The following is a 57,671-nucleotide window of genomic DNA, read 5'->3' as shown; positions in this document are numbered from 1 at the left end:
GATACAACTCCTAAGGTTAATTGCTCTAGTTTTATTACTCGCGCTCTTTGAATGGCATTTGCTATTAACTCATGTGCCAATCCGTTCCGCCTGTTTTGTGCATCTACATACATCGCAACGATATGACCTTTATGCTTATATGCCTCTTTCTCTTCCATTAGTAAAGTGACAACTCCAATTAATTGATTTTCTTCATTAAAAGCACCAAATGTACAACTACTATTAGATGATAAATTACTAGCAACTCGCTCAAGAGGATTCTCCTGGCTCACCGCTTCTTCATAAGTTGTTATAAATGCCTCTGGATTTACTTGCAATGCTTGTAAACGTAACTCCCAATATTTTTCCGCATCCTCTTTTGTAAGTAATCGAATCATCTTTCTCTATCCCCTTTAGGTTTACATAATATTTTTACAAACTACTAATTATAGATTGATATTCTTCTCTTAACATACTATAACGATAGCGATGAATGAACTTACCTTGACGTAATCGATCATTTCTCATTAGTCCTTCGCAAACAAATCCAGCGTTTTCATAACTCTTTCTAGCTTGTAAATTATCTTCGTCTACTCGTAGCCAAATTTTTTCTAATTGGAATTCAGAAAAGCCGATTTGTAACATACTGTATAGAGCTGCCATTCCATATCCTTTACCCCAATATTCTTTATTTCCAATTGCAATTCCTAGTTCAGCATTTTTATTTGTATTATCAAAGTTTTTTAGGTCTACCCATCCAATGTGTACACCCTTATCAGTTAGAACAGCTCTTTGTTCATATCCATTCTCTCGACTTATACACGTTTCAATCCACCTTCTCGTATCTTCACGAGTGAACGGTGGATATTGATCTGGTACAACTAAGTGCTTTGTTACTTCTGTATCTAATGACCACCTGTACCGATCTTCTACATCATCTAGTAATAGTTCTCTTAATTGAACAATTGGTAAATTCATTTTGCTACCCCTTCTCATTTCCCTATAGAAAATCCTTCGAACATTCTTCCCCCATACTCTTCTAACGTTTTTTCTATAAAAGCGATTAACTCCTTTTTCTCACCTGTTTTATAAAAGTGATCAAAAACCCTAACAAATTTCTCCGCATATACTTCGTCATACCTTTTCAACACTCTAATGAACCATTTTGAATTTCCAAGCCATTGTCCATTTACCCTCAAAACATATTCATGTACTAAATCAGCTAATAAGTTTGCGATAAACAACTCTTCTTCTCTCTTTGTTGCACCAATGAAGTCATCCAAAGTATCCGTAATAAAATAGCGTTTCTGCTTCATCGTTTCCTCTGTCCATTTTTCTGGTCCTTTATTTAATAAATCATTCGCTTCTCTTTTGAGTATCTTTACAATTTCATCTTTTCCTTTTAACACAATACCTTCTGAAACTAATTGAGGTAATGAAGGTCTCCCGCGCTCACAATCACTTTTGAAAAAGGTTTTATACGTTTCAAAATTATGTACGAATACTTCAACAGGCCAACCATTACTATAGAAAGATTCTCTATAACAAGATGACAAACTTTGGTCAAATATTACAATATCAAGGTCAGATGTTTTCGTAGCCTCTCCCCTAGCAACACTTCCCCCTAGTAAAGCAACATCACAATTCGAAAATTGTGATGTGATTATGTTTTGTGCCGCTTCAATTGGTTTCATAGCCTTTCCTCTTTTCTTATTTCACTTTCTTTTTTTCAGCTCTTTCTCTTGTCTTTTTCATATAGGATTCTGCATCTGGTGTTTTACATGACGTCGCACCATGATCAACTTCTACTTTTCCAATTTCGCGTGCAATTTCAATTGCTTGTTGTTCTAAAGCTTCATTTCGAACCCCTATCGCAATTAAAGCCCTATTCATCGCTTCTCTTTTTCGATTTTTTTCATTATGTATATGAACTTTAATCTCTTCTAAATACGATAAGAAAAAGTCATCGTCTAACGTTTTATTTTTTATTGCGATATTCGCTAATAATGACCAACCAGCTCTTCCAATCCATTCATCATCAGACTTCGTCCATTCTTCCATTCTTTCTATCGCGATTGGCGACGTACATATAGCTGTCATAAGAACGTCCATTAAACAATAATAATCAACATCCTGAACCCATCTATTTAACTGTTCTGACGTTAGTTTCTTCGGATCTAAAACCATCGTTGCTAAAGTCATTGCGTCCATATTTTTTGTTTCCCATAATGAGATTGCTAAATCATGATCCTTTTTTATCTTCTTTTTCAACAATTTTAAATTTGCAAAACTAACTCCAAATAACGGCTCTTTTGCCCCATGATTTTTAAAGGTTTTACGGTTTTGTTCTGTTCCATATTCTTCTAGTTGCTGCATTACTTCTTCAAGTAACATAGATCCACCTCTTTTATATATTTTGTTGCCTTCACATATGTATGTACGATATATTCTACATTATTTTTTGGTTTTCCTATATTTTTTTTTAAAATACGGTATGTGAAATTTTATGGATGTTCTTTAAAATAAAAAACATCCTCTTCCTTATTTTTCACACGGCTGTTCATTCACACTCTGTATACAATACTCCTCTAGCGCATGTAGCGGGTTTATTATGTTCCTTCCTATTATATTTTCTACCCTTGTAGCAGCGTCTACCATAGATAATTGTGCAACTGAAAGCATTTCGTTTCTATCTTTCATAATTTCATATAAATACTTTTCTAATTTAGCATCATGCTCTTCTTTACGACCTTGCATAATTAACTCAAATATCCCTTCTATCACTTCTACTTTTACATGTATGGATTTATTATTCTGCCGAGCGTATTGTTTTAAACGTTCCATCGTTCCTGAAACCGTACGATTATTTGTAAAAAGTATTGTTTGTGGCTCTTTAACCTGACAAATCATTTCAAAGAATGGCTCATCAATTTTCAATATAGGTATGTCAATTTTGAAATTCTCATCTACTAGCGGAATGTCATATTTACAACGCATTAATGCATCTTGCAACTTCGCTTGAAATTGCAGTGCTTGTGTTTCTTTATCCAGGAACAATGTACCGTGGATCAGTGGTCTGTATCGATGAAAGCCGACTGAATCCTGATACGGTTTACCAACTGGTGTTTACAAATAGAAAAAAGGAGACTTTGTTTCCTGCCTTCTTGTTGTATGTCCATTTACATCAGTAGTATCTTGAATGAATTTTAGTACACTAGTTAAATCAGATGAAACCAAGTTCATTCATAACCTCTCCCACTCTGTCTTCAAGCCAGCGTAATTAATAGGAGTGTTATTCATGCCAAATACATTAAGACTCGTTATCTTTATTGTTGTTGCAATTGGTGCAATCATTAACTTATACCTAGAGTTTAAAAAGCCTAAAAAAGTATATTCTCAATAATTTTTCTATCGATACTCCTTATTGGGGCCTCAGGATTAATTAAAGATATTTTATCTCGACTTTTATAGATGAATAAAACTCAATATTCCGTCAATATTATAGATAGGCGATAGCCAGAACTCATTTAATGAAGTCCCTAACCTTTCTCCTTTCCCCCTTTTTGGAGAACCGAGCAATTAGCTTTTGCTAGCTGCTCTTTTATTTCGCATCATCTATATAAAACTCAGCAACATGTGTAATTAAGTTGGCTAAAGTTTTAATTACTTCTTTAGAATTCTTCTTATCTTCAACTGCATTTTCGATATATGGCTTCAATTCTTCAAATAATTCGTAATCCATAAATTATCAATTCCCCTTTTCTACAAAATGAAATTTTTATTAAGTTCTCTATTAATAACGTATATTGATTTCTTTTCTGAATTAGTTTAAAAGTAAATAGTTCAACGTTGAACTGTTCAGTGTTACACTAAGTAAAAAAGAAAGGAAATGAGTATTATGAGTTTAAAAAATCTAAGTTTCAAACAAGCAGGAGAAGTTGTCCAGTCATTCGCAACAATAAACAAAGAAATTATAAAGTTCACACATCAAAACGCTTCCAGTTTAGGATTAACAGTACAACAAATGGGTATCTTAAATACAATTTATGCAATCCCTAATATTACTCTTAAAGAGATTTCAGAACGTCTTTCAGTTCCTAAAAGTACAGTGAGTGTGAATGTAGATGAATTAGTTAATCTAGAGTTTATCGAGCGAAAACAATCAGATGAAGATCGTAGGGAAATAAAATTAAAAGTAACAAACCAAGGACAAGAAGCATCGAAAAAATCCATTGAAAACTCTACTTCCTACAAAGCAATGGAACTAGCACTACAACAGCTTCAAGAAGATGATGTTCAAACATTATTGCGTATTCATAAAGATTTATTAATCTCTCTACAGCAATTTCGTTAATTGATGTAAACCATTTTAAACACAAATTCTAATTCTTATTTTCCAAAGAACCGAACATTTAGCTTTTGCTAACTGTTCTTTTATTTAAAATAGCGTTTTTGTTCGAACTGATGCCACATATATTTGGACACATTTACCAGTATTTTTACCAAAAAATTCATGATATGGTTAATTAGTCGAGTACGTCATTACTTGACGATTACCCTTAGAATCCCCGCAGACAAACGGGGTTTCTTTTATTTTAGTAGCTTTTTGGTTAAAAGCCTTTCACACTTAAACTAGACAAGCATACGTTATTGTATGGAGACCCTCCAAGCATAGCGAACCTTTCACCTTTTAACTGGACAAGCATATGTTATTGTATGGAGACTCTCCACTCATAGAAATCTACCTTTTTTGTCAAAGAGCATACTTATATGTGTGCTCTTTTTCGCTTGTTATGAAAAAAAAGATTTTGTTCTGTGACAGGCTCAATACATCTAGTTAAGGCATACAATATTAAAAATTCACTCATGAAAATCTGATTACGACTTTTCGAATTTTTTATATCTCATGAGACATTCACCTGCCTTACTAAGAGTGCATATAAAATGTGCTCTTTTACTTTGTTGTTAAATAACGCTTTTGTTTGGTTTTATATCCTTTTATTCCTCGTAATTGAGTTTCTCTCTAAACATTCTTTTTAATCGTTGAAGTCTAAGTTCATCGCCTTCAAAATCGTCTTCGTGTAACTCTTTCATTACTTCAAAGTGTTTATCGAAATAATATTCGTTTTCACAACCTACAAAATGCATCATCTTCACTTCATCAACTGTAAAACACTCGCCTTTTTTCTCATCAAAGCACATTTCGTACTCTTTCCCTTTGATAAAACAATGATCTGGTGTTCCGTCACTATTTCTTCCTGTACAAGTTAATAAAAGTGTATCTACATCACTTTTGGCTATATACTTTATAATATCTTTTAAATTATTTCGTCCTTGTTCTTTTTCAAAATCGCAATCTTTTTTTAATATGCGTGATAAGATGGGATCTACAAAATGGAGTATTTCGATTCCAAAAGATTGCAACGCTCGGTCAATGTATTCAATATTCGAATGATGAGCATGTAAACAAGCTAGTTTTTTCATACTTATCCTCCCTTTCTAAAACAAAAAACATGAATGAACCATTTTACATACAGTTCCATTCATTTAATTCTTGTTTCATTTTTTCAAACCTGTAAAACAGTGAAATCTTGCATACTTTATTACAAACTTTTTTGCGCTTGTAATAAAGTTTTTTTGCATTTCCCCCTCTAAAATTGCTAATATAGTAGAGTAGAACTTTTATAGAGAGTAGGAAAATTATGCACAATGGAATTCGGATGACAACTTTAGTGAAAAGGGCTCTGTTGATTTGCGTCGGGGTATTGTTTACATACGAAGCTGCTTATGGATCAACACATACTGCTCTAGCAAGTACAGAGGATGAAACTAAATCTGTTCAACTTGTAAGTGAAATCCAAACATCCCTAGCACCAAAAGAAGCTCCAAAACACTATAACGGGCAGGTTAGAAAAGTCGCTTACTTAACATTTGATGATGGTCCTGGAAAATACACAGCTGAGCTTTTAGATATGTTAAAAAGTGAAAATGCAAAAGCAACATTCTTCCTAATTGGTTCAAACGTGAAGGCTTTCCCTGATCTTGTAAAACGTGAAAATACTGAAGGCCACTACGTTGGGATGCACAGTATGACTCATAACTACAAGAAGCTTTACACAGAAGGTCATTACGTTGATGAAATGAAAGAAGACCAAGGCTTAATCGCTGGCGTTCTAGGAAAATCACCAGTATTAACTCGTCCAGCTTACGGCTCAATGCCGGGATTAAATGAAGCCCTTCGCAACAAAGTTGTCGAAAATGGTTTAAAAGTTTGGGACTGGACAATTGATTCATTAGACTGGAAATACAACAAAATGCCAGTAGACGCTGCATCTGCTAAAATCGTAGAAAACGTTCTACATGGTGCTACAAACCCAACAGAAGTTATTCTAATGCATGATATTCATCCACAATCAGTTAAAGCAGTACCTGGAATTATTAAAGGGCTGAAAGAAAGAGGATATGAATTAGAAGCCTATAATGAGAACGAACACTTCCCATTAAACTTCTGGCATGATAATCGTATGTAATAAAAAGACTTGATTCCCTCTTGTAGGTTATCAAGTCTTTTTTTATCGTTTTGGGAATTTCCTTTGTTGCTCTTCAATAGAACGAATCATATTCTCTCTATCCTCTTGAGTTATACTGATAGAAAATTCGTACTCCTCTTCCTTACACCATGCGGGTTTAAGTTCCAGCGATAAGCGAATAACAAGATGAAACTCCTCTTCTTTTTCTCCCATAAATTCAAACTCTAAATTTGGTTCCATGAAAGCTAGTTCGTTATATGTAGGGTTTGGTAATGCTTGAAACCATTTTATCATGTACTGTAAGTCGGAAGTTTGTAAAAAAGGATCCATCGTTTCAAAAACTTTATTTTCTTCTGATAGTTTCGCTTTTACTCTTAACTAATTTCTATCACACTCGTCTTTTGCATCTTTATATTGGTAATTTACAACCTCTAAATGTAATGATATTTTTTCATTTTTAAAATTCATGCATAGACCCCTTTCATTTTACCCTATTTTGAAAATATACTTTTCTGTTTTAATATTAGCCCTCAAGAAAAATCAAAAAGTGTACAAACAATCAATACAATAATAACACATGTTATTTCAAACTAACTCCTATATTCAAATCCCCTCACTTTCTTACACTATAATATTTACATTTAATAAAAAGACTTGAATTCATAATTAGAATTCAAGTCTTTTTATGCTCTATTCTTTAGAAAATATTACCCAGCAATTTCGCAATTTCACTAATTAAAATACCAACAACAGCAAAGTCAGAATCACCGAATGTTGTATTTTCAAATCCTAATCCACCTAATATAGGTAGTAATATAGCTGGTAGGAATGAGATTAATAATCCATTTACAAAAGCTCCAAGTATTGCTCCTCGTCTTCCTCCAGTTGCATTTCCAAATACAGCAGCTGTTGCCCCTGTGAAGAAATGAGGGATTAATCCTGGCACTATTACACTTAATCCGATAAACGGAAGAATAAACATAGATAGTAATCCAGCAATAAAACTTGTTAAAAAGCCAATAATAACTGCATTTGGCGCGAATGGGAAGATTGTTGGACAATCTAATGCTGGTTTGGCATTTGGTACAAGTTTATCTGCTATCCCTTTAAATGCAGGGACAATTTCTGCAATCAACATACGGACACCAGCTAGAATAATATATACACCCGCAGCGAATGTAATCGCTTGCATGAATGAATACACGAGATAATTTTGTCCGTTACTTAATTCTGTTTCGATAAAGTTTTTCCCAGCAAATGGTGCAACAATAAAGAATAACACAGCCATTGTTAATGACATAGAAACTGATGTATCACGTAAAAACCCTAATGACTTCGGTACTTTAATTTGTTCTGTAGATTTTTCCTTATTTCCAAATTTACTACCAACAAATCCTGCTGCTAAATACCCAACTGAACCGAAATGGCCAATTGCGATATCATCCATTCCCGTAATTTTTCTAACATACGGTTGAAGTAGAGCTGGAAAAATGACCATAAGTAATCCTAAAATAATAGACCCACTAATAACTAGTGAAGCGCCTTTCATCCCTGTAGTTGAAAATACAGCTGAAATTAAACATGCCATGAATAAGGTATGATGACCAGTTAAAAATACATATTTAAATCTTGTAAATCGTGCAATTAGTAAATTAGCAATCATCCCAAATACCATAATTAATGCCGTTTCTGTTCCTAAAGTTTGCTGCGCTATCGCAACAACAGCTTCGTTATTTGGAATAATCCCTTTAATATGAAATGCTTTATCAAATATTTTACCAAAAACATCTAAAGCCCCTATTAATATAGTAGCTCCGCCTCCTAAAACGACGAAGCCCATAATTGTTTTTAATGTTCCTGAAACTGTATCTGCAAAATTCTTTTTTTGCAATAGTAAACCACACATAGCAAACAATCCAACTAATATTGCAGGCTGTCCCAAAATATCCTTCATTATTAAATCAAACATAGCACTACTCCCCTTTCACAGTTTCTACATCAGGTGTTTTTGTAATGCTTCTTTAATTTCATTTAAATCTAGAATGTTTGTTAATCCAGCAACTGTGCGAGTACCATCTTCAAGGTTGCAAATGATATCTTTCGCACCTAAATATAGATCTGCTTGTTCTGATTTACTTGATGCTAAATCCGTATGAGAAACTTCAGCTTGCATACCAAGTTCAGTTAATATTTTCTTTACATTCATTTCTATAATAAAACTACTTCCTAATCCATTTCCACATACAACTAATACTTTTTTCATTTCAATCTCCCCTTTAATTAGAATATTTAGCTATCATTTCTAGCATTTTATCTTTTGAATTTGAATGCATTAACATTTCTATGTTCGTTGGTTCAGATAACATCTCACTTAATTGTGCCAATGCCTTCAAATGTGTCTCGTTATCTATAGCTGCTAATACAATAATTAAATTTACAGTATGCTCTTGTTTTTCTGAAAATAACACACCCTCTTTTAGTTGTAATAAACTCATCCCTAATTTTTTGACACCTGCTTCTGGACGAGCATGAGGTATAGCGATTTTAGGTGCAATTACAATATACGGGCCTAACTTCTTTACATTCGCAATCATTTCAGAAATATATTCTTCAGAAATATGTCCACTTTGTAATAAAGGTTCCGACGCAACACGAATTGCTTCCTCCCACGTCTCAACGTGATTCTCAAGCTCTATAAATTCTCTAGTTAATAGCTCGTTTAACATAGGCTTATATTTCTCCTCCTTATCAATATGTACCGGACCACTCATAAACTCTCTCAATTCATTTTTTAAAGATTTTTCATCTAAAATGTCTGTGTATTTTTGGATAATACCCATCATCATATCAACTGAATCATTTTGATTTTCGCCATATAAAGTTACATTAACTTTTCGTAGTAACGATGCTTTTTCGGAATCGGTCAAAATTGGATTTACCATAAAGATAGGAATTTTCCCCTTCTCCAGTTCAGTTGTAGTAATAATACAATCTACATCAAATGTATTTGATTCATATTCCCGCTTTGAAATGGCTTTTAAAATATCTACACTTGAAAACACTTGCTCTAATTGGTACTGCAACATACGTGATGTACCAATACCATTTGGACAAACAAGTAGCGCGGTTTTTCTTGGGCTGGGAACGATTCCCTCTTTCCTCATCCAAGCACCAAAGTGCATAGTAATATATGCCATTTCATCATCTGAAACTGTTTTTCCAACATATTCTTCAAAATAATGAATTACTTTTTTTGTAAGAGTATATACTTCTTCATAATTTTGCTGGATTGTATAAAGTAATGGATTTTCTATTTCAATCCCGTACTTTACACGATAATATGCCGGTTTCATATGCAGATATAGGTCTGAAGCAAGTCCTTTAAAATCTTGAAATATAACACAAGCATAATGTTGAAAATCCTTTATCATATATCCGACCATTGAATGTATTCCATCAATCTCACTTTTTTCAAAGTCTTTTTGTTGAGCATTTACTTTTGCTCCTAACAAATGAGTCGTAATATAATAAATTTCATCTATTGGAAAATCCACGAAAAATACTCTTTCAAACTGTTTTGCAATATATTTTGCTGCTTCAAATTGTTTTGTTTCTCTTAGTACATCCTTTTCAGCATCTTCCATCTCAACACATTTTCCATTTACAATACGATTGCGGAATAAATACATGTAAACGCTTAAACTTTCAAGTACCTCATCTGTGTACTGGACCCCTAAAAGCTCTTCACAATTTGATAAAATATTTTTTATTATAAGAAGTTCCTCGTGATCTTTATTACCTTTTACACTTTTATTATCATTCGTAATATATTTCACATGCGATATTAAATATTCCCATCCATGCTTTGAAATTATTTGTGAAAGATTTAAGATTAATATATTTCGTTTTCCATGTTCATTCCCTATAATATTGTAGCCATGTTTACGATTAAAGTTTAATGCGAGCTTAAACTTCACTAACTCTGCTTTTATTTTTTTTAAGTCAGCAAGAGCAGTATTACGACTGACTTGCACAAGTTCTATTAAGTCTTCTAATAGAATCCTTTTCTCCGTTGTTAGTATATAAAGAACCAGCAATATTTTTCGTTCATGTGGAGAATATTCATATTGGCTTGTTGTAAATCCATTTAACTTTTTTATCACTCTTTGCTTCGTTTCATTATCAAAACAGTAGCCTAAAGGGCGAATATATTCATATGAATTTAAATCCTCTGCAACTAACCAGTCTTCTATTTTCTTCATATCATAATAAATTGTTCGCTTTGAAACTTGTATGACTTCCATTAATTGAGATACAGAAACATAGCTATCTGCTTGAATAATTTGCTGTAAAATACTTATACTTCGATTATCTAATATCATATATGATATACACCCTTTCTATACTTGTTCTTAAATAGAATTGCAAGTATAGATACTAACTTTGCAAAATTAGAGTTTGAAATCGCTTTCTATTAATATCTTATCTTGTATCTCTTCTAAAATTAAGTCCAAATTCTTGTTTATGCACAGTGCAATGATTGTACTTTCATTTAAAAATTTTACTATATACATGCGGCATATGAAATTATACAATACGATTTTTTATTTTAAAGACAATTTGTCAATCTAAGTGCGACAGTTCTTCCTGAAACCCTTCATGGGCAGTTTTCTGTATGAAGTAAGTGATGTGATAACTTCTACTTTATACGAAGCGATATGGGCTTTTTTCTTTAGGTGTCGCACTTAATAATACAATGTGTCGATACATAAAATATTTTTAACTCATTACCCTCTGTACATGAAATAAATTTGATTTGCAATATAATCTGAACTAAAGTGAAGTCCATTCCTTATCCACCACATGATAATACCTACCAATGAAGCTGTTTTAATATCAACCGCAACATAATCATCAGGCAGATCCTTTTTCGTATTCTCTCTTCTCGTTTCTATTAACTCTTTTAAAAATAAAAATAGTTGCTCCTCAAATTGATGCATTTTAAATAATATAAATAAATAATTTCGATGGATATATAAATAATCAAGTAATTGTGTTAGCTTTTGTTTTTCTGATAAATCTTTTGCATGTATTAAATCAGCTATTTTATTTGAAAGTTCATTTGAAATCTCATTCGTGATTTGGTCTAGTAAATCTTGAATATCTTGATAATGTAAATAAAAGGTTGTTCGGTTTAATCCTGCTTTTGTTGCGACTTTTTGAACCGTTAAACTTGAAATACTAGGATTCTCACATAGGAGAGAAAAACAGCATTTTTAAACATTGCTCTTGAACGAACTGTACGAGGATCTTCTTTTTTAGGTGTAGACATTTTGAAACTCCTTTATAGATTTTCTCTTTACTTACTCGACAGTGCATACCTTCAGTGCCGAGTAGTGAACATTTTCAACAAAACTGTTCATGGTCAAAGAAAATTTATTTTGTTACCATTAATTTTATCGACACAATGTCGATAAATCAAGACAACAATGAAGGAGTTTACCAATGCAAAAGGAAATATCAGAAAGAAATAAAAAAATTATATTAATTGTGCTCATTTCCGGTTGTTTTTTATCAACATTAAATCAGACGCTATTAAATGTAGCGATGAGTAATTTAATGGAAGTATTTGATGTTACAGCTGCAACCGTACAATGGCTATCAACAGGCTTTATGCTCATAAATGGCGTTCTCGTGCCAATTACTGCATTTTTAATGAAAGGATTTACTACAAGGCAGCTATTTATTAGCTCGATGCTCTCTTTGTTTATTGGGACTGTTCTTTGTGCATGCGCCATGAATTTTGGCACTTTGTTAACAGGAAGAATGATTCAAGCAGTTGGGGCAGGAATTATTATGCCACTAATGATGACAGTTATTTTATATTTATACCCTAGTGAAAAGCGTGGCAGTATTATGGGAACCATCGGTTTCGCCATAATTTTTGCGCCAGCCATCGCCCCAACATTATCTGGCTTTATTATTGAATATGTATCATGGAGATGGCTATTTATTGGATTAGCTCCCTTTGTATGCATTGTTATTATTCTCGCACTTAAATATTTAATGAATGTTGCTGAAACAACAAAAGCAACATTAGACATCGTAAGTGTCATTTTATCAACGATTGGCTTTGGTTGTATCATATTCGGATTTAGTAGTGCAGGAAGTAAAGGATGGGATCATCCAGTTGTTATTACTACAATTATCATCGGAATAATTGTTACAACTCTATTCTGTTTACGTCAAATAAAGTCTAGCGATCCACTATTAAATTTATCCGTATTTAAGTATAAAATTTTCACTCTTACATCAGTCATTAACGTACTCATTACGATGATTATGTATGCTGATTTAATTCTTTTACCGATTTACTTGCAAAATGGACGAGGTTTCACTGCTTTTGAATCAGGTTTACTTCTATTACCCGGCGCTGTAATTAATGCCTTCTTATCACCTATCACAGGTAAAATGTTTGATAAATACGGGGCAAAACCACTCTTTATTACAGGTTTAATATGTATCATTATATCGATGTGGGGTGTAATTGATTTAACCGAATCCACCACTTATATGTATTTAATGGTTCGTACCATTATTCTACGCATTGGACTAAGTTTCATTTCGATGCCTTTAAATACAGCAGGTTTAAACGCTTTACCAAGAGAACTGGGTTCACATGGTTCCGCAGTAAATAATACCGTACGTCAATTAGCAGGTGCTATAGGAACAGCAGTCATTATCACTGTGTATACAATTCAATCCACTTCACATACTTCACAGTTATCTAGTGAGAATGGAAGCATATCAGCTATGCAAGTAACGAAATTAGCTTCTATCTTCAGCTCAAGTGATGCCTACATATTTATGTTAGTCTTATCCTTTGTAGCTTTGATTATTGCATGTTTTATGCCTAAAAAAGTAGCACTCCAAAAATCCGAAAGTAAATCTTAAAACAAAAAATCCTACTCGTTTTCTATACGAGTAGGATTTTTTATTATTTATTTCGTTTCCCCGTCTTCAGTCGTCTTCACCTTCGTTTTATCTTTATCACGATTGTTATAGTTATATTTAGAAGGTTCTACCGGTGTAAATCCTTCTGGTGTGTAAAATCGTAATAAGTCACCGTTAACAACTTGGTCGGAGTATTTTAGTGATTTTTGAACCATTTGTTCATTTTGTTTTATTTCATCTGTAAATTCTACAGGTTTCCCAGTCGTTGTATCATAGTATTTGCCGTTAAGTGCAGTAACTGTTGGACTTACGTAGTTACCGTTACGGAACGGAACGACTTGTTTATGCTCTGGTGATAATAAATCTGATCCGAATTGGACATAATTTTTCGTATCTGTACCTAGTAAGTGTAATAAGGTTGGTAGAACGTCAATTTCTCCGCCGTATTGATGTTGTACGCCGCCTTCCATTCCAGGTACACGAATGATTAATGGTACACGTTGTAATTGAGCATTTTCAAATGAGTTCATTTCTTTACCCATTATTTGAGACATTGCTGCACTATGATTATCTGAAATACCGTAATGATCACCGTACATAACGATAATTGAGTTATCGTATAAACCAGATTGTTTCAAGTAATCAATGAATCCTTTTACAGATTCATCTAAATAGCGTGCTGTTTGGAAGTACGTATCTACTGATGAATCACCTGTTTTAGCTGGTTCAATCGTTGCTTCCGCTTTATCAATCGGATAAGGGAAATGGTTCGATAACGTAATGAACTTCGTATAGAACGGTTGTTTCAACGTTTGTAATAACGGAATTGATTCATTAAAGAACGGTTTATCTTTTAAGCCATAGTTTACTACATCTTTTTCATTCATATCGTAGTATGACGCATCAAAGAATTTATTAAAACCAAATGATTTATAAATTTCATCACGGTTCCAGAATGTTTTGTAGTTACCATGGAACACTGCTGATGTGTATCCTTGTTGTCCTAAAATAGCTGGTGCTGATTGATACGTGTTATGAGCTTTATTTGTAAAAACAGATCCTTGTGGTAATCCGAACATTGAGTTCTCTAACATGAACTCCGCATCAGATGTTTTACCCTGTCCTGTTTGATGGAAGAAGTTATCAAAGTATAACGTATTCGCATCTTTTGTAAATGAGTTTAAGAATGGTGTAACTTCTTGGCCATTTAGCTTGTAGTTTAGTAAAAAGTTTTGGAATGACTCTAAATGAATATAAATTACGTTCATTCCTTTTCCTTTACCGAAATACTCAGGATTTGGACTTGCATAAGTTGATGTAAGATAGTTTCTAACTTCTGTCATATTATCTCCATCCGCTAATGCTCGTTCTGTTGATGCTTTCGCACTTTGAATACCATCATAAATCGTAAAGTTGTACGCCCCTAAATATTTCACGATATAATTACGGTCAAATGTTCTTGTTAACAATTCAGGACGGTCAGATTCTGCCAGACCTAAGTTAACGCTAAAGAATAAAATACCTGCTACAAATACTAGAGATAATTTATGCTTCGCAACACGAATTGGTTTAGGATTTACAAATTTCGTTGCAACTAAAACAATTAAAATGATTGTATCTAAGAAATATAGTGGATCATATAAGTGTAGCAATGCAAAAATACTACCACCTAAATCTCCAAAGTTATTCGATTGTGTTAATGTCGGGAACGTAATAAAGTCACTGAAAAAGCGATAATATACTACGTTTGCGTATAAAAGTATAGACATTAGCAAATTAATAATAATTAACCAAATGTAAGCTCGTTTCCCTTTTGCGAATAATGCGAGTCCTAAAAATAGAACTGCTGAGCTTAACGGGTTGAAAAACAGTAAGAACTTTTGGATTGTGTTCGATATCCCTAAATTAAATTCTGTCACATATGCTGCATATGTTTTTAACCAAAGTAAAATAACGGCAAATACGAAAAATCCAAAATGATTACTTAATACTCGTTTACTCTTTAATAAAAATTGTTGCATCTCTCCACCTCTTTTGATCATCCAAGGCTTATTTTATATAAGTCTGTCTCTCTATTTGATTTTTCTTCTTCAAATAGATTTTATTTGTTTAACTATATGAAGAATATTAGTAATTATAATTTGTAGCTTTTATTTATTCAACTATTTCTTTTTAAACAGTTTGACTTTGGTTTCTATTTTACAAAATACATTTGTAACATTTCCTGTTTTCTCCCAGGGGCCCATCCACTAATTATGACTCCACAAACTATAATCCTTTATTTCCTCATTTGCAAACTAATCTATCTCCAATTTTGGTACATATTTCACATAAGAAAAAGTGTAGTTTGAAGTAATTGCTCAAACTACACTTTTTCTACAATCTTATCCTTTGTAACTAACTCCCTCCTACTTCAGGAGTATTTCCCGTTACTTTATCCGTCCCCTCCAATGTAAAAAACCATTTCTTCATCATTTCAGGGTTTATCCACGCTTCAAAAATTTCTTACCATCGCTAATGTTATTTTTGAATAATTATTCATTTTAATCCTCCCCCCACTTTATATTAAAACGAATATTTGTTTACTTAAAAAACCCCCGCTCTCATAAAAGAGAGCGGGGGTTTTAATCATTCATTATTAACCTTTGTACATTGCATCAACTTGTTTTTGAAGTTCTTGACTTTCTAAGAACTCATCATACGTCGCTACCTTATCGACTACACCGTTTGGCGTTACTTCGATAATACGGTTTGCAATTGTTTGTACGAACTGATGGTCATGAGAAGTGAATAGTAATGTTCCTTTAAATGTGATTAAACCGTTGTTTAATGCTGTAATAGACTCAAGGTCTAAATGGTTCGTCGGATCATCAAGTGTTAATACGTTTGCACCGCTTAACATCATTTTAGATAACATACAACGAACTTTTTCTCCTCCAGATAAAACAGAAACATTTTTCTTTACTTCTTCACCAGAGAATAGCATACGGCCTAAGAAACCACGTAAGAAACTTTCTGACTCATCTTGTGGAGAGAACTGACGTAACCAATCAATTAAAGTGTAATCACTCTTCTCGAAGTACTCAGAGTTATCTCTTGGGAAATGAGCTTGAGATGTTGTTACACCCCATTTGAATGAACCGCTATCTGGCTCCATTTCACCCATAAGAATTTTAAATAATGTTGTCATCGCAATATCGTTACGTCCGATAAATGCAACTTTATCACCTTTATTTAAAGTAAAGTTCACATTATCTAATATTTTTTCGCCATCAATCGTTTTCGAAATACCTTCAACTGTTAATAGGTCATTTCCTACTTCACGTTCTGGTGTGAAACCAACGAACGGATAACGACGTGATGATGGTCTAATATCATCTAATGTAATTTTATCTAACAATTTTTTACGAGAAGTTGCCTGTTTCGCTTTAGATGCATTTGAGCTAAAGCGTGCAATAAAGTTTTGTAACTCTTTTACTTTTTCTTCTTTTTTCTTGTTAGAATCTTGCGTTAGTTTTAATGCTAATTGGCTTGATTCATACCAGAAGTCATAGTTACCAACGTATAATTGAATTTTACCGAAATCAAGGTCAGCCATGTGCGTACATACTTTATTTAAGAAGTGACGGTCATGGGATACAACGATAACTGTATTTTCAAAGTTCATTAAGAAGTTTTCTAACCATTGAATTGCTTTTAAGTCCAAATGGTTGGTAGGCTCATCTAGTAATAGAATGTCAGGTTGACCGAATAAAGCTTGAGCAAGTAATACTTTTACTTTCTCTGCCCCTGTTAATTCAGACATCTTTTTATCATGAATATCTTCACCAATACCTAATCCTTTTAGAAGGATTGCAGCTTCTGACTCAGCTTCCCAACCGTTTAGCTCAGCGAACTCACCTTCAAGTTCTGCAGCACGCATGCCATCTTCATCACTAAAGTCTTCTTTCATGTAAATTGCATTTTTCTCTTGCATTACTTTATAAAGACGTGTGTGACCCATCATTACTGTTTCTAGTGCAGGGAATTCTTCATATTCGAAGTGATTCTGTTTTAATACTGCTAGACGCTCACCTGGCGTAATATGTATGTCACCTGTTGATTGGTCAATTTCTCCAGATAAAATCTTTAGAAATGTTGATTTACCAGCACCGTTTGCTCCAATTAAACCGTAGCAATTACCTGGCGTGAATTTTATGTTAACATCTTCAAATAATTTGCGATCTGCGAAACGCAAACTAACGTTACTTACTGTAATCATTTGTGTCCTCCTACTAATACCGCTTATTTCAGCGTTTTCTCACCGATTGTCTTAAAAAATCGCATATTACGACTCAATTATTGTAGACTATAGCTATTATATAGTAGAAGCTGGATGAATAGCAACGGTTGATTAGCTTTCTACAACGAAATCGAATAGTTTTTATCCATTCCCCTAGCTATTTTTTGTATATCATCGACCTCTTTCTAATATCCCTATTCGCTTCTCATTCTATAATACATTGAATCATTTTTTTATTTCATATTTTATATACAAAAAACCTGTAGAGAAAACATTCCCTACAGGTTTTTCTTATTTCGTATTTATTATTTTCTCTTTATAACTCTTCAATTTACTCGTCAATCCTATTAAAGCAGGTAACAATATCGGCATTACAATTAAAGCTAATAGTAAAAGAGCAACGCCAACAACGGATGCTACTTGTATAAGTGTCAATACTCCTGAAGGAATTAACGCTGCAAATGTCCCTCCTAAAATAAGTGCCGCTGATAATACGACTCCTCCTATGTGACGAGATGCATTTACAATTTTCGTTACTGAATCCCCTTCTAGCTCATTGTATCGCATCATAACGAAGATGCTATAATCCACTCCTAAAGCGACAATCATAATGAAGCTAAAGAATGGAACATTCCAGCTTAATGACTCTACGTTTAATACATGTGCACTAATTTGTTCACTTATACCAAGTGATGCAAAGTACGCTAAAATTAACGACCCAATAATAAAGATTGAGTTTAAGAATGAGCGTGTAATCACGATTAATACAAGCGAAATCCCTAATAACATAATCGTAGCAGTACGTAGGAAATCTTGCCCGGTTACTTCTTTTAAATCAACGTTTCTAGCTGTTGTCCCGCCAATTGCTTTTTTCGCATCATTTAGTTCTGTTCCCTTTAACGTACCATCTATCGTTTTATTAATTTCTTGAATGATAGGCATCGCTTCTTTTGAATACGGGTTTACGTCTAAAATAATTGTCATTTTAGCAGTCTTTCTATCATGTGACATGTACGTATTCAATGCTTTTTGGAAATCTTCTCCCTCTAAAACTTCTTTCGGAATATAAAATTTCTCAGAGCTTTTCGACTCATTTAGCTCTCCTAAATATTTTTGAGCATCCCCTAGGCCATTACTTACTTTTCCTAAACCCTCTGTACTTTTAGATAAACCTGATTGCAATTGCCCCATCTTTTCTTGTAAATCTTTCAGTCCAGTTAATAACTGTCCTTGCCCATCGTTTATTTTCGTTAATCCAGATTGTAAGTCAGCCGATTTGTTCGAAATTTGTTTTGAACCTGTAGCTCCTTCGTTCAATCCATTTTTCAATTCAGCAGCTCCTTTTTGTAGTTGCGTTACTCCATTGTTCATTTCCTTTAAACCATTATCTACTTTTAATAATGATTGATTTGCTTCTTTAAATGAACTCATCGCTGCTTTGTGCTGCGTCGCTAATTGATTTAATTCGTTGGAAAGCCCACTCAATTGCTTCTGAGCCTCTTTTGCAATTCCTAATGTTTGCTGCACATTAGGATCATTTGCTAATTCTGGTTTTGTTTGAATGAAATTGTTCATTAGCGTTTCAATTTGTTCATATCCTTTTTTCGCACCATCAATCGCTTGAGAAATACTTCCGAAATATTGATCGTACGAACTTAAACCTTTTTCTAACTGAGCATAACCAGCATGAAGCTGCGAAGTTGCATTTGACAGGGCATTGATATTTCCGTTTAATGATGCTAGCCCATCCTCTATTTGCTTCGCCCCTTGTGCTCCATTGTTTATTCCATTCGATAATTGATTTAAAGCTGTCCCTAATGCTGATACGCCATTTTTCGCTTCATTTGTTCCATCAATTAACTTTTGAACATTTGCAAGACTATTTGAGTCATTACTACCCATTTTATCTTTCGCATCAGTTAATCCTTCATTAATTTCTTTTATGCCACCATTTGCATCTCCTAAGCCTGTATTCAATTCTCCGGCTTGTTTATTTATATATAATTCTTTAATCTTATCTCCAGTTGGACGCGTCGGTGAATATACTTCTGAGACTCCTTTAACTTTCGAGATTTTATCAGTAAGTTCATCTAAAGTTTGTAAAGAAGTCGCCTCATCTAACTTTTTATCCGATTGAATGACTAACGTACTTGGTGAAGAAAAACCAGGCGGAAAATGCTCTTCTATTACGTTAATCCCCATTTTTGATTCATATTTATTATCCACTTCAAATAAATCATTGTAATTAAGCGTGTTAGAATATTTTAATACGAATGGAATCGATATCACGAATACGATAATTAAAGCGATAAATGGTCTTGCTACTGAATTTTTCGCAAAGAATCCCCATAAACGACTATCCTCATGTCCTTTAAATGTTTTAACTGGATAAAACATTCCTTTTCCTAAAAGCACCATAAAAAATGGATTTAAAGTAGTTAATACGAGTAGTAATACTGCAACACCAATTGCTACCGCTGAAGTAGATTGATATAATTTAAAACTCGCTAAAGCAAGAGATGCAAAGCCAATTAGTACTGCTATCCCGCTATATAAAACGGTTTTACCTGCCGATTTAAACGTTTCTTTCGTAGCCAAAAATGCATTTTCTTGTTTACTTAATTCTTCTTTAAATCTTGTATATAATAAAATGTTATAGTCTGTTCCCACTCCAAACAGGACGACTACTACAAACACTTGCGTAAAGTTTGAAAACGGAAAATTAAATTGATCTACAAGATGGGCAATAATCCCCATTGAAATTAAATACGAAACACCAACTGTAAGAAGAGAAATAATCGGAACAACTGGTGAACGGAATACAATGATTAATACTACAAGAATGAAAATGATCGAAATAACTTCTGTCTTTTTCACGCCCTCTTGAGAGGATATAAGAAAATCACCCGCTATTAAATCACTTCCTGTTAAGTACGTTGTAACTCCTTTCGTTTGTACTTTTTTATGAAGATTATTTGCAACTTTTGATATTTTACCATATTTTTTATCTACCGATATTTGCGTTAAAATAGTCGTATTATCTTTAGAAACTAATTGTTTCTCCAGTTCTTTATTATCTAAATGTGAAACGACTTCCTTAATTCCTAATTGCTCTTTTTCATTTTGCAGGGCGTTGATCGTTTTTGTTATTTCCCCTTTCTGTTCATTCGTTAATGCGTTTTTATCTCCACTATTAAAGACGGCTATAATTTCATACTTTTCAGCCCCTTCTTTATCCATTTCTTTTATCATCTTGTCAGCAATACTGCTTTGTTCTGTACTAGGGATTGTAATTTGCCCTTTTTCCTTCACTAATTTATCCATATTAGGCATTGTTACGATCATTGCAATAGTAATAACTATCCATAATAGAAAAGATAAACTTCTCCAACTTTTTAGTTTGCTCATTTGAATCATCTCCTGTTATTAGAGTTTCATGGTGCATAGAGAATGAATATTCATTCCCTGTTTTTGAAAATATCATTTCAGAATGAACGTTCATTCCTATTATCCTATTAAATTATTTTTCAATTCTATCAAATCACTACCCACGGAATGAATATTCATTCCGTGAATTGTGCAGTTATATCAACTCCTGTAATCGTTTTTTTATATTTATTTAGGAATGAATGTTCATTCCTGTCCTTATAAAGCTATAGAATCAAATGATTCTAATAGCATTCCAAGAGCTCTCTTCCAATTCTTTTACTAATTCTTTTGAGTATTCTAATTGCCCTGTCGCCATTACTTTTATTAATTTTTCAAGCGGTTGATATACAATAATAATTAAAGCAATTATAGGCAATGGACGAAGAAAACCTTTTTCGATTCCATCTTCAATAATATTCATAAAAAAGCCTATAAAATCATCAAATATTTTCTTACTCTGTTCATCAAGAAAATAACTATCACAGTGAGAATTTGTAAAAAGAAAAGCATCCACATTGTTTCTCGCAAATTCAAATAAACGGTTATACGTATGACTAAACTGTTCACGAATATTTGCTTCAACAGGAAAATCAGTCTTTATTGTTTCAGATAGCTGTAGCATGCTTTTTGAAAATAATGAGTTAACGAGTGCCTCTTTATTTTCAAAATAGCGATAAATAGTACCAGCGCCGACATTTGCTTTTTCAGCGATCATCGGAATTGTCGTACCATCGTAACCACGCTCTGCGAAAAGTTTTATAGCAGCATCAAAAATATCCTCTTGCTTATTTTTAGCCATTTTTCTCACCTCAATTTTCAGGAATGAAAATTCATTCCGTTTTTAATTATAAATTACATGGATTAAAAGTCAAGTGGTTAACATTCATAATGCTTCGTTAAAAGCAGCAATGTACTATAACTAATTATATTTAGTTATAGTACATTGCTATTTAAACATTAGTATGCCGCACAAAGCTTTACAAAATCAAAAGAAATCATAAATAAACGGCTTACGCACCGGCACTACATTCTCAAATGCACGTATCTCCTCTTCGCTACCGCTTATTAAGTCTATTTCATTTAATTCTAGCGGTCGCTTGTAACCAAACATAATAGTAGATAACGCATTAATATCGATTTGAATTCCATTTTCTTTTGCTGTTTCTTCTTTAACGATTGTTATTTCATTATTTTTAAGTTGAACCGTTACGTTATTCCACGGAGCAAATGAATCTGTAATATATAAAATTACTTCTTGCTCTTCGTTGTTCCAGTTCCATTCATATTGTTTGAAAAACTGTTCTACATCTACAATTCTCCCCATGAAATATGGAGTTACTTCTGCTTTTACTCGTGGTTCTTGTAATGTGTAAAGAAGTGGTTCTGTCTCACTTAGTATCATTTCTAGATCTTTAATCATAGAATCATGTTGGCAGATGAAGTTCCAAAGACCATTTCTCGCTTCATTATGTAATGGGACAAATTCTTTTACTGTCATTTTAGAATTCTCTATTTTGTATAACATGTAACCAGCCGCCGTTTTATTTTCATCATAGTAAACTGCCAATGTTAAATCATGATACACCGCTTGTAGCCACCATTTACGTCCGCGAACTAACATACCAGAAAATCGTTCTGCAAATGTTTCATATAGATTCTCTACTTCTTCTGGATGATTATCTTTACTAAAACGTTTCACTGTACCATTCACTTGTTTTTTAATTATTAAATCGCTCTTTGTCATCTGACATACGATTCGATTCGCACAAAGTTCCCAGCCGTATTTACGATAAAATGAAACGGCAAATGGATGTAACATCGATACACTATATCCATCTCTTTTCATAGTTTGCAGTGAATGCTGAAGTAACTCTTTTACATATCCACTTCTTCTATATTCCGGATACGTCGCTACCCCCGCAACGCCGCCCATTTTAAACTTTTCTTTTCCTATGTAAATATGAAAAGGAATTAAGTGCAACTTTGCAGCTAACTCTTCTCCTTCCATAATACCGTATATTTGATGGCTTTCCTTCATTCGTGTAATTTGCTGCTCTACTCGTTCTTCATCTGCTTTATATTGAAAAGCATATTCTGATAAACGTAATGCTTCTCTAAACTTATCTTCTTTTAATTGTATAACGTTCATATATTTCTCCTCCATTCCTCGTTTGAATTATATCATAATTCAAACTATTATAGTTCGGTAAGTGAAATTGCGAGGATGTTTCAACAAAAGATATCGATTTAGAAACAATCTAACATAAAGGCTCTTTTCAACTGCTTTCTATTGGCGGCATAAGAATATTAAACGCCTTGCGTTCTCTTGGGTTTGCGAAGCTAAGAGGTACCATTGAAAGTGATGAAACTTATGACAACGGCAACATTACGGGCATAAAAAAACCAGTTGATTGAGAGAAACTGGTTCAATAAAGGTTTTAGTTACAATTATGCGTAAAAATCTCATAAAATCAATAAGGATAACATTCTTACGCAATAAAGCAACATTATTTACGAAAAAAGCCAACATAAAAAAGCAGATACATTGCATATCTGCTTCTCATCACTTTATTTAGCTAACATTTGCAGTTCTTCAAAAAATGTAGGATACGATACACCTACTGCTTCTGCATCTTCAATCGTTGTTTCTCCTTCAGCTATACAGCCGGCAATCGCAAGCATCATTCCAATGCGGTGATCACCGTGACTATGTACTGTAGTTCCTTTTAGCTTACATTTACCGTAAATAATCATTCCGTCGTCGGTCGCTTCAATACGAGCTCCTAGTTTCGTTAGTTCAGCAACGACTGTATCGATACGATTCGTTTCTTTCACTTTTAGCTCGTGTGCATCTTTAATGACTGTAATTCCATCTGCTTGTGTTGCCGCTAAAGCGATAATTGGGATTTCATCAATCAGTCGTGGAATGATATCACCACCGATTTCGATTCCTTTCAGCGGGGATGTTTCAATTGTAATATTTGCAGCAGGTTCTGATGCTCCTTCGTTAATCTGCTCTACAGTAAACGTAGCGCCCATTTTCTCAAGAACATCAATAATACCTGTACGAGTCGGATTCATTCCCACATTTTGTAATAGTAGTTTACTATTTGTAATAATTGCACCTGCTACTAAGAAAAATGCCGCTGATGATACATCACCTGGCACTTGAACATCTGTTGCGGTTAACTTCTGTCCTCCTGCTAGTTTCACTGTTTTCCCCACGCGAGTTACTGTAACGCCAAACGCCTCAAGCATTCTTTCTGTATGATCGCGGGAAATATGAGGTTCTGTAACAGCTGTTACACCTTCTGCGCGAAGGCCTGCAAGTAAAATAGCTGATTTCACTTGCGCACTTGCTACCGGTGAAGTATATTCAATCGCCTTTAAATTCCCGCCTCGTATTGTGAGCGGCGTAAACGTTCCTTCTTTTCGGCCATCAATTTTTGCACCCATTTGCTTTAGTGGATTTGTTACACGTTGCATCGGTCTCTTCGCAATTGAAGCATCACCTTGCACGCAAGAAAAGAATGGTGTGTTTGCAAGTATTCCTGACATTAATCGAATCGTTGTACCAGAATTACCAACATCTAATACAGCTTTTGGCTCTTGTAAACCTTCTAATCCTGTTCCAATTACCGTAACTTCGTCTCTATTTTGTGTAATCTCTACTCCCATTTCTTTAAAACAAGAAATAGTACTTAAACAATCCGCACCAGGAAGAAATCCTTTAATTGTTGTTTTACCTTCCGCGATTGCGCCAAACATGACAGCGCGATGGGAAATTGATTTATCTCCAGGGATTGTAATTGTGCCATTCAATCCGTTATTTACAGTTTGTACTCTTTTTTCTTTCACGTTGTCACCCTCCTCATTAAATTGTTTCATACGTTTGGTATTCTTCTTTTCCGAGCGCAATTTTTGCCTGCGTTCGATCCTCTTCTCTTTGGAAACTAATTCGTAAAACTCCGAGCAATCCTTCTCGCGCTTCTAATATTTGCAAGTTCGTAATACTAATTTCTTCTTCTGCTAGAATGCTTGTGATATGGGCTAATGCCCCTACTTTATCTAAAACGTCGACGTATAAGTCGTGATAGGCAGGAATCGCCCCTCTTTTTCGAACTGGTAAAGAGTCACGATATTCTTTCGCATCTGCAAAATAACTTTGTATTTCTCCTGCATCTCCTTTAGAAACCGTCTTATATAGCTCTTCCATTTCTGAAATCCATTCTTCTAATAGTTCCAATAAATGCCCGCGATTTTGCTTTACGATATCACTCCACATTTTCGGACTACTTGATGCAATACGTGTTATATCTTTAAATCCGCCTGCCGCTAGTTGATGAATAAGCGGATTATCACCAGCATGTTTCTCAACTTGTTTTACTAATCCTGCTGCAATTAAATGTGGGAAATGACTAACTATTCCTGTTATATAATCATGTTCTTTTGTATTTAATACAAGAAAATGAGAGCCTGTTCCTTTTAACCATTCTTTTAGCTCGTCTACTTGATCCGCCTGCACGTGATTCATTGGCGTTAAAATGTAAAATGCGTTTTCAAAAAGGTGTGCCTTTGCACTTTCAACTCCTGTTTTGTGAGAACCTGCCATCGGATGACCGCCGATAAACGAAACTTTCTTTGTTAATAAAGCTTCCGCTTCATTCATGATTGTCCCTTTCGTACTTCCTACATCGGTAACAATGACATCTTCTCGTAAATGAAATGATGCAAGTTTGTGTAACAACTTTTTCGTTTCTTCAACTGGAGAGGCAAATACAATTAAATTTGCCTCCTCACATGCACGCTGTAAATCTACTGCTACTTCATCAACTACATGTAATTCTTTTGCGCGCTCTACTTGCTCTTTAAATATGTCATAACCGATAATCGTTACATCGTGCTCTTTTTTAATCGCTAATGCAAGTGAGCCTCCTATTAATCCAGTACCGATTAATACTACCTTTTTACACATTTGCCTCATCTCGAGACTTACCTTTTTTATTTTCAAAGTGTTGTTTTAACACTGAAATCACTCCTTCATTTTGTTCCCTAGTTCCGATTGTAATACGGACACCATTTGGGAACGGACGAATAATAAACCCTGCATGCGCACAAGCTTCATAAATTTCCCCAGCATCATCTACCGGCAAGAAGATAAAGTTCGTTTGTGACGGATAAAATGGAATTTCATTTTCCGTACAAAAACTCTCGTATTGTTGTAATCCTTCTGTATTAACACGAACTATTTCTTCAATAAACGCTTCATCGTTAAAAGCAATCGTCGCTACTTTTTGCGCTAATGAAGATACGTTAAATGGCAAACGTACGACATTTAATTTCTCGATTAACTCTTCCTGTCCAATCGCATAACCAACGCGGAAAGAAGCTAATCCGTACGCTTTAGAAAATGTTCTAAGTACAAGAATGTTGTTATGTTTTTCTAGAAGCGGTAATGTCTCAGGGAAATCTTTTGCTGTTACGTATTCATAGTACGCTTCATCAATGACAATTAACGTATTTTCACTAATGCTTTCAATGAATTGAGTCAATTTTCGCTCATTCACATATGTGCCTGTCGGGTTGTTCGGATTACAAATCCATACGATTTTTGTATGTTCATCAACTGCTGAAGAAGTTTCATCTAGATCATATACACCGTTCTTTAAAGCAATTTCTTTCACTTCACAGCCTTCAATAATTGCATGATGACGGTACTGAGGGAATGTCGCGCCGGCAGTTACGATATTATCTCCTTTACAGAGCACTGCACGACTTATAATTTGAATGACTTCATCAAGTCCACTACCACAAAGCACTTGTTCCATTTGCACTTGTAATTTCTCTGCAATTGTTTGACGGAGTACTTCAGCACCTCCGTCAGGATATAAAGCATGTTCCTGCCACGATTTTTGTAATTCTCCTAAAACACGAGGTGAACAGCCAAATGGATTTTCATTTGATGCTAACTTAACAAATGAATGATTCCCGTATACTTCTTTCATTTGCTCTGGTGATTTACCTGGTTTATACGGTTGTAATGATGATAGTTGATCTTTTACTCGCATGTTAAATCCACCTTTTCATTAAAATTCTTTTGCGTATTTGTTATGTTGCGAAATATTTTGTTTTAGTAATTCCATGCGATCTTTTCCGAATTGCTCGACTAGTGCACCGGCAAGTTCCCATGCAACGACAGCTTCAGCTACAACACCTGCTGCTGGTACTGCACAGCTATCAGATCTCTCAATACTCGCTTGGAACGCTTCTTTCGTATCAATATCTACGCTTGCTAACGGTTTATATAATGTAGGAATTGGCTTCATTACGCCTCTTACGACAATTGGCATACCTGTTGTCATACCGCCTTCTAAACCGCCGGCATTATTCGTATTTCTCGTGTATCCTTTTTCTTCATCCCATAAAATTTCATCGTGCACTTTACTTCCCGGCTGTCTTGCCGCTTCAAAACCAATTCCGATTTCAGCACCTTTAAACGCATTCACGCTCATAATAGCACCGGCAAGTTTTGCATCTAATTTGCGGTCGTAATGAACGTAGCTACCAACTCCAATTGGCATTCCTTCTGCAATGACTTCGACAATACCGCCTATAGAATCTCCGCTACTTTTCGCATCATCAATCGCATTCATCATCTCTTGTTCTACTTCTTTATCTAAACATCGAACTGGTGAATTTTCAGTTATCGTTTGAATTTCTTCAATTGGTAAGTTTGAAATACGCTTCGCTTGTACCCCACCAATTTCAAGAACATGCCCTGCAATTTCCACGCCTAATTCTTTCAAAATTTGTTTCGCAACTGCACCAGCAGCAACACGAACTGTCGTTTCTCTTGCAGAAGAGCGCTCTAATACGTTTCTTATATCACGATGGCCGTATTTAATTGCCCCGTTTAAATCCGCATGTCCTGGACGTGGTTTCGTTATAGTACGTTTCATTTCTTTACTTTCTTGCTCCGAAATTGGTTCAGCACCCATTACTTTCGTCCAATGTTTGAAATCATCATTTTTTACGATTAACGTAATCGGTGATCCAAGTGTCATTCCGTGACGTACACCACTTGCAATTTCAACTGTATCTGTTTCAATTTGCATGCGTCTTCCGCGCCCATGCCCTTTTTGTCTTCTTAATAATTCTTTATTAATATGTTCCGCTGTTAATGTTAAACCTGCTGGTACACCTTCTAAAATAACTGTTAACTGCGGCCCATGTGATTCTCCAGCTGTAATGTATCTCATTTCTCTTGCCCCTTTACTATTTTTTTGTACAAAAAAGTCCCTACTGAGCGCTCAGTAGGGACGATGTTTATCGCGGTACCACCCTAGTTGTAGACTTCTTTCGTCTACCTCTCTTCTTCTTTAACGATCGTTTGACCGTCTTTCTCTCCAAAAGTTGGCGGGAAAGATGCTCCAAGGCTGTAATTCATGCTTACCTTTGTACTGATTCACACCGGCCATCAGCTCTCTTTAACAGTGAGATAAGCACTACTGTTTCCTCTTCAGTGCATTTATGATATGGAATTAAGATAATTTATTTTTGAAACCTTTTAACTCATCCATGAATCTATGGAATTCTGGAATATCCATTTGTTGCGCAGAATCTGATAACGCAACTGCTGGGTCTGGATGAACTTCAGCCATTACTGCATCTGCTCCAATAGCAAGTGCTGCTTTCGCTGTTGGTAATAGTAAATCTCTACGTCCAGTTGAATGTGTTACGTCAACGATAACTGGTAAATGTGTTTCTTTCTTTAAAATCGGAACTGCTGAAATATCTAATGTGTTACGTGTCGCTCTCTCGTATGTGCGAATACCGCGCTCACATAAAATAATTTGGTCGTTACCTTGCGCAATAATGTATTCCGCCGCATTTATGAACTCATCAATTGTTGCTGCTAACCCACGTTTTAGTAATACTGGCTTGTTAACTTTACCTACAGCTCGAAGTAAATCGAAGTTTTGCATGTTACGTGCTCCAACTTGAATTACATCAACGTATTCTAGCGCCATTTCTACGTCATTCGGATTTAAAATTTCACTAATAATCGCTAAGTCGAACTCATCTGCTACTTGTCGTAAAATTTGTAAACCTTCTACTCCTAAACCTTGGAAATCGTATGGAGATGTTCTCGGTTTGAAAGCACCACCGCGCATTAATTTTAAGCCTTGGTCTTTCATAGCTTGCCCTACTTGGCGAACTTGCTCTAAGCTTTCTACTGCACAAGGTCCCATAATGAACGTTTGTGTTCCGTTTCCAATCAATTCGCCTTTCACATTAACGATTGTATTTTCTTTTTTCTTTTTACGTGAAACTAGTAACGCTTTACGGTTATCATCTTCTTGTAATTCTAAGCTTGCTTTGAAAATCGTTTTGAAAATATGTTGAATCGTTGACGTTTCGAATGGTCCTTCGTTATGCTCTGCAAGCATATCAAGTACTTCACGCTCACGTACTGGATCAAAGCGTTTCGTACCTTGTACTTGTTTTTGCTCCCCAATCTTTTGAACGATTTCACCGCGTTTGTTTAATAGGTGTAATAATTGTAAGTTAATTTCATCTACCTGTTTACGTAATTGATCTAATTCATGATTTGCCATTTGGAAATCCTCCTCTAATGTTTTAAAAGTATAGTAAGAGAATGAAAAATTCTCTATTTTCTGAACTGGTTAATTATACAAATTTAAAGTGGAATCGATACCTCTTCTTATTTTAAACTAATAATTACCATAAAGACACTATCTACTAGTTAAAAAACCACTTTTTTTGTACAAAAAAGCCCTACTGAATACATCAGTAGGGACGATATTTATCGCGGTACCACCCTAGTTGTAGACTTATTTCGCCTACCTCTCTTCATTGTTAACGATCATCTGACCGTCTTTCCCTTCATAAAGACAATAACTATCTTTACTACGAAAAAGATGCTCCAGGACTGTAATTCGCTCTTGTTTTTGTACTGGTTCGCACCAACCACCAGCTCTCTGTTACAGGGAAACAACAACTACTGCTTTTCCTTTCAATGCATGACTATTTTATTTTCAAGTTGGACCACTAAAATACAAAAAGTCCCTACTGAATAAATCAGTAGGGACGATATTTATCGCGGTACCACCCTAGTTGTAGACTAACTTTCCGTCTACCTCTCTTCACTGTTAACGATCAATTGACCGCTTTTTCTTCATAAAGACAATACTATCTTTACTATGAAAAAGATGCTCCAAGACTGTAATTCATGATTATCCCTGTACTGGTTCACACCAACCACCAGCTCTCTGTTACAGTAAGACTAACCACTACTGTGATCTCTTCATTGCACTTTGTTTATTCAAATGTTTTTGAAATTGAATAAGTATGATTCGTATTATAGAACGCTTTTCAAAACACTGTCAATAACTTTTTATATATTTTTTTAAAATTCCACTTCCGCCCTATGATTCCTCTTGTAAATTCTCCGTTACGATTCCGATGCGAATTATTTCATTTTCTATTAAATTTAATACATGTCTTTCTACTTCATACCTGGTTAATAGTTCTTTTATTTGTATGATCTCACTTTCAAGTAAATCGGCTTCTTGACACGTCTGAAGTAAAGTGAAAAACACATTTGCATACAATTCTTTATACGCTTTCATACGCTCTTTCTTTTCAAGTATCTCTATAAACAACTGTTTCATTTCTTCTTGATTAGATTGTCCTTCCACACCTTGAAATTTACTAGAAATAATATTTAAGCCTTTTTCTAAAACCTCATCCATGCATAAAGCAATACGTAAAAGCATCATATATTCTCTCGTTGTTATTACGCCCATTTTCGGACGCTCTCTTAAAAACACACTAAGCCACGCTGTCCAAAATTTTTGTTGTTCCTTACCACTTAACGTTTTTACGTAGTAGCATAAATACTGCATAAATTTAATTTTATTCTCTTCGTTTTCTTGCATCAAAAGTGGATATAACCAATCTGTTTTTTGCTCCCAATATAATACGCATTTAATAAATACAAAGCTAAGCCATTTTAAAAATGCTTCTCTCGTATATGGATGTAGTGCATCTAAATGTTCTACTGCATACTTAATATATCGTCTTATTTCTGTAAACAAAGGTAGATTAATTTGCGTATAACATAATCCCGCCCACGCATATTTCGTAAGCTCACTTTCTTTCTTTAAATCTAAGTAAGGTAGTACATTTTTCCGACACCATTGCTTCTCAATATGGTATAAAAACGTAATATCTGCTGTTAAACGCACAAACATGAAGTTCGTTCTTTCCGAAGTAACCCTTACCTGCTCCTCAAATAAAAATAAATATTCATACACGTTGCGATCGTATAAATGATCATATGCTAGCAGTTTTAGTAATACAGCAGTCATCTTCCCAACAGGATGCTGAATAGATTCATTGTAAAACTCTTGTTTTCCAATCTTAAAATCCGATTCCCCTCTCATAACTTGTGGAAGTACAGAAAAAGCAAAGCGTTTTACAATCCTTATACTATTTTCATCTAACTCTTCTAATCGATTACTAATTTCATATAGAAAACTACTAATTAACCAATGAAAAGCAGTATTTCTAATAAATTTCTGCAATAACGGAATGATTTTTTGAATTTGTTCATTCGCCAAATTCCGGTTATTTCGCCACTCTCTAATACATACAAACCATACTTCATTACTAATTTCGTGCACGCCTACTAGTTGATAAGCAAACGAAATACTCCACTCTACATTCAATTTACACGCTTTTGATAACATCTCTAAAAAATGGCGTTGTTCAAAAACACCGTCTCTTGAAAATTGCCGAACTTGCTCCATTATTTCATCGTCTTTCAGCTGCAGTAATCCATCAGCTGTTACATTGCATGTAATACGTTGTTCATTTGCCTCTTTCTTTGGAACACTGTATAGATCTGAAGAAAAATGGGGGTGTTTCTGTTTCATTAGCTCGTATCCTTCCGCCGTACACTTACTATTCGAATCACACGTGAATAGTAAGTCTAATACAAGACAAGCATCAAACGCCCTCTCTTCTGCAAGATACTCTAATACATGTTGAATTACTTCTTCTTTCGTTTCCTCTAAAGCATCTGCGTAATAATTCTTTAAAAGTTGAAACACTTCATGTTTACATGTGAAATCTAACAGAACATCTACATGTAACAACCACTTCAGTTTATCATCCGCTGTAACGAATACATTATTAATCATTGCTTCAATTGCAATTCGCTTTTGAAGTACACTATCAGTTTCTATCATTTCTGTAATATAATGATTTGCTTTTTTCTCATTGTTTTCACATAAATATGTAAGACACTCTTTTACAATTTGAATTAAAAATGTAAAATCATTTTGCTGTAACTCCTGCTCTGAAATTTCTCTATCTCTTCTTTTCAGTGCATTTTGTCTTAATGACAATAGTTGTATCTTTTCTAACCCCGTAACCATAATCGGATTTGCGTAGTAAGTAATATGTGGTCTCATTTTCTCTTTCCAAATTCGCTCCACATGAGAAAAAATAGGCATCGGTATACGACTCGATTCCTCGAGTTCAATCGACTCTTGCGTATCATTTCCCCATCTTCTTACACGCTTCAATTTAAGTTTCCCGTCTAAAATAAACGTTAATAGCAACAAGCCAATTTCTTTATGCTGAGGGAAAGAACATTTTTGCAATAAATATGTGATCATTTCAATAGAGCTACTATCTTTCTCTGCTGTTTCTAATAAAAGCAATGTCCATCTTGCAAACAACAAAGGGTCCATCGTTTCTTTCGTTTCGTTTAAGTAAGTACAAATTGTTCGCCACCATAACGGGGATATTTTAGAATGATTTTTAAAAATCAATTGAAATAGTTCTTTTTGATGACTAAATAGAAATTGCTCCACTAACCATTCCGCAAGCAATTCATCTACTTCATCATAATTTGCTGTAAGCAGAAATAAATTTCTTAGTTTCCCTTCTGCTTCAAGCCATTCCACCCATTCATAATCACGAGCAAATTCAACGAAGTACCGAACGGTTTCAATTTTTTTTATTGACTGTTTTATATAGGATAATTGCTCCTGCTCTACTGATGGAGGAACGGTTACAATATCACGAATACGCATTCTTTTCGTAATATAATTATCCCCCATTAATTCCGCCCACCGCTTCACCGCTTTCACAAGCGCCTGATGATTATTTGCTTTATTCGGATACACAATCGGTCTTATCCCTAAATGCTCCCAATGATATGTATTATCACCTTGTGCGACGAAAGCATAACGCCTTGTACTCGGTGGTAAGCCTGTTGCTAAATATTTCATTACAGGATCATTATGACTATACCCAACGAATAAAACAGTGTAATTTGAGAATAAATCAACTAAAAATCGTCTCGCCCATCCTTCTGTTAAGTAAGCCCTTCCAAAATCACCATCCGTTAAAATTAAAGCTTCTTTCTCTTGTTCTACATTCCCATGTATGTAAGCCAACCCTTTAAACGCTCTCCCTGTCGGTAAAGCAGGTGCATAATAAATATTCAGCTCTCTATTCATTTCTGTAATTACAGACGTAAAATGTTGATCAAAGTTTGTCGTTACAATTCGAACATCCGTATCTAACGGAAACAGCCTTGGAATCGCATAGTGTAATGGATTTGGTTTTGATTTTTCTATATTAACGAGGTCTCTTGCAACTTGATGCACATCTTTCGTTTTCGCAATTTTACCGAGATAATAATCGTGGGGTTCTGTCATCTCACGCCTTTCGACATATAAAGCTTTCGAAATTTCATCAACTAAATCATCGAAATTCGGTAAGTTTGATTTCCCCTTCATAGAAACTCCTGCTCCAACGAATAATACTAACTTACCTTGTTCAAGGTGATCGATTAACTCATCTGGAATTTCTACTTCTGAAGTTATCCACATCCCGGATTCCCCCTTACCTAAAAATGTCATACGCTCTCATTTCACTATAACATTTTTTAATTGTTTTTTTAATATTTAGATAAAATTTCAGCATGATAAAGTTTTATATAAATTAAACCGTTCCAATGTATGAACTCCTGAATTTATTGTAAAACTATGTATAAATGGGAGGTGTAAATATTGAGTGATATTACTGTAATACTTATCAAATTTATATCATGCATCATCGCTTTTAGTATCGGACTAGCTCTATTTTTCCCAGCAACGCTCGTCCAAATCATTTCTTTTAGTCTCTTCGTCACAATCGTTTCTTATATGTTTGTTGATAAAATTATTTTAAATCGAATTGGCAATTCCGCTGCCATTATGACGGATTTCTTACTTACGTATTTAAGTGTTTGGATTTTCGGTAATATTTTATTAGACAACTACATGCAAATTGCATGGGGCAGTATCCTTTCTGCCATCGTCTTTACATTATCTGAAGTAATCGTCCATCGCTTTTCTAATTCCCACACAAGGCACAGCAATGATAACATTCGAATTAATCGCCGGTTTGCATATGGCACGGAGTTTGCTGAAGAACAGAATGTGTTGGATAAAGATAAGAAGAAATAAAGCCATAATTACTGGTGCAAAAAAGTAGCTGTCTCATCAGTCGAATTTTTGACGATGTGGCGCTCCTTTTTGTTTTTTGTACTATCAATACGGTGAATGAAATTATATCAACGATTTTGGAAATATATCTATCGTAACTCTAATTATATCAACGATTCGACAAGAAATATCGATTTATCGACAACGTTTGATAGCCTATCTTCAAATAAAAAAGCTGCCCCATTAAGAGACAGCAACTTCTGTAATTACGCTTTTACTTTTAAATCTTTTAACGTAATAACATCTGCAAATGATCCAAATACAACATTATGATGTTTTACAATATCTTCAGCGCGTAATACATCTGCGTCAAATGTGCTATGTGCATCACTTACTAATGTTACTTTATACCCTTCACTAAACGCTCTTCGCGTTGTCGTATCAACACAGTACTCTGTTTGCATTCCTGAAATAATAACATGCTCAATCCCTTTTCCTTGTAACACTTCGTTTAAGTTTGTCTTATGGAATGAGTCTGGAGTCGTCTTTTCAACGACAAGCTCCCCTTCTCGCGGAGCAATCGCCGCATGCACTTTCCAGCCATCTGTACCTTTTTCTAACGGATGATCTTTTGGCCCGTTATGTTGTACATAAATAACCGGAATACCATTTGAACGACATTCCCCAATGAGCTCTTGCAACGTTTCTAAAAACTTTTCCCCATTATGTACTGGGATTCCTGCTGTATACATACCCGCTTGCACATCAATAACTAGTAATGCCTTTTTCATTTCACACAGCTCCCTTTATTTTTATAAGCCCCTGCATATTTATTATAATTGTTTATATTCTACCATCCAACAATCTTCTAATTTCCCCTCATGCAGTTCATGTTTCTTTAATATCTTCACCTTTTTAAATCCGCACTTTTCATAACAGCTTATCGCACGTTCATTATTTACTTTAGGATCCATCGCAATTGCTTCTGCACCCACTTCTTTCATAATGTATGTAATTGCTGCTTGAACGAGTTTTGTTCCAATTCCCTTTCCCCAAAAGAGTGGTTCACCGATAAATTGGTCCATTCCCCATACATTTTGTGATTCTTCATATCCATATAACGCTTTCCATTCAGAATCAACTGGATACATTTGAATGTAACCGATTGGAACGGCATCAAATTCTATTAAACATCTTTTTTCATGACCGTTTGGATGATGTATAAAATGATCAAGCACCTTTTCTACAGATTGCGGATTATCTCGTCCTTCGTAATACTGCAGGACTTCTGGGTCTGTTAGCCATTTTGAAATGATAGGTGCATCGTTTTTTATTACGTATCTAACTAATAATTTTCCCTTTTGGAATAACATAGGTCACCTCCTTATTAGTTACTCTTATAATAACTTTTCTATATGCGGATAGTAAATTTTCAAACCAGCTTTACTTGCATAATCCCACAATAAGAAATTATTCTGTTCAACTTATACTGAGTATCATAAACTATTACTTAACTAAAAGAATGTTTCCCATAATGAAGTTCTTTTGTAGCAAGACCTAAAAAACTAAAACATTTTGGAGATGAGACTTTGAAATCAACATTAATCATCCTTCGGGGAAACTCCGCAAGCGGCAAGACAACTATCGCAAAAGAACTGCAAGAATATTTTGGCCAAGGGACACTTCTAGTCTCTCAAGATGTCGTGCGTAGAGATATGCTAAAAGTGCACGACACAATGGGTAACTTATCTCATGATTTACTATTTGAAATTACGAAGTACGGAAAAGAAAAATGCGAATTTGTTATTTTAGAAGGAATATTAAACAGTCGTAGATACGGTGATATGTTGAAAGAATTAATACAGTATTTCGACGACAACGCTTTTACATACTACTTCGATTTATCATTAGAAGAAACGATTAGACGACATAATACGAGAGAAAAACGGTATGAATTTGGTGAGGGCTCCCTATGGAAATGGTATAATCCGCACGATACACTTGAAGTGAATAGAGAAACTATTTTTACAGATAATTTCACACAAAAAGACATATTTCATGCAATTCTTAATGAGGTTACAAAACAAAAATAAGACTGACAGAATGAGTCAGTCTTATTCTTAATAGTTGTATTTTATAGACATGATACAAGTTTCATTTTTTATTTATGTTTTAGTGCAGATTTAGTAATACTCCCTTTAAAACTCCTATATTAAATCAACATGGTTTTTCAATGAATCACATTAACTCAAAAAATAAAAGCCAGTCTCAATAAAGAGAACTGACTTCTTTTTGGATAACTATCGTTATTATAGAACTTTTACTTTAACAGTTTGTCTTCCCCAATTCATTGCCTTACTTTTTGAACCCATTAAAACATCAATACGATTACCTTTAATTGCACTACCAGTATCACCAGCGATTGCTTCACCATAATTTTCTACCCATACTTTTGATCCTAATGGAATTACTTTCGGATCAACTGCGATAATTCTCATATTCGGATTAGCCGTTAAATCATGCCCCATCGCAGTTAAAACGCGTCCACCATATGTACCATTTTCACTTGGATCAGCAGTATAAGCTGTCGCTACTACCGTTAGCTCACGTTTAGCAGACTGTGTGTTATTTTTAGATACTTCTTTTGCTTTTGCTTCTTCCTTAGCCATTGCTATTTCTCGTGCTTTCGCTTCTTCTTTTGCTTTGGCTATTTCTTGCGCTTTCGCTTCTTCCTTCGCTTTGGCTATTTCTTGCGCTTTCGCTTCTTCCTTCGCTTTGGCTATTTCTTGCGCTTTCGCTTCTTCTTTTGCTTTGGCTATTTCTTGTGCTTTCGCTTCTTCTTTTGCTTTCGCTATTTCTTGTGCTTTTGCTTCTTCCTTAGCCTTTGCTTCTTCTTGTACTTTTACTTCTTCCCTAGGCTTTGCTTCTTCTTGTACTTTTACTTCTTCCCTAGGCTTTGCTTCTTCTTGTACTTTCGCTTCTTCCCTAGGCTTTGTTACTTCTTGTATTTTTACTTCTTCCCTAGGCTTTGCTTCTTCTTGTACTTTCGCTTCTTCCCTAGGCTTTGCTTCTTCTTGTACTTTTACTTCTTCCCTAGGCTTTGCTTCTTCTTGTACTTTCGCTTCTTCCCTAGGCTTTGTTACTTCTTGTACTTTCGCTTCTTCCCTAGGCTTTGTTACTTCTTGTACTTTCGCTTCTTCCCTAGGCTTTGCTTCTTCTTGTACTTTTACTTCTTCCTGCGCTTTTGCTACTTTCTGCGTTTTGGCTTCTTCCTTTGCTTTTACCGCTTTTTGTACTTTCGCTACTTTCTTCGTTTTCTCTTCAGCTTTCTTTTCACTTGGTGCTGTACTTGATAGGAAAGAAACATTTGCATAAGCTGTTTTTCCTTTATACTCAAATTGTAGCCATCCATCTTTAACTTGATGTGTTGATTCAATTACATCATCTTTTTTCAGTCTGCCAAGAATTTCTGATTCCGTGTTTGCTTCAGTACGTACATTTAATAGGTTTGCTGTTACATGATAAATATCTTTTGTATACTCCGAACTTACAAACAATTCTTTACCATTTAGATCAATTTTTGACCATCCTTCTTCAGTATGTATGACCTTTAACTTTTGTCCTTCTTTTACTTTTTCGACAACTTTTGATTCCGTAGTTGGCTTTTCACGTACGTTGAGTACATCCGCTGTTACGATAGTTTCTGCGATAGCAGATGTGGTAAAAGCCCCCAATCCAAGAACTGTTGCTGTTGCTGCGCCAATTATTTTTTTCATATTAGCCTCCATTGCGTTTTTTTGAGTTCTATCAAATGCTTCCATAAAATTAGGTGATTTCATGGAATATCAAAACATTCGCAATCGTATATTGATATCGCTTAATATACTGCTATTAGAACCCTTTGCTTCAATAGTATCAAATTCTCATTTTTAATTCTATAAATTATAAATCTACTTACCTTATATAAACGTTTCCTATCTTTCTTTTTTATACTAAATAGTTGTCGCAATTCCTGCCAGAAATAAACTTACAATTGCTAAAAATGGAGTACCCACTATAGCCCCTCTTAAATGAAACATATAATCTTTATATCCCTTCATCCCATCCGTACAAGGAATAACAACAAACCTCGGGGTAATCCAGCAAAAAATAAGCCAATCGATTATTAATAAATCTACTAAATTGAAAATCATTAAAATACCAAAAGTATGTAAATAGGCCTCAATATACAATAATGTTTCATGTTGATTTAGTATATAGGTTGAAACGAAAGGAGTACCGAAGAGAATCACATTGTATGCAATATTAAAGTAAATCGTTTGCTTTTTTTCATGAATTGATTTCGGAAAAACTACCTTTTGAATATCTTTCGGATAATCATTTAACGAAAGACGAGGATTATAATATAAAGACCCCAAAATCATTACAGAAAGTACAATAGACATGATTACACCAATGTACATCATTTGCTCTAATTGACTCATAAGCCTCATTCACCCTTTTCAGTAATTACTATGTAGATCATTCACTTAATTACACATTGTATGTACGGATACAACCAAAAATTAACAATTGTCTTTTTTCACCAAATCAAATTTCTTGCAATGTACATGCAACTTTTATACAGTGGAAGCCTAATTAGTACAGATAGGATTGGTGAAACCTATGAAAATCGAACATATCGCAATTTGGGTAAATGATTTAGAATTAATGCGTACTTTTTATACGAAGTATTTCAACGGTAAAGCAAACTCTTTATATCATAACGAAGCAAAACAATTTGAATCTTATTTTATTACGTTCGAATCTGGAACGCGGATTGAACTTATGCGTAAAAAAGGTATAGAAAACGAACCTAACCTTAATATAACTGGCTATGCACATATAGCTTTCTCTGTTGGAAGTGAAGAACGTGTGAATGAACTGACAAAAACGTTAAAAGAAGCTGGTTATCCTTTATTAAATGGACCACGTTTCACTGGAGATGGCTATTACGAAAGTGTAATAAACGATCCAGAAGGCAATCAAATTGAAATTACGATTTAACTTATCTTTTTCTTTTCTGAAGTACAAATGAAAATTAGTTTGGAGGAAGCATATGCATAAGCTACATTTCAAAAAATTTGAAGCAACAGATTTTAATCACTACTTCCTGCTCGTATCAAATGAAAGAGTAATGGCACAAATTACAGAGCGCACCATTCCGTTAGATGAAGCACAAAACGACTATGAAAAATTGTTAAGGCGCAATGAAAAACATAAACTGTATGGATCTTATAAAGTTTATAACAGTGCAACAAATGAATTTATCGGACTTGGACATATAACAGTAAATGAGGATGATTTTAAAGAAGCTGAACTTGGTTATATGTTATTGCCAGAACACTGGGGAAAAAGATATGGTAGTTGTATTGCAAGAGAATTAATTGAAATAGCGAAGCATACTGATGTAAACGTACTAAAAGCAATTATCGATCCGAGCAATATCCCCTCTCGGAAGATTTTACTAAACGTTGGTTTTACATCTGAAAAAGTTTGCGAGATTGATGGATTGCCTGGGGAGATTTTGAGTACATATATTTAACTATACAAAAAGGTGATGCTACCATACACAAAAGGCGTTTACGTTAATACACCTGACCTTTCCATTAAAGACTGGCCAGATGCTTACTACAGCTGTAACTTTGACCGGTTAATGGACATAAAGGCTAAATATGACCCGAAAAATGTTTTCAACTTTCCGCAAAGTATTCCGCCTTTTTAATAGTCCAAAATGAAAGTTATAGTTTGTATTTCTCACGAAAAAACGAACGATTTTCACAGGGAAAATCGTTCGTTTTTTATGTTGGAAATAATTCATTTCTTTTGCATGATAGTGATTTGGTTTCGCGCCTTCCCATCAACTTACATAAAGCAAGTGAACACGAAAGCCGGTGGAATATTCCAGTTTATTTTCTTCACCTCAATATTTGCAAAAAAAGAACGGAAAAATTGTTGTTTAAAGCGTGTATATTGGAAAGTAATAAATTTCCCTTCTTCCCCTAATACTTCTTTTGTTACCTGTAATATCTTTGTAGAAGTATCAAGGGATAAACTGGTAAATGGCAATCCTGAAATAATATAATCCACTTGGGTAATTTTATATTTCTGAACATACTTTTCCGTATATTCGGCAGAATCATGAATAATGTACACATTTTCCATGTGTGAATATCGCTCTTGAAGTATACGGTAAAACTGTACGTTATTCTCAATGATTAACAATACTGTTTCATTATGTTTATGTTGAATGAGCTGTTCCGTAAACACTCCAGTTCCTGGTCCATACTCAATAATGCATTTTGCTTGTTCAAAATTTATAGGGGCTACCATTTGTTTTGCAAGTTGCTTAGAACTTGACAATACTGCTCCTACAGTTCTTGGGTGCTTTATATATTCACTTAAAAAATGTAGTACATGCATAGTCTTCTTCCTCTTTCCTTGTAGGATACAAGGTATACACTACTAAAAAAATATTAAAATCTGATGAGAAATACATAAGATATTCTTAATGTCCCCCTAAATACAAAAGACACTTAATCGATTAGTCACACATGCTTTAACATGGGGAAACAAGTATAATAGCGCCAAACACTTGTTATAATGACGGTCTTGGCATGTGAGTCATGCTTGTAAAGACTCCATGTCAAACTATTATTTTGCAGAAAACGACCAACGTAGGATATCAAATGAAGAGTATCAATTTTGCTGTATTTTCAATGTCGCGAACAAAAAAAGGATATACTTTTTTAACTGTATTTGTTAAATAAAAAAGACACTTTAGAAATTTCTTTTTTTCATCTTATTTTAATGATTTTTTCATCCAAATTTCATCTGAATCTCATTCTTATTAGTTACACTCTGTTTATAAATTGGCGTTGGCCATAAAAAACTAATAAGGAGGAATCCTACATGAACTATTATGAGAAGGATCAGGATAAGAATAGAGAAAATCCATCCATTTCTGATGAAGTCGCTTCCGTCTCATCACGAGGCTGGCAGATGCTGAACAAAGTTCCAGAAGTCACGATTTTCTTCTGGATTATCAAAATCATGGCAACTACAGTGGGCGAAACAGGCGCAGACTTCTTAAATACAAACCTGAACTTTGGCTTGACTAACACGACCTTTGTTATGAGTGCTCTCTTGCTCATCACACTGTTCTTCCAGTTCAAATTGAAGAAATATGTTCCAGGAATTTACTGGCTCACTGTCTTGCTGATTAGTGTTGTCGGCACGCTAGTCACCGACAATCTTACGGACAACTTCGGGGTCGCTCTAGAGACGACCACCATCGTTTTCACCCTTTTCCTACTGGCAACTTTTGCTGCTTGGTACGTGAGTGAGAAGACACTGTCCATTCACTCTATTTACACGACAAAGCGAGAAGCATTCTACTGGTTGTCTATTCTGTTCACCTTCGCCTTAGGTACCGCAGCTGGTGATCTCGTAGCAGAGAGTCTCAACTTAGGTTACTGGATTTCAGCGCTCATATTCGCCGCATTAATTGGGGCTGTAACCGTCGCTTACTACCGCTTCAAATTAAATGCAGTGTTGGCCTTTTGGATCGCTTATATTTTAACTCGTCCTTTCGGTGCCTCTTTTGGCGATTATCTATCACAGCCTCACGATTCCGGTGGCCTTGGTCTCGGTACGGTAGGAACAAGCGTAATCTTCCTCGTAATAATCTTGAGCTTAGTTATTTATTTGACCAAGACGAAAAAAGACGCGAGCCAGAGCCTAAATTAATATATATTTTGTCTAAACCTTAAAATAGGTGACATGATTGCCTAATCGTTAGTACAAAATTTCAAACAAGAGAAAATGAAAAGGCAATACTACATTTAAACTACCAGTAGTATTGCCTTTTTTATAAAACAAATCATTATTTCGTCTAATATACTATGAATTAAAGAAATAAGAGCTTGCTTTGTATCCTCATCTGTAACTTTTGCATCATCACTAAATTTAGTGCGCACAGACTTGATTAATAACGAGCCATTTTGAACGACGGTTGTATATTCATTAATTTTGTTTACATAATAATATTATGTAATAAAACTATCCTTTTAACGAGATTGCACCTGTTTTCCTACTAACATACATACCAACTACATTACAAATGAGCGCTAAAGTAAAAATAACTGCACCCATTAAAAATGTTTTATTAAAACTATATACAATTCCTTGTTTATGTTGCTGCTTCATCTGCTCGTATAACTAGTTGCCCTCTTCAGACTTTAATATGCTGTATTGATTTTTATCAATTCCTTTCATCGCTTGCAACACTTGTTCTCTTTCTATAGTTGTTAAATTACTTTTTTCAATCACAGTCAGTACTTCTTTATTTACTTTTTCTTTTTCAACTAACAATTGATGATTCAAAAACATGACCAGTATCGCTACCCCTACAATACTTCCGACCGTTCTAGAGATATTACATACGCTTGAAGCAACACCTGTTTTCTCCGTAGGCACACTTAAAACCGCAGTTGTTGTATACGGTGCTAAAGTGCACCCTGTTCCAATTCCAACGATCACTAATCGCCATATATAATCCCATGTAGTAAAGTTTGAATCTATATGACTAAATAAATATGAGGCTATGATAAAAGCAATCATCCCTATACTACCTATTAATAAACTACCTCGTTTCGCTGCAATTGGTGTTACTACCCCTGTAACAACCATAGATACAATTGCTAAAGTACTAATAATTAAGCCTGACTGTAGTTCAGACATACTTTCTACTTGAACGAAATAAAAAGCAAGTATAAATAAAAAGTTCATTAATCCCATACCAACGAAAAATAAGGAAAGATTTGAAATTGAAAACTCTATGTATGAAAACAATTTTAAAGGTAACATTGGATTATTATTTTTCTTTTCGATAATAAAAAATAATATAAAATTTATTAATGAGAGCATAAAAAGAAGAATTAAGCTTAACATACTTAATTGATTTGTATTTACTTGTATGAGTGCATATACAAGTATGCATAGTGCGGATGCAGAAGTAATCATACCCGCCCAATCTATTTTAGAGCTTGCAGTATGATCATACGATTCTTTAATACAAAGAATCACGAAGATTAAAGATAATATGCCAACTGGGACATTAATAAAAAACACCCAGCTCCAATTCAATTTATTAGTTAAAACACCACCAAGTGAAGGACCAATTGCCGCCGCTAACCCTCCGAAGGCCCCCATAATACCGCCTATCATACCTTGTTTCTCTTTCGATACTAACTCAAGGCCCAGAGGCATAGCAACTGGTACGATAATTGCGGCCGAAATCCCTTGCAATACTCTAAAAACTACTAGTGTATGAAACGACTTGGCAATACCACACATAAGCGAACTAATAGAAAACCCTAATAAACCTATAATATACAGCTTCTTGCGACCAAACTGGTCCGCAAGACGTGCTGCAATTAATAAACACGCTACAAAGGCAACATTATAACTATTAGCAATCCAAGAAATGGTATCAATTGATGTATGAAATGTCTTTGTCATTTCTGGTAATGCGATATTTACAATGTTTGAATCTAAAATTGCCATAAAAAAACCTGCAATTAAAGCAATTAATGCAAATGTATTCCTCAATTCCCCCACCCCTATTCGTTTTCTTTATTTAAAATCCCATTCATAAATAAATTTACACATGTCTCTATATACTCATCTAACTGAATTTCTTCTTCCGCTATACTAACATTCATAATGTATAAAAACAGTTGTCCGTAAAACATATTCGCTATTAAATGGTAGTTACATGAGGAAATATGCCCCTTCTCTCCAAGTTGCTTTAAATAAGTTTCTAAATGATCCACTAAATGTGAATTCAACTCATGCAGTAATGTTTTCATTTCACTATTTTGTCTTGATTCAATTAACGCAGCCCAAATATAATTTAGCTTCGGCAAATTGATTTGAATATATGTTTCTGCTACTTTCGTAAGGTCCTTATGTAAATTACCAGTAAATTGCTCTTCTATTTCCTCTAACAAAGCCACTGGTGTCGTACGTAAAATAATACTCTCTCTAAATAGGTTTTCCTTATTTTTAAAGTTACGGAATATCGTTAATTCGCTAACCCCTGCTTTTTCCGCCACTTCACGAATTGTTGTCGCTGTATACCCCTTTTCACCGAATAATAAAGTAGCAGCTTCCATAACTTTTTCTCGTGCTGTTAATTTCCCCATCTTTATTCCTCCATTCAATATGTAAGTAAGTAATTACTAACATATTATCATAAAAGAAAAATGAAAGTAACTACTTACTTTCATTTTTCTGAAATTTCATTATCTATTCAACAACTGAAAGTAAAACTTTCTCAAGCTCTTTTTTAGACAACATACTATCGTTTATATACACTTGGTATGCATTTCTTCCTTCTTTTGCAGGTACTACTATTTTCATAGCCCGGACATTCGACTCTTTATACTCACCAAATGTAATATCGTATCCTTTTAGTTTATATGTTTTAATGTCTTTATAAAAATTTGGTCCTTTTTCAGTTGCTTTATCAAACGGTTCTTCAATAAAATAATCTTTTTTATCATCTTGATGTATTTCTAATTGATGAATTGTAAATCCTAATTCCGCGTTTGATGTAGATGGCTTTTTTTTCACATTACGATCTTCATATCTCATTGTAATTAGAGGGATTGGTTTTCCCACTGTTGCATTCGCCTTTGCTTCTTCAAATACTACTTGATACCCAGAAGGAATATATGTGGGATGCTTTATTAGAAAACCAGCTATTTGTTCAGCGTGTTCAAATGTATATGTAAAATGTTGATCTAATCTTTCTTCATATTTGTTTAGCTCTTCCATTACCTCACTATCTCTTTTTTCTTCATCAGCATTTAGACGATCTGTAGCTGTATATTTTCTTTCTCCGTTCTCTACGACACTAACTTTTTTATAAAAATGATATGTTTCTTGTAATAACTCTACATATTTTTCAAAGTCCTCTTTTGCAAATAATTTTTTAGCAACTTCTACCCTCTCCATCAATCCTGTATAGCCGTCTTCTGACATTCCCATATCTTTTCTCGCTTCTTCTGGTGTACCTATAATTTTATCGATTATTGTTGTACCCGCAAAAGTACCGGTTGGAATAAGAACAGCCGCAGCTATAAAGCCAAGTAATAACTTTTTTTTCATAGAAGTTTTCCCTTTGTTTTTCATTTGTTGGTATTTATGAAAAGAGGTTTGTACTTTATTTTCTAGATTAGTATTTGGTTCGATTGATTCCGCTTTTCTTTTCAATTCATTCGTTATATATTTTTCAAAATCCATTTACTTCTCCCTCCCTTATTTCTGGCATATGTTCCATTTCTGTTCTTAATTGTTTTAACGCTGTATGTAATCGAGATTTCACTGTGCCAACAGGGATTTGAAGAAGCATTGCAATTTCGTCCAGGCTATATTCATGGAAGTAACGCATAATAACGACTTCACGATGCTTATACGATAATTTTTGTACAACTTCTACTAGTTCATTACGTGTTTCTTTATGTAAAATGCCCTCATCCATTATATATGACCGGTCTTGCTCATACATTTTCTTCTTTTCAAAGATTCGAAATCGCCGCCACGATTTACGACGCCAATCTTGCACTTGTTTTACAACGATACCATGTAACCAAAAACGAAATGAACGGTTCATATCATAATTCGTTACTGACTTCCACATTTTGATGTATACCTCATTAACTATATCGTCTACATCTTGGTGTTGATTCCCTAATAAAAATAATACTGTTCTATAAATATCTTTACTTGTTAATTCATAAATAACTTGAAAGGCTTCTTGGTCCCCTGACTCCATTTTATACAGCCATTCTTTTAATTCTACTTCATCCAAAATTACGTTCCCCTCTCATGATCCTTCACACAATATTCGTCCGTTTCTCACAAAAAGTTCATTTTACATAAAAATTTATTTATTACAATAAAAATATAATATATATTTTACAGAAAGGAGGATTCGTATAATGAACAAAGAAGACAAACTTTATGCAGAAAATGTATTAAAACACCTCTTCATAGGAGCATAAGTTGATGGATTGCAATTTGGTATTTCTCCAGCAACTATAAAGATTCATTTTACAAATTTTGAAGCTGCAGTTGATTATGATGGGCAATTATATGTCAACATCGAATCGAAATGGTTTTTATTTAATACTCCACCAGAAAAGTACCCTTCTAATGAGGATGAATTTGACGATTATTCCGAGGAAGAAGAATATAATAGAATTTTTAAAATGAGAAGGCAGAAAGTTATAGACGTACAATTAGGTAAGGAAACTCCACATTTGTTTATCCTATTTGAGGACGGACAAATCTTGTTTGTAAATGGTTTTCACAACTATTATGAATGTTGGCAAGCTGGGGTCCAATGTGAGGATTGGCTTGTAGTTGCTGCACCAGGTAATGAAATCGCTACTTGGACACCCGATGAGTTTACCAATAAATAAAGAGTTGATTTTTGTGGAGAAGTATCGAAGATAGTTTACAAATTAGCATAACAATATACATTATCATCATTTAAATTAGCAGGTTAATTTCTAAGTTTCGTTTACTGTATTTTTCTTGTACGAATATTTATTACAATGTGACTCTTAAACGAGTGATTAAATTTAAAAGAATTACATAATGATTCAAAAAATGCTTTGGATTTCTCCCAAGCATTTTTGTGTGCTACTTATATTTTTATTCCTGTAACCATTTATACCGTGATTTAGCTTTTTTCTCCATGTTGTTCAAACTATTCAAGATTCTTCCCTCATCTTATTGATTTGAAATATACATGATAAAGCCCATGACCAGTAGAGTTACCTTAGCATAACGTCTTATCCCCAAACCCCCAACTAAACCATCTCCCATGCCCTTCCGTTTCCCCAACAGTTTCACAATATTCGTTTCCGTTAATATAATAATCAATATGAAGGTCCCGGTCCCACATGTTGTTATATAGGTGGAATACGTCACGTTTTGCACCTATTTCTTTAATTTGTTTTTCTAGCGTATGTTTTACATTTTCAGGTATTTGGTTTGCCACATGTGTATGGAAAATACAAATCACCGCATCTTCACTTATTTGATTTGCAATGGCCGGGAGAAGCGCTACACCATCTCCTTCAATTAATTGCGCTGATTGTTCTTTTACAAGCGTTGCTGCTTGATCAAATAGTTCAAGTCTTTCTTTATGTTCTGGCCAAATAAGCGCTCGTAACCATAAATAGTCTTCGTCATCATTTAGATCGTTCACGTGTAAATCTAGTCCGATTCTTTCTACGACAGGTGGACTTTGTTTTAGCAGATTCGGCATATTCTCCCCTCTTATTTCAGAGGTTAACTGAACATTCGATTGTGTATTTCCATACACTTCTCCCATTCCATATGAATAACTATATTGATCCCAAAATAGTTGTAATCCTGAACTTGTACCAATTTCTATTAACGCTAACGGTTTGTTCACTTTATTAAATATGTAACAGAAACTTGGATACAAATAGGCACATCGTCTTACTTCATTCGTTTGAACGAGTTTCGTTTGTAATAAAGTAATTATTTCTTCACGATATACATGGCAAAAATCTTTAAATTGATGAAAGGCATTTTCAAAATTTGTATCAGCATCTTCAACTAAACTATAATAATACCTTTTTAAACTGTGTTCTTTTCCTTTTAACAATAAATAATGGACTGCACCTAATAATAAGTTTGGGATTGGTTGACCAGGTTGTGCGTAGGAAGCTAACGTAAGAACTTCCTCATCTTCAGAAATTTTTATTGATAAATATTCGTATAAGTCACTAGATCCTTTACATTCATTCACAGAAAAGTTTCGAAATAAGTTTGCGACTTGTTCTTTTGTAAGCATTGGTATCCCTCCTTAATTATTTTCAGAATAATCTTATCATTTATTTGTTATTTTTTTCAAATAAGATGTAATAAAAACAGATTTTTACAAATTCCCAAAGATTAAAACTTAAAAATAAAAGTATTAGTAAGTTTTTTTGAGATAACATCAAACTGGAATTCTTCTCCAAATTCCGCTTTACTACAATGCTTTTTACCCTTATAGCAGAAGAATTCTACAAAATAAAGCGTTAAATAGTTTAAAATTATCAGATAACACTAGATATTTTACTCTATTAATTATTATAATAGAGTATGAGATGGTTATATAATTGAGACAAAAAAGGTAAATACCTAGGTGGGGCCTAGGTGGTGTTTTCTTTTTACGGCTTAGATATAAAAACACCTACTCTTTTTTGCCAATATAGGGGATGGAGAGATTATCATGAGCAACATGCAGCAAAAAACAGACGTTATCTTAATTGGCGCTGGAATTATGAGCGCAACGTTAGGATCATTACTTAAAGAATTGGCACCTGAATGGGAAATTAAAGTATTTGAAAAACTCGCTAATGCCGGAGAAGAAAGTTCTAACGAATGGAATAATGCTGGTACAGGACATTCTGCGCTATGTGAGCTTAACTATACATCCGAAAAATCTGACGGGTCTATAGATATTGGTAAAGCTGTAAAAGTAAATGAGCAATTTCAACTTTCAAGACAATTTTGGGCGTATCTTGTTAAGAGAAACTTAATTCGTAATCCACAAGATTTTATTATGCCACTACCTCATATGAGTTTGGTGCAAGGAGAAAAAAATGTGGAGTTTCTAAAAAAACGTTTTGAAGCGCTTTCAAAAAACACTCTATTCCAAGGAATGGAATTTTCTGATGCTCCTGACACATTAAAAAAATGGCTTCCACTCATTATGGAAGGCCGTAACTCTAATGAACCAATGGCTGCAACGAAAATTGATTCTGGAACAGATGTTAACTTCGGTGCGTTAACGCGCATGTTGTTTGATTACTTAAAAACTAAAAATGTTGAGCTAAACTACAAACATAGTGTTGAAAATATTAAACGCACGAAGAATGGTTTGTGGGAAGTAAAAGTTCACGATATGAATAGTGGCAAAATCGAACATCATACTGCGAAATTCGTCTTTATCGGCGGCGGTGGCGGTAGTCTACCTCTACTTCAAAAGACTGGTATTCCTGAGTCAAAACATATTGGAGGATTCCCAGTAAGTGGACTATTTATGGTATGTAAAAACCCAAAAGTTGTAGAGCAGCATCATGCAAAAGTATACGGAAAAGCTAAAGTTGGTGCTCCACCAATGTCTGTACCTCACCTTGATACGAGATATATAGACAATAAAAAAGCTTTACTGTTTGGACCATTTGCAGGCTTCTCACCTAAATTCTTAAAAACTGGCTCAAACCTTGATTTAATTGGTTCTGTAAAACCGAATAACGTCTTAACGATGTTAGCAGCCGGTGTAAAAGAAATGGGATTAACAAAATACTTAATCCAACAAGTTATGTTATCACACGAAAAGCGTATGGAAGAATTACGTGAGTTTATTCCGAACGCTAAAAGTGAAGATTGGGATACTGTCGTTGCTGGACAACGTGTGCAGGTAATTAAAGATACTGATGCAGGTGGTAAAGGAACACTTCAATTTGGTACAGAAGTTGTTAGTGCAAATGACGGATCAATCGCTGCGTTACTTGGCGCTTCTCCAGGTGCTTCTACTGCTGTTCACGTTATGCTTGAAGTATTAGAAAAATGCTTCCCAGAACGTATACTAGAATGGGAGCCAAAGATAAAAGAAATGGTCCCTTCTTACGGCGTGTCACTTACGGAAAATCCAAGACTGTTCCAAGAGCTTCACGCTTCAACAGGACGCACACTTGGGTTAAATGAAAAAGAAGCTGTTCACAATTAATGAATAGATTTTAAAAACGACATAATAAAAACGTCCGATATATTCGGACGTTTTTATTTTCTACTAGAAATTATACTTATCAATATTATCCTTCGTAAATACAACTCGTTCAGGTAATACGATAATACCATTTCCTTCTGCCTCATAGTCATACCCTTGAATAGAGTTCGGCTCTACTTTCACTTTTCCGATTCCTTTTACTTCAAAGCTATCCCCGACTTTTAACTTCTTCCCTTTTACAACAATTTCATTTGCAACATACGTTGCGAGGGCACCTTGTTGTTTTACATCCCATAATCCAAATTGTTGTACTGTTCCTCGTTTTACATAATCACGCATAACGTTCGGTGTCGAAAATCCCGTTACGACTACTTTCTTATCCATTTTCAAATTCTCAGCTGCTTGCGCCATTGCTGGTAGTGCTGTTGCATCTGGACATATTACTGCGTTAATATCTGGATACGTTTGTGAACTACCCGCCACTTAACGCTCTTACGAGCTGTTTGAAGTGGGGGCTTCTCGGTTAGTCGTTACTTTTATTAGCTAACGAATTAGTCGTAAGACCGCGAGCTATCTCCCATGTCCCATAGGTTATTTGATACGATTTATGATAATTCTAACAAACGTATAGCTTCGTTTTTGATGTTGATTGCAGAATTATAATCTCTATCTATTGACGTACCACAATCACAAACATACACTCGTTCAGATAGTCCTAAATCCTTTACGTTTCCACAATTACTACATGTCTTTGTAGAAGGAAACCATTTATCAATTTTTATAAGCTGTTTGCCTCGTTCTTGTAACTTATAGGCTAAAAAAGTCGTGAACATTCCCCATCCATTATCAGTAACACTTTTTCCAAAGTTTAGTGCTCGTGACATTCCTTTCATGTTCAAGTCTTCAATTGCTACAACACCAAAGTTGGTAACTAATTCTTTCGATTTATGATGAAGAAAGTTCTTACGTTGATTTGCTACTTTTTCATGCAATTTAGCTACAAGAATCCGTTGCCTATTCCAACGCTCTGAGCCTTTTATGCGTCTTGATAATACTCTTTGAGCCTTTGCTACTTTTTCTAATACTTGACGGTAGAAGCGAGGATAATTGGCTTTCTCATTCTCACTACTTACATATAATTCAGACATAGAAAAATCTAACCCAACAACAGTTTCCGCTTTTTTTTGCACAATTTCTTTTTCATACTCAGTCAAGATAGAAACATAATATTTCCCAGTGGGTGTCATGGAAATCGTACATGACTTAATCACATGGTTTTGAGGTATTTCTCTATGTTGTTTAATCTTTACAAGCTTCAATTTCGGTAATTTGATATGACCATTCAGCAACATAATATTTCCGTTGACCACATTCGTTGTATAAGGTTTTCTATCCTTTTTACTTTTGAACGTCGGGAAGTCATTTTGACCACTAAAGAAATTTTTATAAGCAGTTTGCAAGTTTAATTGAGCATTCGCTAATGCTAACGAATCCACTTCTTTCAGCCATTCAAACTCTACCTTATACTTTGCAGGAGTAGGGAATTTTTGTTTCTTTAATTCTTCTTTATTCCCTTTGTGCTTCTCATACACTTCCTTTCGTTCAGCCAACATCTTATTGTATACAAATCGCACACACCCAAAAGTTTTACGTATAAGATGTGCTTGTTGTTCTGTAGGATACAAACGAAATTTGTACGCTTTATTACGTATTGTCATATCATTTCACCTCACTTTTCCCCTTGATTTTCAATATACCTTTTTACTACATCTATTGGTGAACCACCAGTAGTTAGTAAGCAAAAACTTCTTGACCAAAACATCTCTTTCCAAAGCTTCTTTTTTACTTGTGGAAAGTCTCTCTTGATGAGTCGAGAGCTGGCACTTTTATACGCATTGATGAACTTTGTTATTTCTGTATTTGGATGCGATTTGAATACAATATGAACATGGTCATTGTCATGATTCCACTCAACTAAAGTTATGTTATAGCTTTCTGAAAGCCTTATAAACATATCTTTTGCATAGTTAGACATATCATCATCGAATACCTTTCTTCTATATTTCACAACTAATATAAGATGATAATAAAGTAAGAATACTGAATGATTATTACTATCTAATTTCATTGATATACCGACCTTTATACTTAATAAGACTGATTATATCAGAGTGAGATTGAAAATAATAGAAAGAACCTTTCGGCTAACGCCAAACCGAAATTCATCTCCCACCTACCGTTGGGCTATCGCCCTGCACACGCTTGAGGAAGGAGAATTCTTTCGGATAAAGCGTTAAAATACTCTCCCCTACTGATAAAGATTTTTGCGCATTATTTTCACCATATTGCGTCGTTACAATTTCCCAATTCGGATATTTCTCTTTAATAATCTCTTGCGCCTTCGTTACCCATTGATTAAAGTTTCACTTTATCGCCTCAACTGGAATAAACAAAATAACGAGCACATATGTTTAAGCAGTGGTCAATTGTTGAAAGGGATGAAGAGCATGTCACAGCTGAACTTTGAAGACAATTTGTTAACAAAAGTAGCTTGGTACTATTATAAAGATCAATTAACCCAGCAAGAAATTGCTTCACTTCTTCACATTTCAAGAAATAAAGTCGTTCGGTTGTTAGATAAAGCACGGACGGAAGGTGTCGTCACATTTCACATAAAAGGTACTGGTTTGCACTGTTTAAGCATCGAACGTGATCTTATGAAAAAATTCCATCTAAAAGATGCTTTCGTTATTCCAACTCCACCTGAGGATTATGCATTTTCACTCGGAAAAGCTGCCGCACAATATTTAGAAACTCAATTGCAACAAGGTGATTTACTTGGGATTGGCTGGGGAGAGACGATAAGTAAAATGCTAGAAAACATTCATTTTGATAGCTCTATGAGTCTTTCAATCGTTACTCTTACAGGAGGCGTAAATCACTATATTCCAAGAAATCAAAGCTATTTAAACTACATGCAAGGCGATCTTCATATTATTCCTACCCCTTTTCTTACATCTACAAACGAAATGACACAAATTATTCTATCTGAACCGAGCGTGAAAGATATGCTTCACGTCGCTTCACTCGCTCATACAGCAGTAGTTGGCATTGGCGGCTTATCTCAAGACGCCACAATTGTGAAAGAAGAAAAATTAACACTACGTGAAATGACTTATATACGTAGTCAAAACGGGGCTGGAGATATTTTAGGGCAATTTTATAATACTGACGGAAAACAATTAGAACTTCCCCATCATAACCGTCTTATCGGCACACCACTCTCTGTTCTTCAAAATATGAAACATGTCGTTGGTGTAGCTGGCGGTACGGAAAAGATATCTGCAATTTACGGCGCCTTAAAAGGAAAGTTCATTCATACATTAATTACCGATGAAGAAACTGCCCTCTCCTTATTAAGAAAGGAAGGTGACTCTTAATGTCTACTCTATTAGCTTACGACGCTGGTACAGGGAGCATTCGAGCAGTTCTTTTTGATTTAAGCGGTAATCAACTTGCTGTTAGTCAAAAAGAATGGATTCATAAATCAGATAGTCGTTACCCTGGTTCTATGAATTTTGATGTAACTGAAAACTGGCAGCTCGTTCAACAATGTACGAAAGAGGTTCTTCAAAAAAGTAATACGTCCTCCTCTTCTATTAAAGGTATTAGTGCAACGAGTATGCGTGAAGGCTTTGTTTTATACGATAAAAACGGGCAAGAAATATGGGCTTGTGCAAATGTTGATGGCCGCGCGTCAGCGGAAGTTAGTGAACTAAAACAAATTCGTTCCGAAATTGAAGAGGATTTATATAAAAAGTCAGGTCAAACTTTTTCATTAGGTGCTTTACCTCGCTTGCTTTGGATTAAAAAACATGAACCAGACGTGTACAGGAACATTCATTCTTTCACGATGTTAAACGATTGGATTTTATATAAATTGTGCGGCGTACTGCAAATTGATTCTTCAAATGGATGTACGTCCGGTATATTTGATTTACAAAATAGAGCTTGGGATAACTGGGTTGCTGAGCAATGCGGTCTTACTCTAGCCTTTTCTCCAAAAGTAAATGAAGCTGGTACAGTTATCGGGAATATCACAAAACGAAGTGCTGAATTAACAGGATTACATGAAGGAACACCGGTCGTTGCTGGTGGTGGTGATGCACAAATGGCATCGCTTGGAACTGGAGTTGTAAAGCCTGAACAAACATTTATATGCGGGGGCAGTTTTTGGCAACAAGAAGTAAATATAACAAAACCAGAAACTGATCCAAATGCGGCGATTCGTGTAAATTGCCACGTCATTCCTAAGCTATGGCAATACGAAACAATCGCTTTCTTCCCTGGCCTTGTTATGAGGTGGTTTCGAGATGCCTTTTGCCATGAAGAAAAACGGCTCGCTGAAAAACTCGGTGTAGATGCTTATGAATTACTAGAAGAACAAGCGAAAGAAGTTCCTGTAGGCTCACATGGCATTATCCCTACTTTTTCAAATGTAATGAATTATATTTCTTGGCGACATGCTGCACCATCCTTTTTAAATTTAAGTTTAGATGCTGAAAAATGCGGTAAAAAAGAAATGTTCCGGGCAATAGAAGAAAATGCCGCCTTCGTTACATTCGGCAACTTGAAATTAATAGAGGCTCTCACAGGTAAATTTCCTTCTGAAGTGATTTTTGCTGGCGGCGCTGCTAAAGGAAAACTTTGGCCACAAATCTTAGCAGATGTCCTCGGAATCTCTGTTAAAGTACCCGTTGTAAAAGAAGCCGCTGCTTTAGGTACGGCAATTGCCGCTGGGGTTGGTGCTGGCATATATTCATCTATGGCAGAGACTGCCGAACAATTTGTACAGTGGGAAAAAACATTTGAGCCAGTCACTGAAAATCACGAACTATATAAGGAATTCTATGAAACATGGAAAACTGTGTATAACAGTCAGCTCGCTTTAGCCGATAAAGGGCTCACCTCACATATGTGGATTGCACCCGGTGCTCTGTAACACATTACATAAAGGAGTGAAATGTATGTTAAAAGCGAATGAAAATGATTTCACCTATCGCTTCGGTGATAACGGGCCTAAATATTTAATACAAGGTCCAAATATCGATCTTGGCCTAGTCGTCATTCAGCCTGGGCAAGAGTTTCAAAATCACTATCATACAACGTGCGAAGAAGTCTTCTATGCGTTAGAAGGCGAAATAGATTTCTATGTGAATAACGAAAGAATTCCAATAAAACAAGGAGATGTCTTGCAAGTTCGCCCTCATGAATCCCATTATCTTATTAACCATTCTGATAAGCCTTTTAAAGCTGTTTTTATAAAGTCACCACATTTACCAAATAAAGATACTGTACAAACTGAAAATCCAATATTAACGAAGGAGTGATTCCTAATGACTTGGGGATTTAAAAATCGATTAAACACAATTTTACCTGACGGCAGAGCAGTTATGTTAGCGATAGATCACGGCTACTTTTTAGGACCGATTCACGGACTAGAACAACCGTTAGAAACAGTTAAAAACTTGCTTCCATATACTGATTCCCTCTTTTTAACACGAGGCGTATTAAGTTCCTGTATTCCTGAAAACTGCAACACACCGATGGTTATGCGTGTATCAGGCGGGGCAACTGTAGTAGGCAAAGATTTAGCGAATGAAACAATTGTTACACCTGTGAAAGCAGCAGTAAAACAAAACGCAATTGGCGTCGGCGTTTCTGTCTTTGTTGGATCGGACTATGAAACACAAACTATTTCAAATCTCGCAAACGTAGTCTCTGAAGCTCACGATTACGGCCTGCCAGTACTCGGTATTACCGCCGTTGCGAAAGAACTACAAAAACGTGAAGCTCGCTTTCTAGCACTCGCCTCCCGCGTATGTGTTGAAATGGGAGCTGATATTATTAAAACGTACTACTGCGAAGGATTCGAAAAAATCACAAGCACATGCCCTGCTCCAGTCGTAATCGCGGGCGGCCCAAAACTAGATTCAATCGAAGACGCATTAAACATTACTTACAATGCGCTGCAAGAAGGTGCAATTGGAGTAGACATGGGCCGAAACATATGGCAATCCGAACATCCAGCTGCGATGATTCAAGCAATTCATGGCATTGTGAAAAATAGATTGAATGTGAAAGAGGCGCTGGAACTATATAATGATGTGAAAAATTAATGTAAAAAGATGGACTATTTATTATAACGGGTTCAGTTAAGAGGAGTAAAACTTGTTTTGACACCAAACTACAAAAGGAAAAGGATGGCAAGTGCCATCCTTTTTGACATACATTGAACTTTTACTGTTTTTTTACTGTTTTCAAGTTTCCTTCTTCGACTAACGAGCCAAAAATTTTAATCAACCTTTAACTTTATAGCTTTTGTAGCAATAAAAGTTTTAATATGCTTATCTAATATCCTTGTTCCACCAAAATCATCCTCGTAAAAACCCGTTATAACAAAACCAGCTTCAACTTGACCTTGGATTTGATCTTCTAGAGTATGTGCGTATTCTATTGTTTGATTTAAATTAATATAATCTTGAACTTCATCCTCTGGTAAATAATCCAATGTTGATGAAGGTATTGAATGTTTAACACCCAAAATACCTTTTTGTTCTTGGTTGTCATCAAAAATCCATAGTAAAGGATTTGTAAATCCAGAAATAAGAATACCTTTATTCTTTAAAACCCTTGAAATCTCATTCCATACAAGATGAACATCTTTTACAAACAAATTAGAAACAGGATTTACGACAATATCAAAATATTCATCTTCAAAATCACTAAGGTCTGACATATCTCCTTGTACTGTTTTTAAAGTTAATCCATCCCGTTCCGCTACCATTTCATCTTGTTCCAATTGCTTCTTAGATATATCAGTAACTGTTACATCTGCTCCAGCAGCAGCCAGTACTGGTGCTTGTTGCCCTCCACCTGATGCTAAACAAAGTATCTTTAATCCCTCTAATGACTTTGGAAACCAATCTCTAGGAACTGGTTTTTCTGTGGTGACTGTGATTTCCCATTCACCTGATTTACTTTTTTCAATAACTTCACTACTTACAGGTTGAGTGTATCTAGAACCTTCTTCAACCTTCTTA

Annotated in this window: 46 protein-coding genes, 10 pseudogenes and 3 other annotated features (1 of these 59 running past the window's edge); of the genes and pseudogenes, 16 read left to right on the top strand and 40 right to left on the bottom strand. The window is 34.8% G+C overall.

The window, feature by feature from the left end:
- The 6 genes from JFT89_RS14730 to JFT89_RS14705 form a co-directional block, all read right to left on the bottom strand.
- On the bottom strand, nucleotides 1–377 hold the 5' portion of the coding sequence (locus tag JFT89_RS14730; protein WP_016095653.1) for a GNAT family N-acetyltransferase. 124 nt of this gene lie to the left of the window's left edge; only the first 377 of its 501 coding nucleotides appear in the window; the start codon lies at nucleotides 375–377; its stop codon lies beyond the left edge, outside the window.
- Between the two features lie 34 nt (nucleotides 378–411).
- Nucleotides 412–957 carry a GNAT family N-acetyltransferase gene (locus JFT89_RS14725; protein WP_016095654.1) on the bottom strand — a complete coding sequence of 182 codons (546 nt, stop codon included), beginning with the start codon at nucleotides 955–957 and terminating at the stop codon, nucleotides 412–414.
- Between the two features lie 14 nt (nucleotides 958–971).
- Nucleotides 972–1,673, bottom strand: a complete 702-nt coding sequence (locus JFT89_RS14720; RefSeq protein WP_002147188.1) for a nucleotidyltransferase domain-containing protein — start codon at nucleotides 1,671–1,673, stop codon at nucleotides 972–974.
- A 16-nt stretch (nucleotides 1,674–1,689) separates the two neighbouring features.
- On the bottom strand, nucleotides 1,690–2,373 hold the full coding sequence (locus tag JFT89_RS14715; RefSeq protein WP_016095655.1) for a DNA alkylation repair protein: 684 nt from the start codon (nucleotides 2,371–2,373) through the stop codon (nucleotides 1,690–1,692).
- Between the two features lie 147 nt (nucleotides 2,374–2,520).
- On the bottom strand, nucleotides 2,521–2,976 hold the full coding sequence (locus JFT89_RS14710) for a hypothetical protein (protein ID WP_374191877.1): 456 nt from the start codon (nucleotides 2,974–2,976) through the stop codon (nucleotides 2,521–2,523).
- A gap of 604 nt (nucleotides 2,977–3,580) precedes the next feature.
- Complete coding sequence (locus JFT89_RS14705) at nucleotides 3,581–3,721, bottom strand: hypothetical protein (protein ID WP_002147183.1); 141 nt, start codon at nucleotides 3,719–3,721, stop codon at nucleotides 3,581–3,583.
- A 156-nt stretch (nucleotides 3,722–3,877) separates the two neighbouring features.
- On the opposite strand from JFT89_RS14705, the gene JFT89_RS14700 reads away from it, so the two are divergent.
- A complete protein-coding gene (locus tag JFT89_RS14700) occupies nucleotides 3,878–4,333 on the top strand; it encodes a MarR family winged helix-turn-helix transcriptional regulator (protein WP_002147182.1) in 456 nt (151 codons plus the stop codon).
- Between the two features lie 905 nt (nucleotides 4,334–5,238).
- Here the strand turns inward: JFT89_RS14700 and JFT89_RS30305 are convergent.
- Nucleotides 5,239–5,463: pseudogene (locus tag JFT89_RS30305) on the bottom strand (hypothetical protein); the annotation flags it as partial.
- 218 nt (nucleotides 5,464–5,681) lie between these two features.
- Here JFT89_RS30305 and JFT89_RS14690 point away from each other — a divergent pair.
- On the top strand, nucleotides 5,682–6,509 hold the full coding sequence (locus JFT89_RS14690; protein ID WP_016095659.1) for a peptidoglycan-N-acetylglucosamine deacetylase: 828 nt from the start codon (nucleotides 5,682–5,684) through the stop codon (nucleotides 6,507–6,509).
- A 42-nt stretch (nucleotides 6,510–6,551) separates the two neighbouring features.
- Here the strand turns inward: JFT89_RS14690 and JFT89_RS14685 are convergent.
- From JFT89_RS14685 to JFT89_RS14665, 5 genes and pseudogenes are all read right to left on the bottom strand, one after another.
- Nucleotides 6,552–6,977, bottom strand: a pseudogene (locus JFT89_RS14685) (WapI family immunity protein).
- A 229-nt stretch (nucleotides 6,978–7,206) separates the two neighbouring features.
- On the bottom strand, nucleotides 7,207–8,478 hold the full coding sequence (locus JFT89_RS14680; protein ID WP_002136884.1) for a PTS ascorbate transporter subunit IIC: 1,272 nt from the start codon (nucleotides 8,476–8,478) through the stop codon (nucleotides 7,207–7,209).
- A gap of 24 nt (nucleotides 8,479–8,502) precedes the next feature.
- The gene (locus tag JFT89_RS14675) at nucleotides 8,503–8,772 is read right to left on the bottom strand and encodes a PTS sugar transporter subunit IIB (RefSeq protein WP_000757313.1); all 270 of its coding nucleotides are present in this window, start codon (nucleotides 8,770–8,772) and stop codon (nucleotides 8,503–8,505) included.
- Between the two features lie 13 nt (nucleotides 8,773–8,785).
- A complete protein-coding gene (locus JFT89_RS14670) occupies nucleotides 8,786–10,891 on the bottom strand; it encodes a BglG family transcription antiterminator (protein ID WP_002136886.1) in 2,106 nt (701 codons plus the stop codon).
- 405 nt (nucleotides 10,892–11,296) lie between these two features.
- Nucleotides 11,297–11,841, bottom strand: a pseudogene (locus JFT89_RS14665) (TetR/AcrR family transcriptional regulator).
- Between the two features lie 173 nt (nucleotides 11,842–12,014).
- On the opposite strand from JFT89_RS14665, the gene JFT89_RS14660 reads away from it, so the two are divergent.
- Complete coding sequence (locus JFT89_RS14660) at nucleotides 12,015–13,463, top strand: DHA2 family efflux MFS transporter permease subunit (RefSeq protein WP_201040299.1); 1,449 nt, start codon at nucleotides 12,015–12,017, stop codon at nucleotides 13,461–13,463.
- Nucleotides 13,464–13,510: 47 nt separating this feature from the next.
- Here JFT89_RS14660 and ltaS read toward each other — a convergent pair whose 3' ends face one another.
- The 6 genes and pseudogenes from ltaS to JFT89_RS14630 form a co-directional block, all read right to left on the bottom strand.
- On the bottom strand, nucleotides 13,511–15,484 hold the full coding sequence (gene ltaS / locus JFT89_RS14655; protein WP_201040298.1) for a lipoteichoic acid synthase: 1,974 nt from the start codon (nucleotides 15,482–15,484) through the stop codon (nucleotides 13,511–13,513).
- A 379-nt stretch (nucleotides 15,485–15,863) separates the two neighbouring features.
- A pseudogene (locus JFT89_RS30665) lies at nucleotides 15,864–15,938 on the bottom strand (ATPase); the annotation flags it as partial.
- Nucleotides 15,939–16,101: 163 nt separating this feature from the next.
- Nucleotides 16,102–17,724: an ABC-F family ATP-binding cassette domain-containing protein gene (locus tag JFT89_RS14645; RefSeq protein ID WP_201040297.1), complete on the bottom strand. Its 1,623-nt coding sequence runs from the start codon at nucleotides 17,722–17,724 to the stop codon at nucleotides 16,102–16,104.
- A gap of 312 nt (nucleotides 17,725–18,036) precedes the next feature.
- Complete coding sequence (locus tag JFT89_RS14640; RefSeq protein ID WP_201040296.1) at nucleotides 18,037–21,153, bottom strand: MMPL family transporter; 3,117 nt, start codon at nucleotides 21,151–21,153, stop codon at nucleotides 18,037–18,039.
- Between the two features lie 253 nt (nucleotides 21,154–21,406).
- Nucleotides 21,407–21,973: a TetR/AcrR family transcriptional regulator gene (locus JFT89_RS14635; RefSeq protein WP_002013443.1), complete on the bottom strand. Its 567-nt coding sequence runs from the start codon at nucleotides 21,971–21,973 to the stop codon at nucleotides 21,407–21,409.
- Nucleotides 21,974–22,159: 186 nt separating this feature from the next.
- Nucleotides 22,160–23,323, bottom strand: a complete 1,164-nt coding sequence (locus tag JFT89_RS14630) for a GNAT family N-acetyltransferase (RefSeq protein ID WP_201040295.1) — start codon at nucleotides 23,321–23,323, stop codon at nucleotides 22,160–22,162.
- Nucleotides 23,324–23,450: 127 nt separating this feature from the next.
- Between JFT89_RS14630 and JFT89_RS30775 the strand changes: the two are divergent.
- A pseudogene (locus JFT89_RS30775) lies at nucleotides 23,451–23,568 on the top strand (IS1595 family transposase); the annotation flags it as partial.
- A 43-nt stretch (nucleotides 23,569–23,611) separates the two neighbouring features.
- On the opposite strand, the pseudogene JFT89_RS14625 reads toward JFT89_RS30775, so the two are convergent.
- The 7 genes and pseudogenes from JFT89_RS14625 to JFT89_RS14595 form a co-directional block, all read right to left on the bottom strand.
- Nucleotides 23,612–23,725, bottom strand: a pseudogene (locus tag JFT89_RS14625) (STAS/SEC14 domain-containing protein); the annotation flags it as partial.
- Nucleotides 23,726–23,742: 17 nt separating this feature from the next.
- Nucleotides 23,743–25,032 (bottom strand): 3-phosphoshikimate 1-carboxyvinyltransferase, encoded by a 1,290-nt coding sequence (gene aroA / locus JFT89_RS14620; RefSeq protein WP_002066035.1) that lies wholly within the window; start codon nucleotides 25,030–25,032, stop codon nucleotides 23,743–23,745.
- A 16-nt stretch (nucleotides 25,033–25,048) separates the two neighbouring features.
- Nucleotides 25,049–26,149, bottom strand: a complete 1,101-nt coding sequence (gene tyrA / locus JFT89_RS14615) for a prephenate dehydrogenase (RefSeq protein ID WP_002084896.1) — start codon at nucleotides 26,147–26,149, stop codon at nucleotides 25,049–25,051.
- Entirely contained in the window at nucleotides 26,142–27,242 is a 1,101-nt protein-coding gene (gene hisC, locus JFT89_RS14610; RefSeq protein ID WP_201040294.1) for a histidinol-phosphate transaminase, read from the bottom strand. The genes tyrA and hisC overlap by 8 nt, the downstream gene beginning before the upstream one ends.
- Nucleotides 27,243–27,260: 18 nt before the next feature.
- Nucleotides 27,261–28,433, bottom strand: a complete 1,173-nt coding sequence (gene aroC, locus JFT89_RS14605) for a chorismate synthase (protein ID WP_002013434.1) — start codon at nucleotides 28,431–28,433, stop codon at nucleotides 27,261–27,263.
- A gap of 53 nt (nucleotides 28,434–28,486) precedes the next feature.
- Nucleotides 28,487–28,706: a binding site (T-box leader), on the bottom strand.
- 9 nt (nucleotides 28,707–28,715) lie between these two features.
- Entirely contained in the window at nucleotides 28,716–29,792 is a 1,077-nt protein-coding gene (locus JFT89_RS14600) for a bifunctional 3-deoxy-7-phosphoheptulonate synthase/chorismate mutase (RefSeq protein WP_002013433.1), read from the bottom strand.
- 195 nt (nucleotides 29,793–29,987) lie between these two features.
- Nucleotides 29,988–30,224: a binding site (T-box leader), on the bottom strand.
- A 54-nt stretch (nucleotides 30,225–30,278) separates the two neighbouring features.
- Nucleotides 30,279–30,515, bottom strand: a binding site (T-box leader).
- Nucleotides 30,516–30,623: 108 nt separating this feature from the next.
- A complete protein-coding gene (locus JFT89_RS14595; protein WP_201040293.1) occupies nucleotides 30,624–34,136 on the bottom strand; it encodes a DUF4020 domain-containing protein in 3,513 nt (1,170 codons plus the stop codon).
- Between the two features lie 150 nt (nucleotides 34,137–34,286).
- Here JFT89_RS14595 and JFT89_RS14590 point away from each other — a divergent pair, with 150 nt between their 5' ends.
- Nucleotides 34,287–34,724: a YndM family protein gene (locus tag JFT89_RS14590; RefSeq protein WP_002032800.1), complete on the top strand. Its 438-nt coding sequence runs from the start codon at nucleotides 34,287–34,289 to the stop codon at nucleotides 34,722–34,724.
- 245 nt (nucleotides 34,725–34,969) lie between these two features.
- Here JFT89_RS14590 and JFT89_RS14585 read toward each other — a convergent pair whose 3' ends face one another.
- Nucleotides 34,970–35,494 (bottom strand): cysteine hydrolase family protein, encoded by a 525-nt coding sequence (locus tag JFT89_RS14585; RefSeq protein WP_002066028.1) that lies wholly within the window; start codon nucleotides 35,492–35,494, stop codon nucleotides 34,970–34,972.
- A gap of 42 nt (nucleotides 35,495–35,536) precedes the next feature.
- Nucleotides 35,537–36,076, bottom strand: coding sequence for a GNAT family N-acetyltransferase (locus tag JFT89_RS14580; RefSeq protein ID WP_201040292.1), 540 nt, complete (start codon nucleotides 36,074–36,076; stop codon nucleotides 35,537–35,539).
- A 216-nt stretch (nucleotides 36,077–36,292) separates the two neighbouring features.
- On the opposite strand from JFT89_RS14580, the gene JFT89_RS14575 reads away from it, so the two are divergent.
- Nucleotides 36,293–36,796: a kinase gene (locus tag JFT89_RS14575; RefSeq protein ID WP_201040291.1), complete on the top strand. Its 504-nt coding sequence runs from the start codon at nucleotides 36,293–36,295 to the stop codon at nucleotides 36,794–36,796.
- Between the two features lie 216 nt (nucleotides 36,797–37,012).
- Here JFT89_RS14575 and entB read toward each other — a convergent pair whose 3' ends face one another.
- Both entB and JFT89_RS14565 read right to left on the bottom strand, forming a co-directional pair.
- Nucleotides 37,013–38,479: a cell wall-binding protein EntB gene (gene entB / locus JFT89_RS14570; RefSeq protein WP_201040290.1), complete on the bottom strand. Its 1,467-nt coding sequence runs from the start codon at nucleotides 38,477–38,479 to the stop codon at nucleotides 37,013–37,015.
- A 216-nt stretch (nucleotides 38,480–38,695) separates the two neighbouring features.
- A complete protein-coding gene (locus JFT89_RS14565; RefSeq protein ID WP_201040289.1) occupies nucleotides 38,696–39,187 on the bottom strand; it encodes a nitroreductase in 492 nt (163 codons plus the stop codon).
- 181 nt (nucleotides 39,188–39,368) lie between these two features.
- Here JFT89_RS14565 and JFT89_RS14560 point away from each other — a divergent pair, with 181 nt between their 5' ends.
- The 3 genes and pseudogenes from JFT89_RS14560 to JFT89_RS14550 all read left to right on the top strand — a co-directional run.
- Nucleotides 39,369–39,749 (top strand): VOC family protein, encoded by a 381-nt coding sequence (locus JFT89_RS14560; RefSeq protein ID WP_201040288.1) that lies wholly within the window; start codon nucleotides 39,369–39,371, stop codon nucleotides 39,747–39,749.
- Between the two features lie 52 nt (nucleotides 39,750–39,801).
- A complete protein-coding gene (locus JFT89_RS14555; RefSeq protein ID WP_201040287.1) occupies nucleotides 39,802–40,287 on the top strand; it encodes a GNAT family N-acetyltransferase in 486 nt (161 codons plus the stop codon).
- A 3-nt stretch (nucleotides 40,288–40,290) separates the two neighbouring features.
- Nucleotides 40,291–40,467, top strand: a pseudogene (locus JFT89_RS14550) (BBE domain-containing protein); the annotation flags it as partial.
- 140 nt (nucleotides 40,468–40,607) lie between these two features.
- Here JFT89_RS14550 and JFT89_RS14545 read toward each other — a convergent pair.
- Nucleotides 40,608–41,165, bottom strand: a complete 558-nt coding sequence (locus tag JFT89_RS14545) for a class I SAM-dependent methyltransferase (protein ID WP_201040285.1) — start codon at nucleotides 41,163–41,165, stop codon at nucleotides 40,608–40,610.
- 489 nt (nucleotides 41,166–41,654) lie between these two features.
- Here JFT89_RS14545 and JFT89_RS14540 point away from each other — a divergent pair, with 489 nt between their 5' ends.
- Entirely contained in the window at nucleotides 41,655–42,491 is an 837-nt protein-coding gene (locus tag JFT89_RS14540; protein ID WP_201040284.1) for a COG4705 family protein, read from the top strand.
- A gap of 312 nt (nucleotides 42,492–42,803) precedes the next feature.
- Here the strand turns inward: JFT89_RS14540 and JFT89_RS14535 are convergent.
- The 4 genes and pseudogenes from JFT89_RS14535 to JFT89_RS14520 form a co-directional block, all read right to left on the bottom strand.
- Nucleotides 42,804–44,354: pseudogene (locus tag JFT89_RS14535) on the bottom strand (MFS transporter).
- Between the two features lie 11 nt (nucleotides 44,355–44,365).
- A complete protein-coding gene (locus JFT89_RS14530) occupies nucleotides 44,366–44,950 on the bottom strand; it encodes a TetR/AcrR family transcriptional regulator (protein ID WP_128854288.1) in 585 nt (194 codons plus the stop codon).
- A gap of 103 nt (nucleotides 44,951–45,053) precedes the next feature.
- Nucleotides 45,054–46,052, bottom strand: a complete 999-nt coding sequence (locus tag JFT89_RS14525; RefSeq protein WP_201040283.1) for a hypothetical protein — start codon at nucleotides 46,050–46,052, stop codon at nucleotides 45,054–45,056.
- Nucleotides 46,042–46,620 (bottom strand): sigma-70 family RNA polymerase sigma factor, encoded by a 579-nt coding sequence (locus JFT89_RS14520; RefSeq protein WP_201040282.1) that lies wholly within the window; start codon nucleotides 46,618–46,620, stop codon nucleotides 46,042–46,044. Before JFT89_RS14520 ends, JFT89_RS14525 begins: the two co-directional genes overlap by 11 nt.
- Nucleotides 46,621–46,822: 202 nt before the next feature.
- Here JFT89_RS14520 and JFT89_RS14515 point away from each other — a divergent pair, with 202 nt between their 5' ends.
- Nucleotides 46,823–47,233 carry a hypothetical protein gene (locus JFT89_RS14515; protein WP_242488410.1) on the top strand — a complete coding sequence of 137 codons (411 nt, stop codon included), beginning with the start codon at nucleotides 46,823–46,825 and terminating at the stop codon, nucleotides 47,231–47,233.
- A 362-nt stretch (nucleotides 47,234–47,595) separates the two neighbouring features.
- Here JFT89_RS14515 and JFT89_RS14510 read toward each other — a convergent pair whose 3' ends face one another.
- Nucleotides 47,596–48,642, bottom strand: a complete 1,047-nt coding sequence (locus tag JFT89_RS14510; RefSeq protein ID WP_201040281.1) for a DUF2332 domain-containing protein — start codon at nucleotides 48,640–48,642, stop codon at nucleotides 47,596–47,598.
- 423 nt (nucleotides 48,643–49,065) lie between these two features.
- Between JFT89_RS14510 and JFT89_RS14505 the strand changes: the two genes are divergently transcribed.
- On the top strand, nucleotides 49,066–50,568 hold the full coding sequence (locus tag JFT89_RS14505) for a malate:quinone oxidoreductase (RefSeq protein ID WP_201040280.1): 1,503 nt from the start codon (nucleotides 49,066–49,068) through the stop codon (nucleotides 50,566–50,568).
- A gap of 63 nt (nucleotides 50,569–50,631) precedes the next feature.
- Here JFT89_RS14505 and JFT89_RS14500 read toward each other — a convergent pair.
- The 4 genes and pseudogenes from JFT89_RS14500 to JFT89_RS14485 all read right to left on the bottom strand — a co-directional run.
- Nucleotides 50,632–51,036, bottom strand: a pseudogene (locus tag JFT89_RS14500) (substrate-binding domain-containing protein); the annotation flags it as partial.
- Nucleotides 51,037–51,173: 137 nt separating this feature from the next.
- Nucleotides 51,174–52,286: an RNA-guided endonuclease TnpB family protein gene (locus tag JFT89_RS14495; protein ID WP_201040279.1), complete on the bottom strand. Its 1,113-nt coding sequence runs from the start codon at nucleotides 52,284–52,286 to the stop codon at nucleotides 51,174–51,176.
- 11 nt (nucleotides 52,287–52,297) lie between these two features.
- On the bottom strand, nucleotides 52,298–52,696 hold the full coding sequence (gene tnpA, locus JFT89_RS14490) for an IS200/IS605 family transposase (protein ID WP_002066009.1): 399 nt from the start codon (nucleotides 52,694–52,696) through the stop codon (nucleotides 52,298–52,300).
- A gap of 154 nt (nucleotides 52,697–52,850) precedes the next feature.
- A pseudogene (locus JFT89_RS14485) lies at nucleotides 52,851–52,985 on the bottom strand (autoinducer 2 ABC transporter substrate-binding protein LsrB); the annotation flags it as partial.
- 90 nt (nucleotides 52,986–53,075) lie between these two features.
- Here JFT89_RS14485 and JFT89_RS14480 point away from each other — a divergent pair.
- Genes JFT89_RS14480 through lsrF form a run of 4 tightly spaced genes read left to right on the top strand, consistent with a single transcriptional unit; the run spans nucleotide 53,076 to nucleotide 56,747 of the window.
- Nucleotides 53,076–54,008 (top strand): sugar-binding transcriptional regulator, encoded by a 933-nt coding sequence (locus tag JFT89_RS14480; RefSeq protein ID WP_016095683.1) that lies wholly within the window; start codon nucleotides 53,076–53,078, stop codon nucleotides 54,006–54,008.
- Nucleotides 54,008–55,570, top strand: a complete 1,563-nt coding sequence (gene lsrK, locus JFT89_RS14475; protein ID WP_201040278.1) for an autoinducer-2 kinase — start codon at nucleotides 54,008–54,010, stop codon at nucleotides 55,568–55,570. The genes JFT89_RS14480 and lsrK overlap by 1 nt, the downstream gene beginning before the upstream one ends.
- Nucleotides 55,571–55,595: 25 nt before the next feature.
- Nucleotides 55,596–55,958: a cupin domain-containing protein gene (locus JFT89_RS14470; RefSeq protein WP_201040277.1), complete on the top strand. Its 363-nt coding sequence runs from the start codon at nucleotides 55,596–55,598 to the stop codon at nucleotides 55,956–55,958.
- 6 nt (nucleotides 55,959–55,964) lie between these two features.
- Nucleotides 55,965–56,747 carry a 3-hydroxy-5-phosphonooxypentane-2,4-dione thiolase gene (gene lsrF, locus JFT89_RS14465; protein WP_002013480.1) on the top strand — a complete coding sequence of 261 codons (783 nt, stop codon included), beginning with the start codon at nucleotides 55,965–55,967 and terminating at the stop codon, nucleotides 56,745–56,747.
- 176 nt (nucleotides 56,748–56,923) lie between these two features.
- On the opposite strand, the gene JFT89_RS14460 is transcribed toward lsrF, so the two are convergent.
- Nucleotides 56,924–57,671 (bottom strand): class I SAM-dependent methyltransferase (locus tag JFT89_RS14460; RefSeq protein ID WP_201040276.1); only part of this gene is annotated, 748 nt, incomplete at its 5' end.

Source organism: Bacillus sp. TH25 (assembly GCF_016650935.1).
GTDB classification, from domain to species: domain Bacteria; phylum Bacillota; class Bacilli; order Bacillales; family Bacillaceae_G; genus Bacillus_A; species Bacillus_A mycoides.
Note: the sequence above shows the minus strand (reverse complement) of the source record. Positions and strands in the feature narration are given on the sequence as shown.

Coding starts and splice junctions, on each gene's coding strand:
- JFT89_RS14670 (WP_002136886.1), bottom strand. CDS start 10,891: ATGATATTAGATAATCGAAGTATAAGTATTTTACAGCAAATTATTCAA.
- ltaS (WP_201040298.1), bottom strand. CDS start 15,484: ATGCAACAATTTTTATTAAAGAGTAAACGAGTATTAAGTAATCATTTT.
- JFT89_RS14560 (WP_201040288.1), top strand. CDS start 39,369: ATGAAAATCGAACATATCGCAATTTGGGTAAATGATTTAGAATTAATG.
- JFT89_RS14725 (WP_016095654.1), bottom strand. CDS start 957: ATGAATTTACCAATTGTTCAATTAAGAGAACTATTACTAGATGATGTA.
- JFT89_RS14720 (WP_002147188.1), bottom strand. CDS start 1,673: ATGAAACCAATTGAAGCGGCACAAAACATAATCACATCACAATTTTCG.
- JFT89_RS14640 (WP_201040296.1), bottom strand. CDS start 21,153: ATGAGCAAACTAAAAAGTTGGAGAAGTTTATCTTTTCTATTATGGATA.
- JFT89_RS14710 (WP_374191877.1), bottom strand. CDS start 2,976: ATGCGTTGTAAATATGACATTCCGCTAGTAGATGAGAATTTCAAAATT.
- JFT89_RS14480 (WP_016095683.1), top strand. CDS start 53,076: ATGTCACAGCTGAACTTTGAAGACAATTTGTTAACAAAAGTAGCTTGG.
- lsrK (WP_201040278.1), top strand. CDS start 54,008: ATGTCTACTCTATTAGCTTACGACGCTGGTACAGGGAGCATTCGAGCA.
- JFT89_RS14635 (WP_002013443.1), bottom strand. CDS start 21,973: ATGGCTAAAAATAAGCAAGAGGATATTTTTGATGCTGCTATAAAACTT.
- JFT89_RS14680 (WP_002136884.1), bottom strand. CDS start 8,478: ATGTTTGATTTAATAATGAAGGATATTTTGGGACAGCCTGCAATATTA.
- JFT89_RS14470 (WP_201040277.1), top strand. CDS start 55,596: ATGTTAAAAGCGAATGAAAATGATTTCACCTATCGCTTCGGTGATAAC.
- JFT89_RS14675 (WP_000757313.1), bottom strand. CDS start 8,772: ATGAAAAAAGTATTAGTTGTATGTGGAAATGGATTAGGAAGTAGTTTT.
- JFT89_RS14645 (WP_201040297.1), bottom strand. CDS start 17,724: ATGATTACAGTAAGTAACGTTAGTTTGCGTTTCGCAGATCGCAAATTA.
- JFT89_RS14585 (WP_002066028.1), bottom strand. CDS start 35,494: ATGAAAAAGGCATTACTAGTTATTGATGTGCAAGCGGGTATGTATACA.
- JFT89_RS14715 (WP_016095655.1), bottom strand. CDS start 2,373: ATGTTACTTGAAGAAGTAATGCAGCAACTAGAAGAATATGGAACAGAA.
- JFT89_RS14495 (WP_201040279.1), bottom strand. CDS start 52,286: ATGACAATACGTAATAAAGCGTACAAATTTCGTTTGTATCCTACAGAA.
- JFT89_RS14545 (WP_201040285.1), bottom strand. CDS start 41,165: ATGCATGTACTACATTTTTTAAGTGAATATATAAAGCACCCAAGAACT.
- entB (WP_201040290.1), bottom strand. CDS start 38,479: ATGAAAAAAATAATTGGCGCAGCAACAGCAACAGTTCTTGGATTGGGG.
- tyrA (WP_002084896.1), bottom strand. CDS start 26,149: ATGTGTAAAAAGGTAGTATTAATCGGTACTGGATTAATAGGAGGCTCA.
- JFT89_RS14540 (WP_201040284.1), top strand. CDS start 41,655: ATGAACTATTATGAGAAGGATCAGGATAAGAATAGAGAAAATCCATCC.
- JFT89_RS14505 (WP_201040280.1), top strand. CDS start 49,066: ATGAGCAACATGCAGCAAAAAACAGACGTTATCTTAATTGGCGCTGGA.
- JFT89_RS14660 (WP_201040299.1), top strand. CDS start 12,015: ATGCAAAAGGAAATATCAGAAAGAAATAAAAAAATTATATTAATTGTG.
- JFT89_RS14600 (WP_002013433.1), bottom strand. CDS start 29,792: ATGGCAAATCATGAATTAGATCAATTACGTAAACAGGTAGATGAAATT.
- JFT89_RS14525 (WP_201040283.1), bottom strand. CDS start 46,052: ATGGATTTTGAAAAATATATAACGAATGAATTGAAAAGAAAAGCGGAA.
- JFT89_RS14580 (WP_201040292.1), bottom strand. CDS start 36,076: ATGTTATTCCAAAAGGGAAAATTATTAGTTAGATACGTAATAAAAAAC.
- JFT89_RS14565 (WP_201040289.1), bottom strand. CDS start 39,187: ATGAGTCAATTAGAGCAAATGATGTACATTGGTGTAATCATGTCTATT.
- JFT89_RS14510 (WP_201040281.1), bottom strand. CDS start 48,642: ATGCTTACAAAAGAACAAGTCGCAAACTTATTTCGAAACTTTTCTGTG.
- JFT89_RS14700 (WP_002147182.1), top strand. CDS start 3,878: ATGAGTTTAAAAAATCTAAGTTTCAAACAAGCAGGAGAAGTTGTCCAG.
- JFT89_RS14555 (WP_201040287.1), top strand. CDS start 39,802: ATGCATAAGCTACATTTCAAAAAATTTGAAGCAACAGATTTTAATCAC.
- JFT89_RS14530 (WP_128854288.1), bottom strand. CDS start 44,950: ATGGGGAAATTAACAGCACGAGAAAAAGTTATGGAAGCTGCTACTTTA.
- JFT89_RS14630 (WP_201040295.1), bottom strand. CDS start 23,323: ATGAACGTTATACAATTAAAAGAAGATAAGTTTAGAGAAGCATTACGT.
- hisC (WP_201040294.1), bottom strand. CDS start 27,242: ATGCGAGTAAAAGATCAACTATCATCATTACAACCGTATAAACCAGGT.
- JFT89_RS14705 (WP_002147183.1), bottom strand. CDS start 3,721: ATGGATTACGAATTATTTGAAGAATTGAAGCCATATATCGAAAATGCA.
- JFT89_RS14595 (WP_201040293.1), bottom strand. CDS start 34,136: ATGACATTTTTAGGTAAGGGGGAATCCGGGATGTGGATAACTTCAGAA.
- tnpA (WP_002066009.1), bottom strand. CDS start 52,696: ATGAAATTAGATAGTAATAATCATTCAGTATTCTTACTTTATTATCAT.
- JFT89_RS14690 (WP_016095659.1), top strand. CDS start 5,682: ATGCACAATGGAATTCGGATGACAACTTTAGTGAAAAGGGCTCTGTTG.
- aroC (WP_002013434.1), bottom strand. CDS start 28,433: ATGAGATACATTACAGCTGGAGAATCACATGGGCCGCAGTTAACAGTT.
- lsrF (WP_002013480.1), top strand. CDS start 55,965: ATGACTTGGGGATTTAAAAATCGATTAAACACAATTTTACCTGACGGC.